This is a genomic window from Streptomyces sp. NPDC006314, assembly GCF_040613075.1.
GTDB lineage: Bacteria > Actinomycetota > Actinomycetes > Streptomycetales > Streptomycetaceae > Streptomyces.
Genome location: NZ_JBEXRL010000001.1, coordinates 451,548 through 509,218 on the forward strand (window position 1 = coordinate 451,548; position 57,671 = coordinate 509,218).

At 73.1% G+C, this 57,671-nt stretch carries 42 protein-coding genes, 1 pseudogene and 1 riboswitch (2 of these 44 cut by a window edge); of the genes and pseudogenes, 15 read left to right on the forward strand and 28 right to left on the reverse strand.

Annotation, left to right across the window (positions count from 1 at the left end; genetic code table 11):
* Positions 1-131 carry the 3' portion of a sigma factor-like helix-turn-helix DNA-binding protein gene (locus ABZ079_RS02045; RefSeq protein WP_356937430.1) on the forward strand. 943 nt of this gene lie to the left of the window's left edge, so 131 of the gene's 1,074 nt are visible here — the last part of the coding sequence; its start codon lies beyond the left edge, outside the window; it ends in the stop codon at positions 129-131.
* A 248-nt stretch (positions 132-379) separates the two neighbouring features.
* On the opposite strand, the gene sucD is transcribed toward ABZ079_RS02045, so the two are convergent.
* The 7 genes from sucD to ABZ079_RS02080 all read right to left on the reverse strand — a co-directional run bounded on the left by sucD (position 380) and on the right by ABZ079_RS02080 (position 10,509).
* Complete coding sequence (gene sucD / locus ABZ079_RS02050; protein ID WP_356937431.1) at positions 380-1,264, reverse strand: succinate--CoA ligase subunit alpha; 885 nt, start codon at positions 1,262-1,264, stop codon at positions 380-382.
* 26 nt (positions 1,265-1,290) lie between these two features.
* On the reverse strand, positions 1,291-2,469 hold the full coding sequence (gene sucC, locus ABZ079_RS02055; protein ID WP_356937432.1) for an ADP-forming succinate--CoA ligase subunit beta: 1,179 nt from the start codon (positions 2,467-2,469) through the stop codon (positions 1,291-1,293).
* 437 nt (positions 2,470-2,906) lie between these two features.
* On the reverse strand, positions 2,907-4,526 hold the full coding sequence (locus ABZ079_RS02060; RefSeq protein ID WP_356937433.1) for a hypothetical protein: 1,620 nt from the start codon (positions 4,524-4,526) through the stop codon (positions 2,907-2,909).
* Positions 4,527-4,666: 140 nt separating this feature from the next.
* Positions 4,667-5,533, reverse strand: coding sequence for a hypothetical protein (locus tag ABZ079_RS02065; protein ID WP_356937434.1), 867 nt, complete (start codon positions 5,531-5,533; stop codon positions 4,667-4,669).
* 124 nt (positions 5,534-5,657) lie between these two features.
* Positions 5,658-6,836 (reverse strand): VWA domain-containing protein, encoded by a 1,179-nt coding sequence (locus ABZ079_RS02070; protein ID WP_356937435.1) that lies wholly within the window; start codon positions 6,834-6,836, stop codon positions 5,658-5,660.
* Complete coding sequence (locus ABZ079_RS02075; RefSeq protein WP_356937436.1) at positions 6,833-9,382, reverse strand: DUF5682 family protein; 2,550 nt, start codon at positions 9,380-9,382, stop codon at positions 6,833-6,835. The genes ABZ079_RS02070 and ABZ079_RS02075 overlap by 4 nt, the downstream gene beginning before the upstream one ends.
* Positions 9,379-10,509: an AAA family ATPase gene (locus ABZ079_RS02080; protein ID WP_356937437.1), complete on the reverse strand. Its 1,131-nt coding sequence runs from the start codon at positions 10,507-10,509 to the stop codon at positions 9,379-9,381. Before ABZ079_RS02080 ends, ABZ079_RS02075 begins: the two co-directional genes overlap by 4 nt.
* 132 nt (positions 10,510-10,641) lie before the next feature.
* Between ABZ079_RS02080 and ABZ079_RS02085 the strand changes: the two genes are divergently transcribed.
* Together ABZ079_RS02085 and ABZ079_RS02090 are read left to right on the forward strand one after the other, a co-directional pair.
* Positions 10,642-11,997 carry an SWIM zinc finger family protein gene (locus tag ABZ079_RS02085; protein ID WP_356937438.1) on the forward strand — a complete coding sequence of 452 codons (1,356 nt, stop codon included), beginning with the start codon at positions 10,642-10,644 and terminating at the stop codon, positions 11,995-11,997.
* A 235-nt stretch (positions 11,998-12,232) separates the two neighbouring features.
* Positions 12,233-13,975 carry a DUF5691 domain-containing protein gene (locus ABZ079_RS02090; RefSeq protein ID WP_356937439.1) on the forward strand — a complete coding sequence of 581 codons (1,743 nt, stop codon included), beginning with the start codon at positions 12,233-12,235 and terminating at the stop codon, positions 13,973-13,975.
* Here the strand turns inward: ABZ079_RS02090 and ABZ079_RS02095 are convergent.
* Positions 13,951-14,373: a cobalamin B12-binding domain-containing protein gene (locus ABZ079_RS02095; RefSeq protein WP_356937440.1), complete on the reverse strand. Its 423-nt coding sequence runs from the start codon at positions 14,371-14,373 to the stop codon at positions 13,951-13,953. The genes ABZ079_RS02090 and ABZ079_RS02095 overlap by 25 nt on opposite strands.
* Before the next feature lie 224 nt (positions 14,374-14,597).
* Between ABZ079_RS02095 and ABZ079_RS02100 the strand changes: the two genes are divergently transcribed.
* Together ABZ079_RS02100 and ABZ079_RS02105 are read left to right on the forward strand one after the other, a co-directional pair.
* Positions 14,598-15,467: an alpha/beta fold hydrolase gene (locus tag ABZ079_RS02100; protein WP_356937441.1), complete on the forward strand. Its 870-nt coding sequence runs from the start codon at positions 14,598-14,600 to the stop codon at positions 15,465-15,467.
* A 265-nt stretch (positions 15,468-15,732) separates the two neighbouring features.
* Entirely contained in the window at positions 15,733-17,259 is a 1,527-nt protein-coding gene (locus ABZ079_RS02105; RefSeq protein ID WP_356937442.1) for a M23 family metallopeptidase, read from the forward strand.
* A gap of 45 nt (positions 17,260-17,304) precedes the next feature.
* On the opposite strand, the gene pcrA is transcribed toward ABZ079_RS02105, so the two are convergent.
* Complete coding sequence (gene pcrA / locus ABZ079_RS02110) at positions 17,305-19,794, reverse strand: DNA helicase PcrA (RefSeq protein ID WP_356937443.1); 2,490 nt, start codon at positions 19,792-19,794, stop codon at positions 17,305-17,307.
* A gap of 284 nt (positions 19,795-20,078) precedes the next feature.
* A riboswitch (cyclic di-AMP (ydaO/yuaA leader) is annotated at positions 20,079-20,250 on the forward strand.
* Positions 20,251-20,257: 7 nt separating this feature from the next.
* Between pcrA and ABZ079_RS02115 the strand changes: the two genes are divergently transcribed.
* Positions 20,258-21,241, forward strand: a complete 984-nt coding sequence (locus tag ABZ079_RS02115; protein ID WP_356937444.1) for a C40 family peptidase — start codon at positions 20,258-20,260, stop codon at positions 21,239-21,241.
* 892 nt (positions 21,242-22,133) lie between these two features.
* Here ABZ079_RS02115 and ABZ079_RS02120 read toward each other — a convergent pair.
* Complete coding sequence (locus ABZ079_RS02120; protein ID WP_356937445.1) at positions 22,134-22,487, reverse strand: hypothetical protein; 354 nt, start codon at positions 22,485-22,487, stop codon at positions 22,134-22,136.
* 440 nt (positions 22,488-22,927) lie between these two features.
* Here ABZ079_RS02120 and ABZ079_RS02125 point away from each other — a divergent pair, with 440 nt between their 5' ends.
* Positions 22,928-23,992: an NlpC/P60 family protein gene (locus ABZ079_RS02125; RefSeq protein WP_356937652.1), complete on the forward strand. Its 1,065-nt coding sequence runs from the start codon at positions 22,928-22,930 to the stop codon at positions 23,990-23,992.
* 17 nt (positions 23,993-24,009) lie between these two features.
* Here ABZ079_RS02125 and ABZ079_RS02130 read toward each other — a convergent pair whose 3' ends face one another.
* Together ABZ079_RS02130 and ABZ079_RS02135 are read right to left on the reverse strand one after the other, a co-directional pair.
* Complete coding sequence (locus ABZ079_RS02130; RefSeq protein ID WP_356937446.1) at positions 24,010-24,756, reverse strand: response regulator transcription factor; 747 nt, start codon at positions 24,754-24,756, stop codon at positions 24,010-24,012.
* A complete protein-coding gene (locus tag ABZ079_RS02135; RefSeq protein ID WP_356937447.1) occupies positions 24,753-26,045 on the reverse strand; it encodes a PspC domain-containing protein in 1,293 nt (430 codons plus the stop codon). The genes ABZ079_RS02130 and ABZ079_RS02135 overlap by 4 nt, the downstream gene beginning before the upstream one ends.
* Positions 26,046-26,255: 210 nt before the next feature.
* Between ABZ079_RS02135 and ABZ079_RS02140 the strand changes: the two genes are divergently transcribed.
* Positions 26,256-27,722, forward strand: coding sequence for a PspC domain-containing protein (locus ABZ079_RS02140; RefSeq protein WP_356937448.1), 1,467 nt, complete (start codon positions 26,256-26,258; stop codon positions 27,720-27,722).
* Positions 27,709-27,909 carry a hypothetical protein gene (locus ABZ079_RS02145; protein WP_356937449.1) on the forward strand — a complete coding sequence of 67 codons (201 nt, stop codon included), beginning with the start codon at positions 27,709-27,711 and terminating at the stop codon, positions 27,907-27,909. Before ABZ079_RS02140 ends, ABZ079_RS02145 begins: the two co-directional genes overlap by 14 nt.
* Before the next feature lie 75 nt (positions 27,910-27,984).
* On the opposite strand, the gene ABZ079_RS02150 is transcribed toward ABZ079_RS02145, so the two are convergent.
* On the reverse strand, positions 27,985-28,518 hold the full coding sequence (locus ABZ079_RS02150; protein WP_356937450.1) for a DoxX family membrane protein: 534 nt from the start codon (positions 28,516-28,518) through the stop codon (positions 27,985-27,987).
* 352 nt (positions 28,519-28,870) lie between these two features.
* A complete protein-coding gene (locus ABZ079_RS02155; protein ID WP_356937451.1) occupies positions 28,871-30,151 on the reverse strand; it encodes a hypothetical protein in 1,281 nt (426 codons plus the stop codon).
* Between the two features lie 283 nt (positions 30,152-30,434).
* Between ABZ079_RS02155 and ABZ079_RS02160 the strand changes: the two are divergent.
* Positions 30,435-30,720, forward strand: a pseudogene (locus ABZ079_RS02160) (Tat pathway signal sequence domain protein); the annotation flags it as partial.
* Here ABZ079_RS02160 and ABZ079_RS02165 read toward each other — a convergent pair.
* Entirely contained in the window at positions 30,713-31,507 is a 795-nt protein-coding gene (locus tag ABZ079_RS02165; RefSeq protein ID WP_356937453.1) for a class II aldolase/adducin family protein, read from the reverse strand. The pseudogene ABZ079_RS02160 and the gene ABZ079_RS02165 sit on opposite strands and share 8 nt — an antisense overlap.
* A 153-nt stretch (positions 31,508-31,660) precedes the next feature.
* Between ABZ079_RS02165 and ABZ079_RS02170 the strand changes: the two genes are divergently transcribed.
* Entirely contained in the window at positions 31,661-32,122 is a 462-nt protein-coding gene (locus ABZ079_RS02170; protein ID WP_356937454.1) for a pyridoxamine 5'-phosphate oxidase family protein, read from the forward strand.
* Between the two features lie 13 nt (positions 32,123-32,135).
* Here the strand turns inward: ABZ079_RS02170 and guaA are convergent, their stop codons facing one another.
* The gene (guaA, locus tag ABZ079_RS02175; RefSeq protein WP_356937455.1) at positions 32,136-33,716 is read right to left on the reverse strand and encodes a glutamine-hydrolyzing GMP synthase; all 1,581 of its coding nucleotides are present in this window, start codon (positions 33,714-33,716) and stop codon (positions 32,136-32,138) included.
* A 380-nt stretch (positions 33,717-34,096) separates the two neighbouring features.
* Between guaA and ABZ079_RS02180 the strand changes: the two genes are divergently transcribed.
* Positions 34,097-34,354 (forward strand): chorismate mutase, encoded by a 258-nt coding sequence (locus ABZ079_RS02180; protein ID WP_356937456.1) that lies wholly within the window; start codon positions 34,097-34,099, stop codon positions 34,352-34,354.
* A gap of 597 nt (positions 34,355-34,951) precedes the next feature.
* Here ABZ079_RS02180 and ABZ079_RS02185 read toward each other — a convergent pair.
* The 4 genes from ABZ079_RS02185 to ABZ079_RS02200 form a co-directional block, all read right to left on the reverse strand.
* Positions 34,952-36,757: a GMC family oxidoreductase gene (locus tag ABZ079_RS02185; RefSeq protein WP_356937457.1), complete on the reverse strand. Its 1,806-nt coding sequence runs from the start codon at positions 36,755-36,757 to the stop codon at positions 34,952-34,954.
* Positions 36,758-36,798: 41 nt separating this feature from the next.
* The gene (locus tag ABZ079_RS02190; protein ID WP_356937459.1) at positions 36,799-38,412 is read right to left on the reverse strand and encodes a succinic semialdehyde dehydrogenase; all 1,614 of its coding nucleotides are present in this window, start codon (positions 38,410-38,412) and stop codon (positions 36,799-36,801) included.
* Between the two features lie 136 nt (positions 38,413-38,548).
* A complete protein-coding gene (locus ABZ079_RS02195) occupies positions 38,549-39,454 on the reverse strand; it encodes a serine/threonine-protein kinase (RefSeq protein WP_356937460.1) in 906 nt (301 codons plus the stop codon).
* 45 nt (positions 39,455-39,499) lie between these two features.
* Positions 39,500-40,402, reverse strand: coding sequence for an MBL fold metallo-hydrolase (locus tag ABZ079_RS02200; RefSeq protein ID WP_356937461.1), 903 nt, complete (start codon positions 40,400-40,402; stop codon positions 39,500-39,502).
* A gap of 145 nt (positions 40,403-40,547) precedes the next feature.
* On the opposite strand from ABZ079_RS02200, the gene ABZ079_RS02205 reads away from it, so the two are divergent.
* Positions 40,548-41,459 (forward strand): AraC family transcriptional regulator, encoded by a 912-nt coding sequence (locus ABZ079_RS02205; protein WP_356937462.1) that lies wholly within the window; start codon positions 40,548-40,550, stop codon positions 41,457-41,459.
* Here ABZ079_RS02205 and ABZ079_RS02210 read toward each other — a convergent pair.
* The 6 genes from ABZ079_RS02210 to ABZ079_RS02235 form a co-directional block, all read right to left on the reverse strand.
* The gene (locus ABZ079_RS02210; protein ID WP_356937463.1) at positions 41,446-43,158 is read right to left on the reverse strand and encodes a serine/threonine-protein kinase; all 1,713 of its coding nucleotides are present in this window, start codon (positions 43,156-43,158) and stop codon (positions 41,446-41,448) included. The two genes, ABZ079_RS02205 and ABZ079_RS02210, sit on opposite strands and share 14 nt — an antisense overlap.
* An 87-nt stretch (positions 43,159-43,245) precedes the next feature.
* Complete coding sequence (locus ABZ079_RS02215) at positions 43,246-45,039, reverse strand: protein kinase (protein ID WP_356937464.1); 1,794 nt, start codon at positions 45,037-45,039, stop codon at positions 43,246-43,248.
* A 146-nt stretch (positions 45,040-45,185) separates the two neighbouring features.
* On the reverse strand, positions 45,186-46,988 hold the full coding sequence (locus tag ABZ079_RS02220; protein ID WP_356937465.1) for a serine/threonine-protein kinase: 1,803 nt from the start codon (positions 46,986-46,988) through the stop codon (positions 45,186-45,188).
* A 162-nt stretch (positions 46,989-47,150) separates the two neighbouring features.
* The gene (locus ABZ079_RS02225; protein WP_356937466.1) at positions 47,151-49,814 is read right to left on the reverse strand and encodes a protein kinase; all 2,664 of its coding nucleotides are present in this window, start codon (positions 49,812-49,814) and stop codon (positions 47,151-47,153) included.
* A gap of 155 nt (positions 49,815-49,969) precedes the next feature.
* The gene (locus ABZ079_RS02230; RefSeq protein ID WP_356937467.1) at positions 49,970-52,018 is read right to left on the reverse strand and encodes a serine/threonine-protein kinase; all 2,049 of its coding nucleotides are present in this window, start codon (positions 52,016-52,018) and stop codon (positions 49,970-49,972) included.
* A 247-nt stretch (positions 52,019-52,265) separates the two neighbouring features.
* The gene (locus ABZ079_RS02235) at positions 52,266-53,975 is read right to left on the reverse strand and encodes a glycerol-3-phosphate dehydrogenase/oxidase (protein ID WP_356937468.1); all 1,710 of its coding nucleotides are present in this window, start codon (positions 53,973-53,975) and stop codon (positions 52,266-52,268) included.
* Between the two features lie 282 nt (positions 53,976-54,257).
* Here ABZ079_RS02235 and ABZ079_RS02240 point away from each other — a divergent pair, with 282 nt between their 5' ends.
* Complete coding sequence (locus tag ABZ079_RS02240; protein ID WP_356937469.1) at positions 54,258-55,466, forward strand: nucleotide sugar dehydrogenase; 1,209 nt, start codon at positions 54,258-54,260, stop codon at positions 55,464-55,466.
* A 171-nt stretch (positions 55,467-55,637) separates the two neighbouring features.
* Entirely contained in the window at positions 55,638-56,192 is a 555-nt protein-coding gene (locus ABZ079_RS02245; protein ID WP_356937470.1) for a hypothetical protein, read from the forward strand.
* 65 nt (positions 56,193-56,257) lie between these two features.
* Here the strand turns inward: ABZ079_RS02245 and ABZ079_RS02250 are convergent, their stop codons facing one another.
* Both ABZ079_RS02250 and guaB read right to left on the reverse strand, forming a co-directional pair.
* Positions 56,258-57,382: a GuaB3 family IMP dehydrogenase-related protein gene (locus tag ABZ079_RS02250; RefSeq protein ID WP_356937471.1), complete on the reverse strand. Its 1,125-nt coding sequence runs from the start codon at positions 57,380-57,382 to the stop codon at positions 56,258-56,260.
* A gap of 115 nt (positions 57,383-57,497) precedes the next feature.
* Positions 57,498-57,671: the final stretch of an IMP dehydrogenase gene (gene guaB / locus ABZ079_RS02255; RefSeq protein WP_356937472.1), read on the reverse strand. Its footprint extends 1,335 nt past the window's final position; the window shows 174 of its 1,509 coding nt (coding positions 1,336-1,509); its start codon lies beyond the right edge, outside the window — the gene reads right to left on this strand; it ends in the stop codon at positions 57,498-57,500.

The window sequence follows — 57,671 nt, forward strand, 5'->3', positions numbered from 1 at the left end:
CGGCACAGGCGGTACACGGCGTTCCGCCCCCGGCCGCTCTGGGCCCGCTGTCGCAGGAGGAGGAGGCGTTGAGAGCCAAGCTGCGCAGGGCGACCGCCGGTCCCGAGAGGCTGGCTCCGGAGACGCGGTGAACGCCCGGCGGCCCGCCGCGGGGCCGCAGGCCGTCTGCCGGCCCGTCGTGGGCCGCTCGCGCGGCTCCCCGCACCGCCAAGGGCTGCGGTCGCGCCGGCGCGCAGTGCCGCGCCCTGCGGTCAGCCGGCCGTCGGGGCGGCGCCCGTCCCGGAGAAGGGCGGCTACCACCGGCGTGGCGAGCGGAAACGCCGGTGGGCCCGCCCCCACCCAGGGGAACGGGCCCACCACCGACGTGCGGCGGAGAGACTCAGGCGCTCAGGATCTCCCGGGCCAGCTTCGCCGTCTCGGTCGGGGTCTTGCCGACCTTGACACCGGCGGCCTCGAGGGCCTCCTTCTTCGCCTGGGCGGTACCGGACGAACCGGAGACGATGGCACCGGCGTGGCCCATCGTCTTGCCCTCGGGGGCGGTGAAGCCCGCGACGTAACCGACGACCGGCTTGGTCACGTTCTCCTTGATGAAGGCCGCGGCCCGCTCCTCGGCGTCGCCACCGATCTCACCGATCATCACGATCAGGTCGGTCTCGGGGTCGGCCTGGAACGCGGCGAGGGCGTCGATGTGGGTGGTGCCGATGATCGGGTCACCACCGATGCCGACGGCCGTCGAGAAGCCGATGTCCCGCAGCTCGTACATCATCTGGTACGTCAGCGTGCCGGACTTCGAGACCAGGCCGATGCGGCCCGGCTTGGTGATGTCGCCCGGGATGATGCCGACGTTCGACTGGCCCGGGGTGATGATGCCGGGGCAGTTCGGGCCGATGATGCGGGTCTTGTTGCCCTTCTTGCCGGCGTACGCCCAGAACGCGGCCGTGTCGTGCACGGCGATGCCCTCGGTGATCACGACGGCCAGCGGGATCTCGGCGTCGATGGCCTCGACGACCGCGTCCTTGGTGAACTTCTCCGGCACGAAGATGACGGAGACGTTGGCGCCGGTCGCCTCGATGGCCTCCTTGACGGTCCCGAAGACGGGTACCTCGGTGCCGTCGAAGTCCACGGTCTGACCCGCCTTGCGCGGGTTCACGCCGCCCACGACGTTCGTGCCGTCACCGAGCATGAGCTTGGTGTGCTTCATGCCGGTGGCGCCGGTCATGCCCTGGACGATGACCTTGCTGTCCTTGTTGAGCCAGATAGCCATGGTGGTTTGAGTCCTCGTCCTCGTGCTTACTTGGCGGCGGCCAGCTCGGCGGCCTTGTCGGCCGCGCCGTCCATGGTGTCGACGCGCTGCACCAGCGGGTGGTTGGCGTCGGTGAGGATCTTCCGGCCCAGCTCGGCGTTGTTGCCGTCGAGACGGACGACGAGCGGCTTCTCGACCTTCTCGCCGCGGTCCTCCAGGAGCTTCAGGGCCTGCACGATGCCGTTGGCGACCTCGTCGCAGGCGGTGATGCCACCGAAGACGTTCACGAAGACGGACTTGACGTCCGGGTCGCCCAGGATGATCTCCAGGCCGTTCGCCATCACCTGGGCGGAGGCGCCACCGCCGATGTCCAGGAAGTTGGCGGGCTTGACGCCGCCGTGCTTCTCACCGGCGTACGCGACGACGTCCAGGGTGCTCATGACGAGACCGGCGCCGTTGCCGATGATGCCGACCTCGCCCTCGAGCTTGACGTAGTTGAGGTTCTTCTCCTTGGCGGCGGCCTCGAGCGGGTTGGCCGCGGCCTTGTCGTGGAGCTCCTCGTACTCGGGGTGGCGGAACTCGGCGTTCTCGTCCAGCGACACCTTGCCGTCGAGGGCGATGACGTCACCTGAGGCGACCTTCGCGAGCGGGTTGACCTCGACGAGGAGGGCGTCCGACTTGATGAAGGTGTCCCACAGCTTGATCAGGACGTTGACGACCTTGTCCGCGACCTCGGCCGGGAACTTGGCGGCCTCGACGATCTCGCGGGCCTTGGCCTCGTCCACGCCGTCGATGGCGTCGATCGCGATCTTGGCGACGGCCTCCGGACGGGTGGCCGCCACCTCCTCGATCTCCATGCCGCCCTCGACGGAGGCGATGGAGAGGAAGGTGCGGTTGGCACGGTCGAGGAGGAAGGAGACGTAGTACTCCTCGACGATCTCCGGAGCGGTCTCGGCGATCATGACCTTGTGGACCGTGTGGCCCTTGATGTCCATGCCGAGGATGTCCGTCGCCCGGGCGACGGCCTCGTCCGCGGAGGCGGCCAGCTTGACGCCACCGGCCTTGCCGCGACCACCGACCTTCACCTGCGCCTTGACGACGGACTTGCCGCCCAGCCGCTCGGTGATCTCGCGCGCCGCCTCAGGCGTGTCGATGACTTCACCGGCCAGCACCGGTACATCGTGCTTGGCGAAGAGGTCCCTCGCCTGGTACTCGAACAGGTCCACGCGCTTCCGTCCCTATCAGTGATCTCGCGGTTCGTTGGATGCGTGGGCGTGCCGCGAAGGGCAACGTGACGTCCGCATGGGTCACAGGGGAAGCGCACACGGTGTCCGAGCGCGCGGCATGTCCGTCTCGCAGGTTATCGCTGCTTGCGGGGGGCCCCTAAATCGCGGGTCACACCTGAGCGGTGATACCTGTCACATGATGCCGGGATCGCTGGCACGGGGTGCCGACATATGGGTGGCGTACGGGTGATGTGCGAGGCCTCACCGGGCTGGGGTTGACCCGGTGAGGCCTCTGGACGAGCCCCTGAGGGGCCCGGGACGGTTGATCCCCACCCCAATGGGGACCACCCGCCCCTTCCCGCGGGGGCCGGCCGGACGAACCGACGGCGTTCGGCCGTCCGGGCCCGTTCGCCCCCCGCGGAGCCGGTCGCGAAACCTCAGACCTGACCGACACCGTGGGTGTACGTCAGGTCCTGGGCGTAGCCCGGGGCGACGGACCGGGCGACTCCCCGCGCTCCGGTGACGGCATGCCCGGCCAGCGGATCGCCGGTGGCCTGCGCGGTCCCGCCGAGGTCCTGCGCGAACGTCCCGGCCTGCTGTGTGAAGGGCCCCGTCCCGCGGACGACCCCGCCCGCGTACGGCTGCACATCGCCGGCCACGCCGTACGCCAGCGCGCTCGCGCTGCCGCCGACACCGTCCACGGCCGGCCGCACGGTGCCGGTGACCGTGTCCACGACCGGCTCCACGGTCCCGGTGACTCCGGCCGCGAACGGCGGCACCTGCCCGGCGACGTCCTCCGCGAGGAGACCGGTCTGTCCGGTCACCCCGTGGGCGAGCGGCGGTACGGCGCCCACGACACCGCCCGCGAAGGGCCGCACGTCACCGGCGACGCCGTACGCGAGCGCCCCCACGTCCGTCACGGCCTGCCCGGCGACCGGCACGGCCTCGTGCACGGCCGTCCCGGCGACGGGCGGCAGCACGGCGTGGGCGGCGTCGGGGGCCACCTGGCCGACCAGACCGGTGGCGTAGGGCGGCAGGTCGGCGAGGGCGTCGACGGCGACACCGTGCACGCCCGCCACCGCGTGGCCGGCCACCGGCAGGGCGCCGTTCACGGCGGTGGACGCCACCGGCGGGACGGCCGCGGAGGCCGTCTCGTCGACGACCGGCGTGACCGTGCCCGGAACGGTTCGTACCGTGCCGACGAGCCGCTGTTCGACGCCGGCGGCCGTGCCGGTGACGTGCGCGGGCACGGCGGCGACGGTGGCCTCGGCGGCGCCGGTCGCCTGCGTCGCCTCACCGTGCCCGAGGGCGGCCGCACCGGCGGCCCGGCCCTGCGCCCCGGCCGCGGTCTGCTGTGCCGTCGTGCGCACGGCGCCCGGGACGCCCTCGGCCCGCCGGCGTGCGGCCGACTGGGTGGCCTGCAGCTTCGCCTGGGCGGCGGCCAGAGCCTGCTCCACCTCCGGGGCGAAGGAGGAGAGAGGGCCGAAGAGGTAGTCGATCTGGTCCTGGGCGGCGGAAAGAGAGAGACGGGCGGCCGTGTGGCTCGCCTCGACGGCCCGGCCGGCCCTCGCCGTGGTCCCGCCGGCGAGTCCGTCGCCCGCTGCCCGCGCGTGCTGCGCGGGCACCTCGGCCCGGGTCTGGGTGGCACGGGCGGCGCGGGCACCCTGGATGGCCTGGCCACCCCGGATCTTCCCGGCGGCCGGGGTCTTCGCCTCGGCGTGGCGGGGGGCCTGGTCGGCCGTGCCGGTGACGGTCCTGCTCTGCTGCTGTGCCCCGGCCGCCGTGCCCGAGACGGTCGAGGTGGCCGACGCGCCCGTGTCGGTCAGGCCGGAGACGGTGCCGTGGACGCCGGTGAGGGTGCCGTCGACGCCGGTGAGGACACCGTCGACGGTGCCGGTGACGATGCCGAGGCCGGCGCCGGTGCTGCCGCTGTCGGCGTCCGGTGCGGAGAGCGCCGGGGTGGACAGCTCGTCGGCGCTGGCCACGGCCGAGCCGAGCGCCCATGCGCCGGTGACACCGGCGGCTATCACGATCGAGCGGCGGATGTTCTTGTTCATGCGTGCGTCAAGTCCTTCGGAGAACGGCTAGAGGGGGTTCCGTCCGGAAAGTGCCGGGAAGGCCGGCGGGTCCGGCGGAGCGGGCAGACCTGTTCCGCCCCCGCGCGACAGGTCCGTGGCGGGGAGGTCGGCCCTGTGGCCTAGCCGGGGAAGACGGGGATGTCCCGGTGCCGTTCCCGGGTCTCTGATGCGTCGACGCGCGCGGTGATGCCGGGCAGGAGCCGCACAGGCGCCCGGCCGTCGGCCGTGACGGCATGCGCGTCGCCATGACGGGAGGCGGTGCCGTCGGCCGCCTGCGTGCCGAGGACGCCCTCCGGGTCTCCGGTGGGCGCGGGCTGCTCGGGGCTGTCGCCGGGTGCGGTGGCGTGGCGGGTGGCCGGGTCCGCCAGGATCTGAGGCGTGGCCAGGGGGGCGAGGTCCGGTCCGTACACGGTGGCCGAGGGCCGTGCGGATACGGCGGTACGCGCCTCGATGCGGGCCTGGGCGTTCTTGCCGTCCGCCGCCGGCGCCGTGCTGTCCTGCCGGTGCGGCCGGGGTTCCGGCGTGGACGGTGCGGGCAACGGAGGCTCGGGCAGTCGCTCGGAGACTCCGGGGAGTTCCGGCAGAGGCATGGAGGGAGCGGCGGGCACGACGGGAACGGCGGGCACGACGGGAACGGCGGGCACGGAGGGCGCGGAGGGCGCGGCGGGAACGGCGGGCACGGAGGGGACGGAGGGCGGCGTCGGCACCTTGCCCCGCGTTTCCCCGACGGGGCTGGATGCCGTCCGCACGGTGTCCCGTACGGGGGTGACGACCCGTTCGGTGACCGTTCGCACGGTTCGTACCGCATCCTCGGGCCCGGCCACGGAAGTCACCGGCGTCCCCTCGGCCGCGTGTGCCTGCTCCCCGCACAGGAACCCGACCATGAACAACCCGCCGACCAGCAGGGCGAGGTGCAGCGCACGCCGCCCGGCCGCCGTACGCAGGAGGCGCACAGCGGTACCGAACAGAGCGGCGGGCAAGGTCAAGGGACGGAGCTTCCTCGGGTCGGCACGGGCGGCGTCGATCCTCGCACGGTCGGCCCCGGCTGACGCAAGCCCCCTGTTACCGATGGGTAGTCATATCCCTGTTCGGTCTCTTTCCCGCCCTGCGTCACACGGTGTCCGGTATCGGCAGTGGCCGCTTCTCGAGTGCCGCCGCCATCACCTCCGGGAAGAGGTCGGGCGTGCAGGCGAAGGCCGGTGCTCCGAGCGCGGCGAGCGCCGCCGCGTGTTCCCGGTCGTACGCGGGCGCGCCTTCGTCCGACAGGGCGAGCAGTGCGACGAACTGCACCCCGGACGCCTTCATCGCCGCCACCCGCTTGAGCATCTCGTCGCGGATGCCGCCCTCGTAGAGGTCGCTGATGAGCACGACCACGGTCTCGGCGGGCCGGGTGATCTGCGACTGGCAGTAGGCGAGCGCCCGGTTGATGTCCGTGCCGCCGCCGAGCTGGGTGCCGAAGAGCACGTCGACCGGGTCGTCCAGCTGGTCGGTGAGGTCGACCACCGCCGTGTCGAACACGACCAGCCGGGTGCGGATCGACCGCATGGAGGCGAGGACCGCCCCGAACACGGACGCGTAGACCACGGACGCGGCCATCGAACCGGACTGGTCGACGCAGAGGACGACCTCCTTCTTCACGGACTGCGCGGCCCGCCCGTATCCGATGAGCCGTTCCGGCACGACCGTGCGGTACTCGGGCAGGTAGTGCTTGAGGTTCGCCGCGATGGTGCGGTTCCAGTCGATGTCGTGGTGGCGGGGCCGGCTGACGCGGGCGCTGCGGTCCAGGGCGCCGGTGAGGGTGGCCCGGGTGCGGGTCGCGAGTCGCTTCTCCAGGTCCTCGACCACCTTGCGCACGACCGCGCGTGCCGTCTCCCTGGTCGTCTCCGGCATCGCCTTGTTGAGCGAAAGCAGGGTGCCGACCAGGTGCACGTCGGCCTCGACCGCCTCCAGCATCTCCGGCTCCAGCAGCAGGGAGGAGAGCCCGAGCCGGTCGATGGCGTCGCGTTGCATGACCTGGACGACGGTGGACGGGAAGTAGGTGCGGATGTCCCCGAGCCAGCGCGCCACGGAGGGCGCCGAGGCGCCGAGGCCGGCCGAACGGTCCCGCCCCGCCTGCGGTCTGTCCCCCTTTCCGTAGAGCGCGGCCAGCGTGCCGTCCATCGCCGCGTCACGGCCGGACAGCGCGTATCCGGTGCCGTCGGCCTGCTCGCCGCCGAGCACCAGCCGCCAGCGCCGCAGCCGCTCCCGGGCCGGATCGTGCGGGTCCGTCAGCGGTGACTCGGTCGTCATGTGCCCACCCTCACAAGGCTGTCCTCATCGGTCGTGTCGTGCTCCGCTGCCAGGCCGAGCAGCAGCCGCAGCACCGGCAGCACGGCGTCGGCCCGCTCGGTGTCCGGCTGGGCACCGAAGCCGGGTGCCATGGCCTCCTGGCCGTCGCGTCCCGCGCGGTCTCCCGGTCCACGCCGGACCAGTTCGCCGAGGGTTCTGCGCACACCCGGCTCGTAGGCCGCGAACGTGCGCCGCAGCAGCGGCAGGACGTCCGTGAACGCCTCCGCCGGCACCCCGGTCAGCCAGGTGTCGACCAGGCCGAGCAATCGTTCGTCGTGCACCAGCAGCAGGCCGCCCCCGCCGCCGACGAAGCCCTCGATCCAGGCGGCCGCGTCGGCCGGCGGTGTCCCCTGCGACAGCGCGAGCCCCATCAGCCGTGCCGCCTCCTCGGCGTCCAGCGCACCCTCGTCGAGCAGCAGCCGCACGGCCCGGCCCCGGATGACACCGGGCACGGTGTCACGCACCGACAGGCTCCGCAGGACAGCCCGCCAGCGGTCGCGCAGCCCACCGTGACCGGCAGTGGCTCCGGCGTCACCGCGGGCCATGGCGGGGGCGCCGGCCAGGGTTTCCGCAAGTAGTCCCACCGCCGTGTGCACGGCGTCCAGGTGGCTGCGCATCTCCTCCGCCGCGTCCGCGTCGAGCCCGGCGCAGGCCGGGGACAGGCCGACGAAGATCCGCTCGGCGAGGCCCGCCGCGACCCCGGTCAGCGCGCCGGTGTCGGTGCCGCGCACGTCGCCGTAGCGCAGGGAGCGGACCAGCGCGGGCAGGGCCTGCGCGAGGTGAGCGACATCCGTGTCGAGGGCCGCCCGGTCGGCGAGCACCCGCATGACCACGGGCAGGGCGTCCGGCAGCCCGGCCAGCAGGCACTGCTCGGCGAGCGCGGTGACATCGGCCAGGGCGCGCGCGGCGGTCGCGTCCGCCTCGGCCTTGGCCTGCGCCGCGGCGAGCACGGTCGTCCCCCACACGCCCGCCTCGGCGACACGTACCGACAGCTCCGGCTCCCAAAGCAGCCGCCAGGTTTCCCGGAAGGTGCCCGTACTCCCCCGCGATTCGGCCGGCTCTCCCCAGCGGACTCCGAGCAGTCGCAGTCGGTGCAGCAGCCTGCTGCGGCCCGCGTCGGTGTCACCGCGCAGGTCCAGCTCCAGCTCCCGCTCCAGCGCCTCCGGTCTGAGCCGCAGCGAGCGCTGCCGCCGGGCCAGATCGCGCTGCAACGGCACCGCGGGGGCCGACTCCGGGACCTCACCCAGGACGTCCCCGACCACCAGCCGGTCGTGCACCAGCGCCAGCGGCACGTCCGAGCCGTCGCACATCACCGCGCGCACCGCGTCGGTGGTCTCGCCGAGGCCGGGCAGCGGGCGGCCGCGCATCGCAGCCAGGGTCTCGGCGAGCCGTACGGCCTCGATGACGTGTGCGGAGGAGACGATCCGGCCCTCCTCGCGCAGCAGACCGGCCACCTTGGTCAGCCAGCGCTCGACCGGCCGGTCCGGGGCCCGGAACAGGTGTCCGTACCAACCCGGTGAGCCGATGCCCGCGCCGTATCCGCTGGACCGGGCCAGCCGGCGGTGCGTCCACGGCACCCAGGTCAGGTCCGTCTTGACCTTGGGCAGCCCCTTGAGGAGCGCCCGGTCGGCGGCGACGGTGGTCTTCGCGCGCAGCGCCGGCACGTGCCAGGCCCCGCACACCACGGCCACCGTGTCCCCGAACTCCCTGCGCGCGTCGCGCAGCCGGAGCCGCATGTGCGCCTCCCGCACGGCGTCCCGGGGATCTCCACCGTCGCCGGACCTCTCGCGCAGCGCCGCCATGGCCTCCGCCAGTGCGGCGAACGGAGCGAAGGGATCCCGCTCGCCCGCCCACCGGTGCTCGACGACGTCCTCCCACCACCGCTCGGGATCGTCATATCCGGCGGCCTCCGCCAGCGCGCCGAGCGGATCGACACGAACCCGGCCCCCGGCGGCGGAGGCAGGCTCGGCGGGGGCAGGCCCTGCGGGGGCTTGGTCCCCGGCGGCGGGGACGGACTCGACGGGAGCCTCGCCCTCGCCGGCGGGGACGGGAGCGGCGGGGGCCTGTCCCCCGGCCGCCCGCCCGGACTCGGCAGGGGCCAGGTCACCGGCGGCGGGGCCGTCTGCCTTCTCCTCCCACGCGAGTGCCCTCTCCTCCCACGCGAGCGTGTGCGTGGCCGGCAGGTCGATGAAGCGGGCCGGGACGCCGTGTTCCAGGGCCCAGCGGATGGCCACCCATTCGGGGCTGAACTCGGCGAACGGCCAGAAGGCCGAGCGGCCGGGCTCGTCCACGGCGTGGGCGAGCAGGGCGACCGGGGGCCGCAGGTCCGGGTCGGCGGCCAGCGGGATCAGCGCGTCGGCTTCGGGCGGGCCCTCGATCAGGACGGCGCCGGGGCGGGCGGCGTCCAGCGCGGCCCGCACCGCGCGCGCGGAACCGGGGCCGTGATGCCGCACACCGAGCAGCAGCGGCCCGGAGGCGTAGACGGCGCTCCGGCCGGAGTCGGTCATACGCTCACCTCCCGGCAGGCGCGGTAGAAGTCCGTCCAGCCCTCCCGCTCGCGGACGACGGTCTCCAGGTACTCCTGCCAGACGACCCGGTCGGCCGCCGGGTCACGGACGACGGCGCCGAGGATGCCGGCGGCGACATCACCGGGCCGCAGCACCCCGTCACCGAAGTGCGCGGCGAGAGCGAGGCCGTTGGTCACGACGGAGATCGCCTCGGCCGTGGACAGCGTGCCGCTCGGCGACTTCAGCTTCGTACGCCCGTCGGCGCTGATGCCGTCCCGCAGCTCGCGGAAGACGGTCACGACCCGGCGGATCTCCGCGACGCCGTCGGGCGCGGCCGGCAGGTCGAGGGAGCGGCCGAGCTGCTCGACGCGGCGCGTGACGATGTCGACCTCGGCGTCGGCGCTCTCCGGCAGCGGCAGCACCACGGTGTTGAAGCGGCGGCGCAGCGCGCTGGAGAGCTCGTTGACGCCCCGGTCGCGGTCGTTGGCGGTGGCGATGAGGTTGAAGCCGCGGACCGCCTGCACCTCCTCGCCCAGCTCCGGGATGGGCAGGGTCTTCTCGGACAGGATCGTGATCAGCGTGTCCTGCACATCGGCCGGGATGCGGGTCAGCTCCTCCACGCGGGCCGTCATGCCCTCGGCCATGGCGCGCATGACGGGGCTGGGGACGAGGGCGTCGCGGCTCGGGCCGTGCGCGAGCAGCTGCGCGTAGTTCCAGCCGTACCGGATCGCCTCCTCCGGGGTGCCGGCGGTGCCCTGCACCAGCAGCGTCGAGTCGCCGCTGACGGCGGCCGCCAGATGCTCCGACACCCAGGTCTTGGCGGTGCCGGGCACGCCGAGCAGGAGCAGGGCGCGGTCGGTGGCGAGCGTGGTGACGGCGACCTCGACGATCCGGCGCGGGCCCACGTACTTGGGTGTGATCACCGTGCCGTCCGGCAGGGTGCCGCCCAGCAGGTACGTCGCCACCGCCCACGGTGACAGCTTCCAGCGGGCCGGGCGCGGGCGGTCGTCCTGCGCGGCCAGCGCGGCGAGTTCGGCGGCGAAGGCGTGCTCGGCGTGCGGCCGCAACTCCTGGACGCTCTCGTCGCGGCTCGGCTCGGCGGTCGTCGTTCGCACGGACACAGACATGGCTGAGGCCCCCTCCAGCTCGGCCGGTTCGGATCTGGCATCCACCGTGCACCACACCACTGACAATCTCCCTGACCTGCACAGACACGCTTGTCGGGCTGATTGTCAGTGGCGGGACCTACCGTCGTTGGCATGACTGAGCAGGGGGTGCGCTGGACCGCGGACCAGGTGCTGTCACTGGCGCCTGACGCCGCGTCACGCAAGGCGGGAAGCAAACTCGGCACGGCCGGACCGTGGTCCGAGGCCGGAAGCGGAGAGGGGGCGGTGTGGGGGCTGTGCAAGGGCAGTGGCAGCCGGCCGTACCAGACGGTGGTGGACCTCGCCGACGCGGCCGGACCGGCGTACAGGTGCAGTTGCCCGAGCCGTAAGTTCCCGTGCAAGCACGCGCTCGGCCTGCTCCTGCTGTGGGCGGGCGACGACGGTTCGGTGCCGGCGTCGGCGCAGCCGCCGGAGTGGGCCGAGCAGTGGCTGTCCGGCAGACGCGGGCGCGCCGGGACCAGGCGGACACCGGCCGAGGGGGGGTCCGCGGCCGGGTCCGCCGATCCGGAGGCGGCGCGGCGGCGGGCGGAGCGCCGCGCCGAGCGGGTCACGGCGGGAGCCATGGAGCTGGAGCAGCGCCTGGCCGACCTGCTGCGCGGCGGCCTGGCCCCGGCCGAGCGGGCGGGGTACGGGCTGTGGGACGAGACGGCGGCCCGCATGGTCGACGCCCAGGCTCCCGGACTCGCCGCGCGGGTCAGGGAGTTGGCGGCGATCCCGGCGTCGGGCCCGGGCTGGCCGGCGCGGCTGCTGGAGGAGTGCGCGTTGCTGCACCTGCTCGACCAGGGCTGGCTGCGCCGCGACGTGCTGCCGGACGGCCTCGCGGCCACCGTCCGCTCCCGGCTCGGCCTGCCCGCCTCGGCGGACGGCCCGCCGGTGCGCGACCGCTGGCTGGTCCTCGCCCAGTACGACACGGCGGACGCGAAACTGACGACGCGCCGGATATGGCTGCACGGCGCCGAGTCGGGCCACACCCGGCTGCTCCTCTCCTACGGCGCGGCCGGCCGGGCGCCCGAGCTGGCCCTGCCGGTCGGCCTGGCCCTGGATGCGGAGCTGTCCGCCTACCCGGGCGCCGGTCGGTCCCGGGCCGCCCTGGGCGAGCGGTTCGCCCCGCCCGCACCGGCCGCGTTCCGGCCCCCGGGCGTGACCACGGCCGAGGCGGTGGCGGGGTACGGCGAGGCCCTGCGCGACGACCCCTGGCTGGATTCGGTCCCGGTGACCCTGGACCGGGTGGTACCGGTTCCGGACGGCGACCTGTGGCAGCTGGCCGACGCCGACACGGACTCGGCCCTGCCGCTGTCCCGGGCCGCCCGTTCCCGCCCCGGTCTGTGGCGCCTCGTCGCGCTTTCCGGTGGCGCCCCCGTCACGGTCTTCGGCGAGTGCGGCCACCGGGGCTTCACCCCGCTCACGGCCTGGCCGGCGGGGGCGGGCGAGGCGGTGACGCTGTGCTGACCCGGCCGCCCTCGACGGACATCGGGCCCACCCGGCACAGCGACGGGCACACCGGGCGGCCCGCGAGCCACACCGACAGCCGCATCCGGCAGCCCGCCCACCACACCGACAGCCGCACCGCGGGCCCCTCGAACACATCGGCACGCCTACCCGGCAGCCGCACCCGGCAGCTCCCGACCCACATCGGCACGCGCACCCGGCAGCCGCTCGGACACACTTCCCGGAAGGGACGGTCATGAACGCGACCCCAGCCGCGACACCTCCCACAAACCCCGCCCGGACACCCGCGACGCACCGGGTGGCCTGCTGGGAGGACCTGGTCACCCACGCCCTGCTGGGCACCGACCGGCGCCCTCTGGCGCACGGCACGTCCGACCGTACGGCGCCCGTCGCGCTGCTGGACGCGGCTGCCGTGGCGACCGTAAGGCGGCGGGCCGGGCTGCGGCCCGCGCGGGCGGCGCGGCGGCCGGAGCCGGCCCCGGAGGATCCGCGCCCGGCGCTGCCCGGCGCGGCGGCCCGCAGACTCGCGATGCTGCTGGCCGACCGTTCCGGCGGCGCGGCCGGCGGCCGGCGGGGCAGCTCCCCGGACCTCATGGAGCTGCTCCCGCAGTGGCTCGCGGCGGCCAACGCGCACGGGTACGCGGCGCCCCCGCAGGCGCTTCCGGTGCTGCTCGACGCGGCCCGGGGCCGCACGGACCTGCGCCCGGCGGCGCTGGCGTTCGCGGGCCCGCGGGCGCTGTGGCTGGCCCGGCTGAACCCGGACTGGCGGTTCGCCCTGCGCGCGGCCCCCGGCGGCGGCGCGGCGCTGCCCGACCCCGGGGACGCCGAGGCGGTGCGCCGGCTGTGGCAGGAGGGTCTGTTCGCCGAGCGGGCGGCCCTGCTGGGGGTGCTGCGCGCCCGTACGCCCGCGCTCGCGCGTGACCTCCTGGCCTCGACCTGGGCGACGGAGCGGGCGGAGGACCGGCTGATGTTCCTCGACTCGCTGCGCACGGGACTGTCCGCCGAGGACGAGCCGTTCCTGGAACAGGCGTTGGGTGACCGCAGCCGCAACGTCCGGGCGACGGCGGCCGAACTGCTGTCGGGGCTGCCGGATTCGGCACTCGCCGCCCGCATGGCCGTACGGGCCGCGGTATGTGTGGCGCTGGACCACACGGGGAGCTCGCCGGCGATCGTGGTGGAGGCGCCGCTCGAGTGCGACTCCGGCATGGAACGGGACGGTGTGGTGGCCAAACCGCCCGCGGGCAGAGGAGAACGGTCCTGGTGGCTGGGTCAGTTGGTGGAGGCGACGCCACTCGGCACGTGGCCGGGGCGGCTCGGCGGACGGACCGTGCGGGAGATCGTGGCGCTGCCGGTGGCGGACGGCTGGCAGGGCGAGTTGCACGCGGCCTGGTGCCGGGCGGCGGTACGGCAGGGGGACGCCGTCTGGTCGAGGGCGCTGCTCGGCACTCCGTCGGCGCCGGAGGCGGGCGGCCCGGGGGCGGTCTCCCTGGCGGAACGGGCGAAGCTGCTGGCCGCCCTGGAGCCGGCCGAACGCGCCGAGTGGGTGGCCGGATTCATCGCGGCCCACGGGCTGTCGGAGGCTTTCCAGCTGCTCGGCGTGTGCGCGGTGCCCTGGGCTCCCCCGCTGGGCCGGGCGGTCGTGGACGCCCTCAACATCGCGCGCGACGCGGGCAGTTATCCGTGGAGCTTCAGCGGGGTGATGGGGCTGGCGGAGCGCTGCCTGGACCCGGCGGAGACCAACCGGCTCGAGGCGCTGCTGGCGATACCCGACGAGCGGGAGGACGCGGCGCCCGGGGCCGGTGGTTACTGGGCGGAGGCCTTCCAGCGACTGGTCACCACGCTGCGGTTGCGGGCGGAGATGGCGGACGAACTCAGCGCCGCCGCGCCCGCTCGACCGCAGCAGGCGCCCGCTCAGCCGTCACACACACCCGCTCGGCCGCCGCGGGCGACCCCTCAACCGCCGGACGCGGCCGGCTGACCGGCGTTCTCCCGGACCCACTCCACGATCGACGCGGTCGTCGCCCCGGGCGTGAAGATCTCCGCGACGCCCTTCTCCTTCAGCGGCGGGATGTCCTCGTCCGGGATGATGCCGCCGCCGAAGACGAGGATGTCCTCGGCGTCGCGCTCCTTGAGCAGCTCGATGACCGCGGCGAACAGCGTGTTGTGCGCACCGGAGAGGATGGACAGGCCGATCGCGTCGGCGTCCTCCTGGATGGCGGTGTCGACGATCTGCTCCGGCGTCTGGTGGAGCCCGGTGTAGATGACCTCCATACCGGCGTCACGCAGGGCGCGCGCGATGACCTTGGCCCCGCGATCGTGGCCGTCGAGCCCCGGCTTGGCCACCACCACACGGATCGGACCGGCTGCCACACCCATCACTGCCTCCATCAAACGACCACGGAAGCGATCGCTTCCGTCCGTAACGACAAGTACCGCACTTTTGGCGCGTTCCGCCACCCGTCGCGAAGTGAACGAACGTTATCTCCAGCATCCCGCAACCGGCAGTTTTACGGAGCGCAGGGAGGGGGAAATCACATGATGGGACATGAGGGCACACGGGGGATGGAGCCGGCCCCCGCCGTGCCGACAGGAGGTCGGCCATGAAGGTCACCGGGATACTGCCACTCTTCCTCCCGCCCTGTCGCCGTCTGTGGCCCGGCGGACTGGCCGGGCTCTCCATGACGCTGCTCAAGGCGACCGCCCTGGAGGCCGCGATCCTGGCCGGCCATCTCCTGCTCTATCCGACGGGCCTCATCCAGGAACGGCGCGCCGCCGCCCTGCCCGGGGGAGACGTGGCGCCCGCCGCCGACGGCACCGTTCGGCTGCCGGTGCGGTCCGGTCCCCCGGTCGTGCTGCTGCACGGTTTCATCGACAACCGCTCGGTGTTCGTACTGCTGCGCCGCAGCCTCGCCCAGCACGGCAGGCAGCGGGTGGAGTCGCTCAACTACTCTCCGCTGACCTGTGACGTCCGCGCCGCCGCCGAGCTGCTCGGACGGCACGTCGAGGAGATCTGCGAGCGCGCCGGCACCACGCGGGTCGACATCGTGGGGCACAGCCTCGGCGGACTGATCGCCCGTTACTACGTGCAATGTCTCGGCGGGGACCTGCGAGTGCGCACGCTCGTCACCCTCGGCACCCCGCACTCCGGGACCCGGGTGGCACCGCTGGCCAACGCGCATCCGATCGTGCGCCAGATGCGGCCCGGTTCGGAGGTGATCGAGGAGCTGGCCCGGCCCGCACCCGGCTGCCGTACGCGGTTCGTCAGCTTCTGGAGCGACCTGGACTCCGTGATGGTCCCGTTGGAGACGGCCTGCCTGGAGCACCCCGATCTCGACACGCGGAACGTCCGGGTGAGCGGCATCGGGCATCTCGCCCTGCCCGTACATCCCGCCGTCGCGGTCGGGATACGCGAGGCCCTCGACACCGCACCGGCCGGGGACCGGGTCCCCGACGGTCTGACGGTGGCCTAGCGGACCGAACAGGGGCGAGCCGGAGGGAGGAGAGAGAGGGAGACAGAGGCGGGGCTCAGCCGGTTCACCGGTGACTCACTGCCACCTGACCTCGAACATTCTTCGAACACAAAGCCAAACTCGCGTCCGGCGTCCCCCGAAACACAGCCGAATGCCCGTTTCCGGCCTACACGAAACCGGCCGAAGATTGTCGCGCCCGCGTACCGCCGGGTACAGTCGCCGCACTGCTCTGGCAGCCCCTGTTGTCGAGGCGAAAGAGAAGTTGGTGAACGACCGTCACCCGCCGGGGATCATGACCACCCCGGCCCCGGCTTCCGACGCCTCCACCCCGCATTACGCGCCGTACGGCACAACGGAAGTCTCCTACGACGACCTCACCACGTACGGCGCCTACGACGCCACCGGTTTTGCGGACGATGCCACCGGCACCACGGGCTACGCCCACGACCCCCTCTTCGGCAGCCTTCCGGGCGGCGAGCAGGCCACCGGCGCGTACGACACACAGACCACCGGCGGGTACGACACCACGCAGTGGCAGACCGGCACCTGCCAGATCCCGAACCAGGACCCGTACGCGGCCCAGCACCACACCGCCTATGACTCCGGGGGGTACGACACCACCGCCTGGACGGTCCCCGCGCAGTCCACCGGGAACGCGGTGAGCGGTCAGTGGGACTCGAGCGCCTGGCTCCAGCCCGACCAGAGCACCGGCGCCGATCCCACCCAGCAGTGGGACTGGGGCACCCAGGCCTTCGACACGGACGCGTACGACGCCACGCAGTGGAACGCGGCCGACCAGGTCGGGCCGGCGGAGCCCGAGCAGGTTGCCGAAGCGTTCGACCAGCGGGCCACCGCCACGTTCGAGCAGGTCGGTGACGCGCACGCGACCGCGGCCTTCGAGCAGGTGCCGTACGAGGACACCGGCTTCGAGGGACAGCACGGCGACGAGGGTGAGTCGACCGCCACCGGTGAACTGCCCGCTGTGCACGGGCTGCTGGACGAGCAGGAAGAGGTCACCCCCGCCCCGGCGACCCGCGCGGGCTCGCGCGGCGCGGCGCGTTCCCGGCGTCGTACGCCCGCCAAACGCTCCGCGCTGCTGACCATCGCCGTGCCCTCGGCCTGTGTGATGGGGGTCGCCGGGATCGCCGCGGCCTCGGTCAGCGCCCTGGCCGACGACTCCAAGGACACCACCGCCTCCGCCTCGGACGCGCAGGCGGTGCAGCCGTCGATCGCCAACAGCAAACTGGACACCCAGCTCAAGACCCTCTCCGCCGGGGCCCATGACTTCGCCGACCGGGCGAGCCGCACCCAGGAGCGGATCGACCTCAAGACGCAGCAGGCGCTGGAGAAGAAGAAGGCCGCGGCGGAGGCCGCGCTCAAGGAGCGCCTGCGCCCCAAGTTCGCCCTGCCGGTCGCCCAGAGGGGGCTCAGCGCCTACTTCGGCCAGGCGGGCGTGAACTGGATGTCGGTGCACACCGGCATCGACTTCCCCGTCTCCTACGGCACCACGGTGATGGCCGCAACCGACGGCACCGTCACCACCAAGTGGAACAGCGCCTACGGCAACATGATGATCGTGACGGCGAAGGACGGCACGGAGACCTGGTACTGCCACCTGTCCAGCTACCGCGTGGCCTCCGGTACGACCGTCAAGGCCGGCGAGCCGATCGCCTACTCCGGCAACTCCGGCAACTCCACAGGCCCGCATCTGCACTTCGAGGTACGGCCGGCGGGCGGGGCGGCCCTGGACCCCCTGCCGTGGCTGCGCAGCCACGGACTGAACCCGGCCTGAGCCCCTGATGGGACGAGCCCCGCCATCAGGCGGGGCTCACTTCGTCTAGAGCTTCTCCACCGGCGCGTACCGCAACAACAGCCGCTTCGGCTTGGTGTCGCCGAAGTCGATCGTCGCCTCCGCGTTCACGCCCGTGCCCTTCACCGCGACGACCGTGCCGAGCCCGAACTGGTCGTGGGTGACCCGGTCCCCGACGGCCAGGGAGACCACCGGCTTCTCCGCCGTGCGCCGTGTGGCGAACCCGGACGCACCCGACGCGGAGGAGCGCGAGCGGGCCGAGGACAGCGAGGCAGCGATTCCCGCGACCGGACCGGAGGACGCCGGCGCCGCCGCACCCGTCCGCTTCCACTCCACGTGGGAGGCCGGGATCTCCTCCAGGAAGCGGGAGGGCGGGTTGTACGACGGCTGACCCCAGGCGCTGCGCATCGCCGACCGCGTCAGGTACAGCCGCTCCCGCGCGCGTGTGATGCCGACGTACGCCAGGCGCCGTTCCTCCTCCAGTTCCTTGGTCTGGCCGAGGGCGCGCATGTGCGGGAAGACGCCGTCCTCCATGCCGGTCAGGAACACCACCGGGAACTCCAGGCCCTTGGCGGTGTGCAGGGTCATCAGCGTGATGACGCCGTCGCCGTCCTCCTCGTCGGGGATCTGGTCGGAGTCGGCGACCAGGGCGACCTGTTCCAGGAATTCGGCGAGCGTCCCCCGCTCACCCTCGCCGCGCTCCTGCTCGAACTCCAGAGCCACGGCCGCGAGTTCCTGGAGGTTCTCGATACGGGTCTCGTCCTGCGGGTCGGTCGAGGCCTGCAACTCGGCCAGATAGCCGGTGCGTTCGAGCACCGCTTCCAGGACGGTCGCCGGTCCCGCGCCGGACTCGACGATCGTACGCAGTTCCTCCATCAGCGCGTTGAACCGCTTGACCGCGTTGGTGGAGCGCGCGGCCATCCCGTACGCCTCGTCGACGCGCTTGAGCGCCTGCGAGAAACTGATCTTCTCCCGCTGGGAGAGGGCGTCGATCATCGCCTCCGCACGCTCGCCGATGCCCCGCTTGGGCACATTGAGGATGCGGCGCAGCGGCACCGAGTCCTCGGGGTTGGAGAGGACACGCAGGTAGGCGAGGACGTCTCGGACCTCCTTGCGTTCGTAGAAGCGGACTCCGCCGACGACCTTGTAGGGCAGGCCGACGCGGATGAAGACCTCTTCGAAGACACGGGACTGGGCGTTGGTGCGGTAGAAGACGGCGACGTCCCCGGCCTTCGCCTCGCGCGCGTCCGTGAGACGGTCTATCTCGTCGGCGACGAACTGGGCCTCGTCGTGCTCGGTGTCGGCGACGTATCCGGTGATCCGGGCGCCGTGGCCGGCGTTGGTCCACAGGTTCTTCGGGCGGCGGGATTCGTTGCGCTCGATGACCGCGTTGGCGGCGGACAGGATGGTCTGCGTGGAGCGGTAGTTCTGCTCCAGCAGGATCGTCGTCGCGTTCGGGTAGTCCTCCTCGAACTGGAGGATGTTGCGGATCGTCGCGCCGCGGAAGGCGTAGATCGACTGGTCCGCGTCGCCCACCACGCACAGTTCGGCGGGCTGGAGGTCGTCCTCGCCGGGCGGGGTGTCGACGTCGTCGTCGGCGCGCTCGCCCGTGCCGACCAGTTCGCGGACCAGCGCGTACTGGGCGTGGTTGGTGTCCTGGTACTCGTCGACCAGGACGTGCCGGAAGCGGCGGCGGTAGTGCTCGGCGACGTCCGGGAAGGCCCGCAGCAGGTGGACCGTCGTCATGATCAGGTCGTCGAAGTCGAGCGCGTTCGCCTCGCGCAGCCGCGACTGGTACAGCGCGTAGGCCTGGGCGAGGGTCTTCTCGAAGCCGTCGGTTGCCTGGGCGGCGAAGTCCTCCTCGTCGATCAGCTCGTTCTTCAGGTTGCTGATCTTGGCGCTGAAGGACTTGGGCGGGAAGCGCTTGGGGTCGAGGTCCAGGTCGCGGCAGACCAGGGCCATCAGGCGCTTGCTGTCGGCGGCGTCGTAGATCGAGAAGGAGGAGGTGAAGCCGAGCTTCTTCGACTCGCGCCTGAGGATCCGGACGCACGCGCTGTGGAAGGTCATCACCCACATCGCGTTCGCGCGCGGGCCGACGAGCTGCTCGACGCGCTCCTTCATCTCGCCCGCGGCCTTGTTGGTGAAGGTGATCGCGAGGATCTGGCCCGGGTGTACGTTCCGCTCGGCGAGCAGGTGGGCGATGCGGTGGGTGAGCACGCGCGTCTTGCCTGAGCCGGCGCCGGCGACGATGAGCAACGGGGAGCCGGCGTGCACGACCGCGGCGCGCTGGTTCTCGTTCAGCCCCTCCAGGAGTGCCGCCGCGTCGATCGGCGGGCGGGGGGCGCCGTCGCGGTAGTAGGCGTCCCGGTCCGGCGGCACGTCGAACTTCCCGCCGAACAGATCGTCCGGAAGCGACTCCGGAACGTGATCGTCCTCGGGCGGCGGCGGGGGCTCCTCCTCGCGCCCGCGAGGGGCCTGGAGGTCCGCCAGGAAGCTGTCGTCAAAGAGGCTGCTCATCGCTCTCCGAGTCTAGGGCTCCCCACCGACAACCGATCCCCGTCCCCGGAACACGGCCCCCGCGAGCGAGCCCGCTGCCGGATGCCGCCGGGCGGCCGGCCCCCGCCTCACCGGCCCCGATTCCCCCTCACGCTGCGGAAGCGCCTGGTCACGTCCACGTGAACCCGGCCTCGGGTCACGGAAATGTATCGGACATACCGCACACCAACCTTCACAGGAGACACACGAGTTGGCTAGGTTGCCGTCAGGCCGCACGACCACTCTCCGGCGAACGTCGCCGGGCCGCGCGGCCTCCGCCGAGTCCGGCGCGCCCCGCACGGTGCCCGGAGCCGGGGACCCACCGATCCTGGGGTGAATCGGCCGACTCCCGCCCGGGACGACGCCGTAGGGCAACCCTTCCGAAGCACCCGCCCGAACCCGACAGCTAACCCGGTAGGCGGCACGTTGGAAGGAGTCGCCTCCCTTGGCGTCGCACCGCAAGCCGCGCCCCGCCGGCACCCGTGGAACGGGCCTGCGCGGCCCCGCCCTCGCCACCGCTGCCTTCACTTCCGTGGCCGTCCTGTCCCAGACGGCCGAGGCCGCCCCCGCCGACGACGGCAGGCCGAGCCTGGAGGAGATCGAGAAGAAGATCGACGAGTTCTACCGCCGGGCCGACTCCGCACCGGAGGAGGAACCGGTGGCCGGGCAGCGGGCGCATGCCGAGGATCCGCGTCAGGAGGGTGCCCGGCGCGCGAGCCGGCTCGCCAAGGCCAGGGAGGGGCGGATGCCGTTCGCGGCCGCCCCGGACACGGCCGCCTCCCTCCTCGCGGAGTACCCGCAGGACCACTTCGCGCAGAGCAGGGTGATGAACCGGCTGGCCTCGCGTGTGAAGGGCGCGGCCGAGCGGGGCAAGGCCACCAGGAGCCCGGAGACGCCGGCCGCCTCGCGCTACGACGTGAAGGCCGCGAAGGCCGCCGTCCAGCACAAGCTCGCCACCGCCCAGGAGCTGCTGTCCCGGCTCACGGCCCAGGAGGGCCAGCGGCCCGCCGCGCTCGGCCGACGGCACCTGCCCGGTCCGCGGGTGCACGGGTCCCCGGGCTCGGGGCAGGCCACCAAGGCCGAGAAGGCGATCGCCTTCGCCCGGGCCCAGATCGGCAAGCCGTACGTGAGCGGTGCCAGCGGACCCGGCTCCTACGACTGCTCCGGCCTCACCCAGGCCGCGTGGAAGGCCGCCGGCGTCACCCTCCCGCGTACCGCCCAGGACCAGGCCGCCACGGGCACCCCGGTCCCCCTCTCCGACGCGCGCGCCGGTGACCTGGTCTTCTTCCACGACGACAGCAGTCATGTCGGCCTCTGCACGGGCAACGGGATGATGATCCACGCCCCGGAGCCGGGCGGGTATGTCCGCGAGGAGTCCGTCGACCGCGGTGGCGAATCGATCATCCGCAGCGTGGTGCGGCCGGGCTGACCGTTCTCGTTCGGGCTCCACCCGCGCCGCACCGGCGTTTCTGCGCTCCACGCGCGTGTGCCCTGCCCGGCGGGATGCGCGCGGCCGCCTTGCATCGGGCGCATACCCGGCTCTCGGGTCTGCGTGCGTGGGGGGGGCGGCCTCCCGCGGCCGGGGCCGCCCTGGCGGCGAGCGGCATCCTGCCGGTGGGCCTGCGTCCGGCCGGCGACGAGACGGTCTCCCGGGTGGTGCCTGCGGGGTGAGGGCCGGCGTCGATGCGTGGCGCTGGGCCGGCTCCGTCCTGCGGATGTCCGGCGAACGGCGGCGATCGATGGCCGGGGCGGAGAGTCCGGGGGCGCTGACCACCGTCGCCGTGACGACCGCGGCGGGGCACCCGGCTCCCGACGCCGGGCCGGCAGACCTTGGCCGAGGCCCTGTCCGCGCTCGCGGCGCTGCTCTGGCCGGTGCCGTTCGTCCTCGTCGTACGGCGCTGGAAGCGGCGCATGCCGGGAGCGGGGTTCCTGTGCCGTTCCGGCCGGGCCTGGTGCTCTGCGTCCTCGCCCTGGCCCACTTCGACCCGCGGCGACTGCTGGAGGGCGCCGGAGGACCACTGGATCGCGGGCGGGGCACTCGGGGTGTCGGCGCCGGCCGGGGCGACGCTGCTCGCCGCCGGCAGCGGGCGCCTGTACCTGTGGGACGACGACGATCGCGGCGTGCTGCGCACTGTGACGGTCGCGCCGCTCGTCCTGGACCTGGCCTGGTACCCCGTGCTGCCGGCGGCCGGGCTACGACAGCGGTGGGCGACACGCCTCCACCCTGACCCGCGCCCGGTTCACGGCGGTCCCGGGCGTGGCTCGCGGTCGCCGCCGGTGCGGTGCTCGCGGCCCGCGCCGGCGACGACATCGCCCGCCCGTCAGGTCCACAGGACGGCGATGAAGATGTTCCCCGTGGTCAGCAGGCCGACCAGGCCGAAGAGCCCCTTGTCGGCCCGCTCCTCGTCACGCTTCACGTAGACGAGTCCGAGGATCACGATCAGCAGGGCCAGCTTCACGCCGATCTTGAGGGTGTTGACATGGTGATCGCCGGCCTGATCGAGGCCGACCAGGGCCACGCCGGTGACCAGCATGGTCAGGGCGCCGTGCAGCATGCCGGGGACGAACCGGGCCGTGCCCTGGCCCATCGCCTTCACCTGGGTGAGGAAACCGCCGAGCAGCGCGGCGATGCCGACGATGTGCAGGCCGACGAAGAGATGGATGAGTAGGTCCATGGAGCCGGAGCCTAACGAGGGGCATCTGCGGCTTCTGCGACCGGGCCCGCCGACCGGCGTCCCACCGGGTCCGCCCCTGAAGCCTGGGCTCTTGCATATATGCGTCCCATACCACCCCACGCCTCCCGCCAGTCCCATTTTCCAGGCTTCGGTCACCGCGCTGCGTGAAGACGACGGCTCCACCCGGGCAACGCGGTCACACACGGTCACAAGACGGTCTGTCGTAGCCAGTTCCGGACTCCGCGTTACCGAGTCGTCACAGACCGGCCTAGCGTCCTCCCCCAGGTGACCGGCTCCCCACCGCCGCCCCGGCCAGGGGCGGCAGTCGGCCACCTCCGCCGAGAAAGGCCCGGCGGTGGCCCGCTCCCCTCGTGCGGGCCTCCGCCGGGCACATCGACCGCTCGCTCGCACGAGTCCTACGAAAGGACGTGACGGTCCAGGTGGCAGCGCACCGCAAGCCCCGGCAACGCCCGCTCAGCGGCCATACGGCCCGGACGGCCGCCACGCTCGCCCTGGCGGGTGCGGCCACCGCGACGGGTTTCGACGGGACGGGACAGGCGGAGCCACAGCTGACGGTGGCGCAGGTGAGGGAGAGGGTCGAGAAGTTGCACCAGGAGGCGGAGGCCGCCACCGAGAGGTACAACGGGGCGAAGGAGAAGGCCGAAACGGCCCGGCGGCGGGTGAACGCGCTGCAGGACCAGGCCGCCCGCAAGCAGGAGAAGCTCAACTCGTCCCGGGACGCACTGGGTTCCCTCGCGGCGGCACAGTACCGCGACGGCGGCATCGACCCGGCCTGGCAGCTGGCCCTGTCCAGCGGCCCCGACCGGTACCTGGAGGGCGCCGCCATCGCGGAGCGGGCCGGCGACCGGCAGGCCGTCGCCGTGTCACGGGTGCGCGAACAGCTCCGGGAGATCGAGCGGTTGCGCGGCGCCGCACACATCGAGCTGAAGTCCCTGCGCTCACGGCAGGCGGAGCTGAAACGGCGGAAGAAGACCATCACCGGAAAGCTCGCCGAGGCCCGGCGACTGCTGGCGCGGCTCACCCCGCGGCAGCGGTCCGAGGTCACCGGTGACGGCGTCTCGGCCGCGCACGTCTCCCGGTCGGCCTCCGGCACGCGGACGGCCCCGGAGCGGACCGGGTCCACCCCGGCGCCCCACGCGCGCGCGGCGGCGGCCGTCTCCTACGCCTACGCCAAGCTCGGCAGTCCCTATGTGTGGGGTGCGACCGGCCCCAACGCCTTCGACTGCTCGGGCCTGGTCCAGGCCGCCTACCGCTCCGCCGGCATCTCCCTGCCGCGCACCACCTACGCCCAGATCAACGCGGGCCGCCGCGTCTCCCGCTCCGAACTCCAGCCCGGCGACCTGGTGTTCTTCTATTCCGGCATCAGCCACGTCGGGCTCTACGTCGGAGGCGGCCAGATGATCCACGCCCCGAATCCGTCGGCACCGGTCCGGCTGGCCCCGATCGACCAGATGCCGTTCGCCGGGGCCACCCGGGTGGCGTGAGGGCGGCCCCCCAGGGGTCAGACGAGGCGGCGGGCGGTCGCCCAGCGGGTCAACTCGTGGCGGTTGGACAGCTGGAGCTTGCGCAGGACCGCCGAGACGTGGGACTCGACCGTCTTCACGGAGATGAACAGCTGCTTGGCGATCTCCTTGTAGGCGTAGCCACGGGCGATCAGGCGCAGCACCTCGCGCTCGCGCTGGGTGAGTCGGTCCAGGTCCTCGTCCACGGGCGGAGCGTCGGTGGAGGCGAAGGCGTCGAGGACGAACCCGGCCAGCCGCGGGGAGAAGACGGCGTCGCCCTCCTGCACCCGGAAGATCGAGTCGACCAGGTCGGTGCCGGTGATGGTCTTGGTGACGTAGCCGCGGGCGCCGCCGCGGATCACCCCGATCACGTCCTCCGCCGCGTCCGACACGGAGAGCGCGAGGAAGCGCACGGGCCGCTCGGCGTCGGCCATCAACGCCGCGCAGCGGCGAAGTACTTCCACACCGCCGCCGCCCGGCAGGTGGACGTCGAGGAGGACCACCTCGGGCCGGGTCGCGGTGATGACGGTGACCGCCTGGTCGACGTCCGCGGCCTCGCCGACCACCTCGACGCCTGTCTCGGCGGTCTGGCCGATCTCGGCCTGGACGCCGGTGCGGAACATCCGGTGGTCGTCCACGAGCACCACCCGGACGTGCCGCCCGCCCGCGCCGTCGTCGGCGGGCCGGCCGGACTCGGCCGCCTCCGCCGCTGCCGCCGTGCCGTTCGCCTCGGTCGCGTCGCTCATGACGTCTTCTCCGCCCTCTCCATCTCCAGCTCGACCTCCGTGCCGCCGTCCGGCACCGCCCGCAGCCGGGCCGTGCCGCCGTTGCGTTCCATGCGGCCGATGATCGATTCTCTGACGCCCATGCGGTCGGCGGGTATCGAGTCGGGGTCGAAGCCCGGGCCGCGGTCGCGCACGGACACGAAGACCGTCCTTCCCTCGACTTCGGCATAGACCTGTACGGCACCGCCCTCGCCACCGTACTTGGCGGCGTTCACCATCGCCTCGCGCGCGGCCTGCATCTGCGCCGCGGTCTTCTCGTCCAGCGGGCAGTCGCCGACGATGACGACCTCGATGGGCACGCCGTGTTTGTCCTCCACCTCGGCGGCGTTGCGCCGCACCGCCTCCGCGACCGTGTCCGGCTCGTCGGCCTCGTCCGTGCCGGTGCCCTCCGGTTTGTACAGCCAGGTGCGCAGGTCGCGCTCCTGAGCGCGGGCGAGGCGGCGCACCTCGCCCGCGTTGTCGGCGTTGCGCTGGATCAGGGTGAGGGTGTGCAGCACGGAGTCGTGGACGTGGGCGGCGACCTCGGCGCGCTCCTGGGCGCGGATGCGCATCAGGCGTTCCTCGGACAGGTCCTGCGTCATGCGGACCAGGTACGGTCCGGCGAGCAGCGTGATGCCGACCAGGACGGCGAGCGCGGCCTGGAGGACGGCGCCCAGGTGGGCGGCCGAACCCTGGAGGACGAAGATGGCGGAGACACCGGCCGTGACGAGCAGGACCCCAGCGGCCGCGCGCAGCAGGGTGAGGGTGCGGCGCCGTCGGCCGACCTCGACCCAGCGGGCCCGGCGGGCGTTGTCCGCCTGCCGCCAGACCAGGGCGACACCGGCCGCGACGAGCACGGCGGGCAGCAGATACGCCTTGGCCGCGCTGCTCAGGTTGACGCTGCCCACGAAGACCATGGACACGATGACCATGAGGAGCAGCGCGACGATCTGTCCCCGGTCCGGCTTGCGGGCCACCAGTCTGCGGCGGCCGTCCGGCGAGGTCTCGGTGCCGACCAGCGTCGGCGGCTTCTGGTCGCCGACGCCGCCGACGCCGAGGGGGACGAAGAACCAGAAAGCCGCGTACAGCAGCGCCCCGAGTCCGTTGGCCATGAACAGGCCGACGAAGACCAGCCGCACCCAGATGACGGGCAGCCCGAGATGCCCGGCGAGGCCCCGCGCCACTCCGCCGAGCCAGCGTCCGTCGCTGCTGCGGTAGAGCTTGTGCGGCGGCCGCGGGTCGTCGAGTGGCGGGCTTGCGGCTTCCGGCATGGCAATGATGGTCACATGGCCGGCGGGGCAGGGCATCAGGGTCGGCCCCCGAGACGCCCCTGATCTTCGGCAGGGCCGGCCCGGGGAGCGCCGGACCAGTCGATCCGCTGCCGCTCGAACGCTTCCCGCCCCGTACTCAGGGACGATTTCAGGGTTCGCCCAGGGTCGGCCCGACTGCCGTCGCGGCGACCGGGCCGTCACCATGGACGCATGACGGATCACGAGCACGCCGCGACGGGTCCGGGACCCGGCACCGGCCCGCGCCCGGCCACGGGCGCCGGACCGACGGATGCCGCGCCCGCCGCGACGGAGATGACGGGGGCGGCCGGTACGGACACCCGCGCCGGCACCCCCGACCCGGGGCGGGAGCAGGAGCAGGAGCAACGGCACGACACCGCCGAGGCCCCCGCCCGGTTCCGGCGCGACCGCCGGCACAAGATGATCGCGGGCGTGTGCGCGGGTCTCGGCAGGCAGACCGACCTGGACCCGGTGATCTTCCGCATCACCCTGGCCGTGCTGTCGGCGACCGGCGGCATCGGCCTCATCTTCTACGGCTTCGCCTGGCTCCTGGTGCCGTACGGGGACGACGAGGAGAACGAGGTCCGCAAACTGCTCACCGGCCGGGTCGACGGCCAGGCGCTGGCCGCCGTGCTGTTCGCGCTGGTCGGCTGCGGAATCTTCCTGACCATGCTGGGGAACGGCGGGGTGCTGACCTTCGCCGTGGTGCTCTCCCTGCTGCTGGCGGGCGCCGGGTACTGGTCGCGCCGCCGTGGCGCCTCCGACTCCGATCCGCTCGCGGCGCAGGCCGCCGCCGACGCCCCGCCGGAGGCCCAGGCGCCGCCCGTCGTCACCTTCTACCCGTCCTGGTGGCGGGACCCCATCGTCAAGGACGGCACCCATGTCGGTGGCACGGGCTATCTGTGGGGTCCCGGCGACGCCCGTGAGCGGGACCTCGTCCCGGGCCTCGACGTCGCCGTCGCCACCCCCTGGACCCACCACGGCCGCATACGGCCGCCGCACGCCGCCGTGCCTCCTGCACCACGAGTCCCGCGCTGGATCGGTGGCCGGCTGTGCCTGCTCGCCCTGCTCGCGGGCGGCCTGGGCACCGGGCTGACCTGGGAGACGCACCCGCTGGGCACCAGCCTGCAGACCGGCCTGGCCTGCGCGCTGACGGTCCTCGGCCTGGGCGTCGCGGTCAGCGCGTTCCTGGGCCGTACGGGAGCCGGGACGGTGTTCCTGGCGATCGTCACGGCGGCACTGCTGGCGGGGGCGTCGGCTCTGCCGAAGGACATCACCACGCACTGGCGGGACACGTCCTGGAAGCCCGCCGCGACGGCACAGGTGCGGTCCACATACGAGCTCGGCACCGGCCGGGGCACGCTGGACCTGACCCTGGTGCGTCCGGCCAGGGGAGAGAAGGTCGCCACGAACGCCCATGTGGGCGCGGGACAACTGAAGGTGGTCGTGCCGGCGGACGCGACCGTGCGGATGAGCATCGACGTGGGAGTGGGCGACATCCGGTTGCCCGGGGACGACAGGAAGGACGTGGATGTGCAGCCGGGCAGGCACAAGGACGTGACGCTGGCGCCGGCCGAGGGCGGTGGGGACTCCGGCACGCTGGACCTCACGCTCGGGGTCGGTGCGGGACAGGTGGAGGTCAGCCGTGCTGCGTCATGAGTTCCAGCCCGGGAAGCTGGTCGCCGGGCTCTTCCTGACCGCCACCGGTGCCGTCTACGCCGGGGACGCGGGCGGCCTGTGGGAGACGCCGTGGTTCGTGGTCGTCCCGCTGGTCGTGGGTGGCCTGTGCCTGTCCGGCGTCACGGCCGCCCTGACCCGCCGGATACGCGGCCGGGGCGGCTCCTAGGGCGGCTACTGAACCCGGTGGGGAAGGCGGCGACGTTCACCTGACGCTCGGCGCCGCCCTCGGTGGCTGGGGGGTTCAGTAGCCGTAGCCACCGAGCTGCTGTCGGCGCCGTGCGCGCCAGGCCGCGTCCAGGGAGAGACAGGGGGCGCCGGCGAGGACCAGGGGCAGCCAGGCCATCAGGTAGGCGAGGTCGTTGCCGTAGTAGTAGGGGGCCGTCGCCCAGCTGACCGTCAGCCACAGACTGAGCGAGATCAGCGCGCCGCCGAGCGCGGCCAGCCGGCCGAGCAGACCGAGCAGGGTGCCGATACCGACGGCCAGCTCACCGAGGGCGATGGCGTAGCCGAAGCCGACGGGGCTCTTGAGAGCCAGGTCGATCAGGGCCGGGATGGCGGCGGAGTCACGTGCCGCGCGCAGGGTGTCGCCGATCGATCCGGCGCCTCCGGACTGCATGAAGGCGCTGTCCGTGAGCTTGTCCAGGCCGGCGTAGACGAAGGTGACCCCGAGGAAGATACGCAGCGGCAGCAGGGCGTAGTGGGCGGCGGTGTCCCGCAGGCCGCGGTGGCCGTCGAGCCCGGGGGTGGGTGTGTCCGTCCGAATGCCGTGGGTCATCGCTGCCTGCCGCCTCTCGCCCGCCTTGCCGTCCCCCACCCTGACCATACGTATGACGAGGTGGGTCCGCTCAATCCCGTCCAGGACGATTTTCCGGATTTCGGCCCTTGGCGCGGAGGGCTGGGCCCTTGGCGCGGACGGCGGGGGCGGATGGGGGACGGGATTCGACCCACCGGGTGGCCGAGGATCCGGCTTTCGACGCTCACGCCTCACGGTCGAGGGAGCCGTCGCCGTGCGGGCAGCGGGTGCCCATCGGGTTCGCCCGGTCGACGGGAGGAGGTGCGGATCGGTCGGTGTCACCGGCAGGAACGCGCTCGCTACCGGTTCGGCGCTCCCCCGTCTCGCCGGTCGTTCACTCCGTCACCTCGATGATGCACCGGTTGGTGGCCACCCCGGCCGCGGTCACCACCTGCACCCCCACCGAGCCGGGCTCGACATCGGCCGGTACGGGCACGGTCAGGACGGTGTCCGTCGGGTTGCGGAAGCCGCCCGCGACGGGGACGAGCGGCACGTGGACGTCGACCGCGCCGATGCGGACGACCATACGCGAGAGCCGGTCGGCACCGTGCGCACCGGGCGGGACGAAGCCGGTGCCGCGGATCTCGATGTCGTCGCCGGTGCGGATCGGCCCGTCCAGGTCGCCGGGTTCGCGGGCGCGGACCACGGAGAGGATGGCCGGGCGGCCGCCCTCGGCGTACTTGCCGGCCAGGTAGGTCGCGGCCGAGGTCAGCACGATCACGCCGAGGCCCCAGGGCAGGTCGGGCAGTTGGTCGGGACGGCGGGCGAGCCGCACGGCGGCGAACAGCAGGGCGACGGCGCTGATGGTGACGTACTGGATGTCGGCGAAGGTGCCCCGGCCGGAGTCGTCGGTGAGCAGGTCGGCGGCGCGCGGCCGGTGGGCCGGCACCTTCTGCAGCCGCTGGGCGAGGATGCGCAGGCCCACCACCCGCCGGACCAGGACGGCGATGCCGCACACCGCGCAGAGGACGGTCACCACGCCCGCGCCGCGCGCGAGGTCGAGCCCCGAGATCAGCGCGTCGCGTTCGGTGTGGCCGGAGGCGGCGACCAGCCGGGTGGCCAGCAGCAGGATCGCGTAGACGACGAACAGCACCCAGCAGGCGGCCACCGTACGGGAGGTGGACATCCGGTTGTCCTCGCCGATCACCGGCGCGAGTGCCCCGCCGCGCGCCCGGTGGAGCCGGCAGGCGGCGGTCAGCGCACCGGCGACGACCAGCGCGGCGAGCAGGGCCGCGGTGCGGGCATCGGTCCAGCCCGGGCCGATCGCGGTGAGCGCTTCGATGAGCAGCAGGACGGCGACCGCGCCCCACACCACGCACACCGTCGGCAGCCATAGCCGCGCGAGCCATGCCTCGCCCTCCGCACGGCCGCGTTCGGCGACCGCCTCCGCGCGCTGGGTCAGCTCCTCGGAGACCCACTGACGGGACGCCGAGGGCGAGTGCGCCACCGCGGCCGGCAGGCCCTGCCCGGCCGCGAAGTCGTCGCGCCGGCGCAGGAAGGCGGCGACGGCCCGCCGGTGCCCCTCCCGGGCGCCGGGCGGACCGTCCCCGCAGGTGCAGCCGCCCTCGTGGACCCGCTCGGGGCCCGTGCCCCCTCTCGCTTCCTGCACCGCCACGCCCGACGCCCGCCTTCCCCACGACCTTCCGGCACGGCGCCGACACCCGCGACGGGCGCGCCGGAGCCACGCAACTCCCCTGTGACAAAAGCGAATTGTGCCCTACCCGAGGCCCTTCGAGGGGGCGCCGGGCCGGATCACCGCGGGTGAAGCCGGGGCCACCGTGTTGACCCGGCTACGAGACTCCCCCATGGCCGGGATCATCCAGCGGGACGGGACCCGGGCCTTCGACGGCAGCACGATCCGGATCACTCCCCGGAGACGGTGTTTCCCAAGCTGCCGCCCGCGGGACCCCTGCGCCCTGGACCTGTGGGGCAGCGTGCGGCGCGACCTGCTGACCGCGCTGGTCGCGGCGGCCGTCACCGCCCGGCTGCCGCATCCCTCCACCCGCACCGGGCGGCACGTACGACGACCGGGGCCGGCGACGCGCCGTCGTACCGGCGCAGGTCCACCCCCACGACGTACTGCTGCGGCGGTTGCGGGAGCCGGGCGAGCTGCACCGGGACGGGGTGCTCACGGACGAGGAGTTCACGCTGACCAAGGAGGCCGTGCTCAATGCCTTCAGCTGAGCAGATCGGGTTCGCTGCGGCTGATGTCCTGCCACAGCGGCTGGTAGTTGATCCAGGCCACCAGGTCGCCGCCGAGCTGTTCGCGGGTGGCGACGGCCAGTTTGTGGTCGATGAGCACCGGACGACCGGCCGCACGGGCCATGAGCTGCACCTGACAGGACCGCTCCAGGGACAGGAACCACCAGGCGGCCGCGTCCACGGAGTCACCGACGGTCAGCAGCCCGTGGTTGCGCAGCACGAGCGCCTTGCGGGAGCCGAGGGCGTTCGCGATCCGGCGGCCCTCGCCTGCGTCGACGGTGACGCCGGTGTAGGCGTCGTAGAGCGCCACGTCCTCGTAGAAGGCGCAGCTCTCCTGGGTGATGGGGTCGATCAGCTCGCCGAGCGCCGCGAGGGCGCGGCCGTGCACGGTGTGGCAGTGGGCGACGGCGACGACGTCCGGGCGGGCTGCGTGGACCTGGGCGTGCACGGTGAACGCGGCCTGGTTGACGTGGTAGCGGCCCTCGACGACCTGCCCGTCCTGGTTGGCCAGGACGAGGTCGCTGACGGTGATGTGCCGGAACGGCATCCCGAACGGGTTGACCCAGAAGCAGTCGGTGAATTCGGGATCGCGGACGGTGATGTTCCCGGACACCCCGTCCTCGAAGCCGCTGCGCCCGAAGACCCGCAGGGCGCCGGCGAGCCGCTCCTTGCGGTGTCGGCGTTCGTCCTCGACCGAGTCGTGCATCGGCGGCATGGCGAACTGCAGCTGGCCGGTGGGCAGCGGCAGGGGCGGGGTGGGCCCGTGCATAGGTCCTCCAGCGTGGTGATTGCGGTACGGGCCGGAAGTTACCGCCGGCCGGCGGAAAACGGCAGAGCACAAGGGCGGAGCCGTTGGTGAAGATGCCCCGGCCCAGCGGATACACGACAGAGGCTGTCTGGATTACCGGCGAGACTGGCGTGCATGAACTGGGCAGCTTTCACCACCGCCGCACCCGAACTGGCGACGCTCGCCGAGGAGCGTTTCGGCGCCTACCGGCACCACGTCCTCGCGACCCTGCGCAAGGACGGCTCCCCGCGCACGACCGGCCTGGAGGTCCGCTTCCTCGGCGGAGAGCTGTGGCTCGGCATGATGCCGGACTCCCTCAAGGCCCACGATCTGCTCCGCGACCCGCGTTTCGCGCTCCAGGCCAATCCGGGCGCGGACATGGGCCGTGGGGATGTCCGGATCAGCGGACGGGCGTGCGAGGTCGTCGATACGGCCGTGAAGGGGGCGTACGTCGAAGAGGTGGAACCGCCGCAGCCGTTCCACCTCTTCCGCACCGAGCTGACGGAGGTCGTGCGGACCTACGTCGAGGACGAGAAGTACCTGGTCGTCCAGGTCTGGAAACCCGGGGAGCCGGTGCGTACCCTCCGCCGGACCTGAGCCCCGGAAGGGCTCACTCCCACTCGATGGTGCCCGGCGGCTTCGACGTCACGTCGAGCACGACCCGGTTGACGTCCCGGACCTCGTTGGTGATCCGGGTCGAGATCTTCGCGAGGACGTCGTACGGCAGCCGCGACCAGTCGGCGGTCATGGCGTCCTCCGAGGAGACCGGGCGCAGGACGATCGGGTGGCCGTAGGTGCGGCCGTCACCCTGGACGCCGACCGAGCGGACGTCCGCGAGCAGGACCACCGGGCACTGCCAGATGTCGCGGTCCAGGCCGGCCGCGCTCAGCTCCTCGCGGGCGATGGCGTCGGCGTCGCGCAGCAGGTCCAGGCGCTCCTTGGTGACCTCGCCGACGATGCGGATACCGAGGCCCGGGCCCGGGAACGGCTGACGCTGGACGATCTCCTCCGGCAGGCCCAGCTCCTGGCCGACCATGCGTACCTCGTCCTTGAACAGCTTGCGCAGCGGCTCGATCAGCTTGAACTCGAGGTCCTCGGGCAGGCCGCCGACGTTGTGATGCGACTTGATGTTGGCGGTGCCGGCGCCGCCGCCGGACTCGACGACGTCCGGGTACAGGGTGCCCTGCACCAGGAACTCCACCGCCGGACCCTCGTCGGCGATGATCTCGGCCTGCGCCTGCTCGAAGACGCGGATGAACTCACGGCCGATGATCTTGCGCTTCTCCTCGGGGTCGGAGACGCCCTTGAGGGCGGTGAGGAAGCGCTCCTCGGCGTCGACCACCTTCAGCTGTACGCCGGTGGCCGCGACGAAGTCCTTCTCGACCTGCTCGGTCTCGCCCTTGCGCATCAGGCCGTGGTCCACGTAGACGCAGGTCAGCTGGGAGCCGATGGCCTTCTGGACGAGGGCGGCCGCGACGGCGGAGTCGACACCGCCGGACAGACCGCAGATCGCGCGCTTGTCACCGACCAGCTCGCGGATCGCGGCGACCTGCTCCTCGATCACGTTGCCGGTGGTCCAGTTCGGCTGCAGGCCGGCACCGCGGTACAGGAAGTGCTCCAGCACCTGCTGGCCGTGCGTGGAGTGCATGACCTCGGGGTGGTACTGGACGCCGTAGAGCTTCTTCGCGTCGTTCTCGAACGCGGCGACCGGGACCACGTCGGTGGACGCGGTGACCGAGAAGCCCTCGGGAGCGGCGGAGCAGGCGTCGCCGTGCGACATCCACACGTGCTGCTCGTCCGGGGTGCCCTCGAAGAGGGTGGAGGAGTTCCTGGAGACGTGCAGGTCGGTACGGCCGTACTCGCGGGCGCCGGTGTTGTCGACGGTGCCGCCGAGGGTCTGCGCCATCAGCTGGAAGCCGTAGCACATGCCGAAGACGGGGACGCCGGACTCGAAGATCTCGCGGTCGAGGGTGGGGGCGCCCTCCTCGTACACGGACGAGGGGCCTCCGGAGAGGATGATCGCCGCGGGGTTCTTGGCGAGCATCTCCTGGACCGGCATGGTGCTCGGCACGATCTCGCTGTAGACCCGCGCCTCGCGGACGCGACGGGCGATGAGCTGGGCGTACTGCGCGCCGAAGTCGACGACCAGGACGGTGTCGGGGGCGGCGGCAGACTGAGTCGCTGATGACACGGGGTGCCTTCCGGCGGTTTGGGCGGGGGTCTGTGTCATCGATTCTAACGGGGGTGGCGGTGGGACGGCTCCCGTCACCGGTGGCTCCGCCCCCACCCCCGGCCGCGCCCCCGCCACCGGACTCGGTATGACGGAAAGCGGGACGGCCCGGCCCGGTGGGGCGGAGACGTGCCGTGGCATACTGACCCCGTGCTCACGCAGACGACTCGCTTCTTTACCTATGGCATCCGGCCCGCCGGCTGCCATGGTCGTGCTGCTTGAGCGAAACGCCAAGCGACTTCCCAGGCGCCCCGGGCCGACAAGGCCCGGGGCGCCTGTCGTTTTCCGGGTTCTGTCGTTCCAGGGCATCCAGTCCACCTTCCCGATCGAGGAGCCCCGACGTGACCACCACCACCCCGGAAGCGACCATCACCGACGCCCGGGAGCGCATCGACGCGCTCGACGACCGGATCATCGGCCTCATCCAGGAACGGATGGCCGTCTCCGCCGTCGTCCAGCAGACCCGGATCGCCTCCGGCGGCCGGCGGGTGAACCTGTCCCGCGAGATGGAGATCCTCGGCCGCTACCGTGACGCCCTCGGCAGGCCCGGCACCTCCCTCGCCATGACCCTGCTGGAGCTGTGCCGGGGTCGCATCTGAGTTCGGTCCCGCTCTCACCCGTACGGCGCGTGACCGGCTCACGTACCGCTTCGTTGAGGGAGGTGTCCGCGCCAGCCAGGGGCGGGCCCGGAAGAACCACGCGTGGCTTGCTGGAGCGATGAGGCGCACGGGTCGTGCCGTACGCCGTGGGACCTCGCTCCAGGGAAGTGACCGGACGGCAGGGGACAGCAGCCCGGTCACCCAGGAGAACGGTCGGCTCCGGGGACGCCCGGGGCCGGCCGGCGGAAAAACGCACATGTGCACCAGTGCCAGGTGACACCGCTACGGATGACCCGTTCATCCAGCACGACGCGCACCGGTCCCACGTCCCGGCGCGACCGGCATGGGGTGCACCGGCCGACCGCCAGAGGCCGGACCATCCGCCACGAGGCACAAGAGAAGGGCCCCGCGACGTCTCCGTCCCGCGGGGCCCTTCGCCATGCCGGCCGTGATGTGACCCAGCCCACACGAAGAACCGGTGCGGCCGGGGCAACCCTTCGAGCTCTTCGCTGATCAAACCTGCCGAATCAAGAAAAGCGGTGAGAGGGACCTGCCTTCGGAGGGGGATGCAGGTCCCTCTGTGCCTTCTTCGGCGGGCTACTTCTTCGGCGGCACCGCCGGCATCCCGAGGAACGGCAGCCGCAGCGCTCCGAACGCCTCCACCGGAACCACGGGGGTCCGCGGTTCCACCGGCTTCAGCCGCTCGTACGCCGCGCCCGGCGCCGGGCGCGGGTCCTCCTCGCCCTTGTTCGGCCAGAAGGACATCGCCCGCTCGGCCTGCGCGGTGATCGTCAGCGAGGGGTTCACGCCCAGGTTCGCCGAGACCGCCGCGCCGTCCACCACCGAGATGCCGGGGTGGCCGTACAGCCGGTGGTACGGGTCGATCACGCCGGTCTCCGGGGAGCCACCGATCGGGCATCCGCCGAGGAAGTGCGCGGTGAGGGGGGTCCCCATCAGCTCGCCGAGGTTGCTGCCGGCGAAGCCGTTGATCTCGGCGGCGAGCGCGGAGGCGGCCTCCGTGCCGGCCTTGATCTGCTTGGGATTGGGGGAACCGTGTCCCTGCCGCGCGGTCAGCAGGCCCTTGCCGAGGCCGCCGGGCTTCAGGTACGTCGTCAGGGAGTTGTCCAGCGACTGCATCACCAGGGCGATGATGGTCCGCTCCGACCAGCGCCGGTTGGAGAGGGAGCGGGCGACCAGCAGGGGGTGCCGGGCCGCGTTCGCCAGCCAGGCCAGCACCCGGGAGGAGCCCTCGGCGTACGGCACCTGGAGGGTCGACAGGCCACCCATGGAGTTGGAGCCCTTGCCGTAGCGGACGGGCTCGATGTGGGTGTTCTCGTCGGGGTGGATCGAGGACGTGATGGCGACGCCCCGCGTGAAGTCGGCCTTCGGCTCGCCGGTCGCCTTGCGGTAGCGGCGGTCGTCGGTCTGCGCGCCGACCAGCGCCTCGGAGTTGGTGCGGGTCAGATCGCCCAGCCGGTTCGACAGGTACGGCAGCTGGCGGCCCGCCTTCATGCGGTGCAGCAGGGTCTGGGTGCCGTAGGTGCCGGCCGCGAGGACGACCTTGCGCGCGGTGAGGATCCGGCCCTTGCCCGTCTTCCTCCGGTCCGTCGGCAGGGTCGCCACCGCGTACCCGCCGCGCGAGTCGTCCGTGACGGACACGACCGTCGTCATGGGGTGGACCACCGCGCCCGCCTTCTCGGCGAGGTACAGGTAGTTCTCGTTGAGGGTGTTCTTCGCGCCGTGCCGGCATCCGGTCATGCACTCGCCGCATTCGGTGCACGCGTTCCGCGCGGGACCCGCACCGCCGAAGTACGGGTCCGCGACCTGCTCACCCGGCTTCGCCTTCGCCGACCCGTCGGCGTCCTTGCCGTCGCCGAAGAACACGCCGACCGGCGCGAGGTGGAAGGTGTCGCCGACGCCCATCCGCTGTGCCGCCGCCTTCAGGTGCACGTCGGAGGGGGTCATGGTCGGGTTGAGCCGTACGCCGAGCATGCGCTGGGCCTGGTCGTAGTACGGCTTCAGCTCCTCCTGCCAGTCGGTGATGTCCTTCCACTGCGGGTCCTCGAAGAAGGCCTTCGGCGGTACGTAGAGGGTGTTGGCGTAGTTGAGCGAACCGCCGCCGACGCCCGCGCCGGCCAGCACCATCACATTGCCCAGCAGATGGATGCGCTGGATGCCGAACATGCCGAGCCGGGGGGCCCAGAGATAGTTCTTCAGGTCCCACGAGTTCTTCGGGAGGCCGGCGCGCGTGAAGCGGCGGCCGGCCTCGAGTACGCCGACCTTGTATCCTTTTTCGGTGAGGCGGAGGGCGGACACCGAGCCGCCGAACCCCGATCCGACGACGATGACGTCGTAGTCGTACCCGTCCTCGTCCCGGGTCTGGACGGACTTCTCCTGCGACACGTGCTCTCCTCGTTGAGAACGGGGCTGGCTGGGCGGGTTGGCTAACGGAACCGGAACGCCTTCATCAGGCGGAGACTGCGGTTCATCAAGGCGGCGTACTTCTCGTCGTCCATGCCCAGCGAGGGTGCCATCGGCAGCAGGCGCTGCTGGGCCACCGTCTGGGCCTCGGTGTACTTGAGGATGCCCTCGGAGCCGTGGCGGCGGCCGAGGCCGGAGTCCTTCATGCCGCCCATCGGGGACTGGGCGCTGCCGTAGGCGGGCGCGTAGCCCTCGTTGACGTTGACCGTTCCGGTGCGCAGGCGGGAGGCGATGTCCAGGCCGCGGCGGGCGTTCCTCGTCCACACGGACGCGTTCAGGCCGTACGGCGTGGCGTTGGCGCGCTCTACGGCTTCGTCCTCGCTCGTGAAGCGGTAGATCGAGACGACCGGGCCGAAGGTCTCCTCCTCGCACACGGCCATGGAGTCCTCGACGCCGTCGAGAATGGTGGGCTCGAAGAAGTAGGGGCCGATGTCGGGGCGGGCCGTGCCGCCCGTGATCACCTTCGCGCCTTTGGCGACGGCCTCCTGGACATGGCGTTCGACGGTCTCGAGCTGGCGTTCCCCGATCAGCGAGCCCATGTCGGCGCCGTAGGCGAGGGAGCGGCCGAGTCGCATGGCCCTGGTGCGGGCGGCGAACCGCTCCAGGAAGGCGTCGGCGACCGACTCGTGGACGTACAGCCGCTCGATGGAGATGCAGAGCTGGCCCGCCGAGGAGAAGCAGGCGCGGACGGCGCCGGCGGCGGCCCTCTCGATGTCGGCGTCGTCCAGGACCAGCATGGCGTTCTTGCCGCCGAGTTCGAGGGAGACGCCGATCAGGCGGGCGGCGGCGCCCTGGGCGACCTCGCGGCCGGTGCGGGTGGATCCGGTGAACGAGACGTAGTCGGCGTGCTTGACCAGCTCCGGGCCGACGACCGGGCCCTCGCCGAGGACGACCTGGAAGACGCCCTCGGGCAGCCCGGCCTCGATGAGCAGGTCGCGGGCCCACAGGGCGGTGAGACAGGTCTCCGTGTCCGGCTTCATCACCACCGCGTTGCCGGCGGCGAAGGCGGGCAGCGCGTCGCCGACGGACAGCTCCAACGGGTAGTTCCAGGGGGCGATCTGGCCCACGACCCCGCGCGGATGGCGCAGTTCGAGGGTCTTGGTGAGGGCCGGCACGGCACCGGCGTGGCGCTTCGGGCGCAGGTAGGCGGCGGCCCGGCGGCCGTAGTGGCGGGCGGCGACGGCGACGGCCAGCACCTCCTCGTGCGCGTGCAGCCGGGCCTTGCCGGTCTCGAGCTGCACGAGGTCGAGGACCTCGGCCTGCCGCTCCAGCAGCAGGTCGTGGAAGCGGAGCAGGACGGCGGCCCGCTGCCGGACCGGGATCTTCGCCCACACGGCCTGCGCGGCACGGGCCGCCTCGAAGGCCCGCCGCACGTCCTCGGGGGTGGACTCGGGCAGATCCGCCAGCTTCTCGCCGGTGAACGGGGTGTGGTTGGCGGTACGGCCGGAACCGACGACGCCCTTGGTGAGCTGGGCCACCAGTTCCGGGGTGACCACGTCGGCGGCGGTGCGGACGCCTGCGGGGGCGGGCGCGAGGGGGTTGGTACCGGCGATGTCCAGGGCCTGCGTGTCCGTCATGACGCGCAGGGTATGCCGGTACGGAGGCTTTGTGTACCCGTCGGTAACGGTCATTCACCGACCGCTCGCACACTGCCAGTGATCACTGGCAGCGAATGTGCTGATCAGGGCGTTGACGCGCCGGCGAGCACGACGATCATTCGGTTCCGGGTTTTTTCGCGAGGAGCAGGCCAAGAGCGGTGAGAGGGGTGCGGCGGCGCGCCCCGGCGGGCGGGCCGGGGGCGGGTGCCGCGGTCACGGGCCGCTCCTCCGGCTCCGGCTCCGCCGGCGTGCCCGGCTCCGGCTCCCGCTCCCGCTCCGGCGGCAGGCCCAGGTACGCGCGCAGTGCCGCGTCGACCTCCTCCGCGCCGGGCCGTGCCTCGGGCTCGTCCGCGTGCAGCCGGTCCAGCAGCGGACCGAGCGAGCCGGGGTCCGCGTCCCCCAGGGCGGCGCGGACCAGCGCGCCGAGGGACCACAGGTCGGAGGCCGGCCCGGCGCCGGGCCCCGCCGCCCGCTCCGGGGCCACGAACCCGGCGGGCGCGTCCTCCGCGTGCCCGTCACCGATCCCGAAGTCCGTGAGGACGACCCGCCCGGTGCCGGATTCCAGCAGGACGTTGGCCGGCTTGACGTCCCGGTGCACGATGCCGACGGCGTGGGCGGCGCGCAGGGCGCCGAGCACGGCGAGTCCGGCCCGCGCGGCCTCGGCGGGCGGAAGGGGCCCGCGCCGGAGGGCCTCGTGCAGGGACTCGCCCTCCACCAACTCCATGACGATCCACGGGATCCCCGCCTCGGTGACGACGTCGTGGACCGTGACGGCGGAGGGATGCCGCACCCGGGTGGCGGTGCGGGCCTCCCGGTAGAGGCGGTGCGCGATGCGCCGGCTCTCCTCGTCGTCGGCCGGATCGCCGGGTAGCAGCGGCTCCTTGACGGCGACACGGGCCTGTCCCTGTTCGTCACGGGCGCGCCAGACGGTCCCGGCCGGGCCGGAACCGAGGCGCCCGGTCAGCCGGTAGCGGCCGCCGATCAGACGTCCGTCGGGCGGGCGTTCGCCGTCTCCAGTCATGTCACATGAGTACCGTGCACACCACGCCGTTGTCGAAGCGGGCGGTCAGGCGGCCCATCGGTGCAGGGTGAAGCCGCGTCGCGCCTTGCGGACCTCCACGGCGCCGGCGCCGGCGAAGTGGGCGGGGACGACCAACGTCCTCTCCTCGGCGGCCCGTTCCAGCACGCTCAGCCGGGTGGCGGCCGCTTGGCGCGGATCGGAGCAGAAGCAGCTGCTGCACTCGGGCCGCAGGATCTGCACCGGGCTGTGCAGGAGGTCGCCGACGAACACCGCGTGTTCACCACGGGACTCGACGCGCAGGACGGCGGAGCCGGGGGTGTGACCGGGCGCCGCCTCGAGGACGAGGTGCCCGTCGATCCGGTACTCGTCCTCCCACAGCACGGCCTGCCCGGCCCGGTGCACGGGCGCGATGCTGTCCTCGTAGATCAGCCGGTCGTCGGGACGCGCCCCGCCGCCGTATCCGCCCGCGGGGCCGAAGTGGTGGTCGTCGGGGGCGGGGATCAGGTACCGCGCGTGGGGGAAGGCCGGCACCCACTCGCCGCCGGCGTCCACGGTGTTCCAGCCGACGTGGTCGCCGTGTATGTGGGTGTTGACGACGACGTCGACGTCGCGCGGACGGACCCCGATCCGCTCCAGACGCTCCAGGAAGTCCCCCTGCCGCCGGTGGAAGAGCGGATTGCCGGGCCGCTCACGCCCGTTGCCGACGCCGGTGTCGACCAGGACCGTCCGCCCGCCGCCGCGCACCACCCAGGTCTGGAGCGTCACCACGGCACGGTCGCCGCCGGGCTCCCGGTGGTCGGGGACGAGCTGTGCCTCGTGGGCGTCCCACACCTCGGGGCCGCAGTCCGGGACGAGGGCGGTGGCGGGCACGTACGGTCCCTGCCACTCGACCACGCGGAACACCTCGACGTCGCCGATCATGAAGCTCTGTACGTTGTCATCAGTCATACCGAGGACCCTAGGAAGCCCGGAGTGAGCGACCCAATGCTCCTTCGGCTCGACCGAATACGCAGTCGTCTCAAACGCAGCCGTCTCCCGCGCTGTCGCCTCCTGTGTCGCCGTCCCCTGTGCTGTCGTCGTACGCTGCCGTCTCATGGATGTGGTGAGTGACGCGATCTCCGCCGTCCGCGTGGGCAGCCCGTCCTCCAACCGGCTCCGGGTGAGCGGCGATTGGTGCGTCCGGCTGCCGCCGTACGAGGGTGCGGGTTTCCATGTCGTCCTCAGCGGCGCCTGCCTGCTCCTGCCGGACGGCGGCGGCGATCCGGTGACCCTGGGGCCGGGGGACGTGGTGCTGCTCCCCCACGGAGCGGGGCACGTCCTGGCGGACGCGGCGGCGGGGGCGGCCCAGGTGCGGCGGGCAGTGCCCTTCGAGGAGGTGCGGGACACCGGCGTACGGTTTCCTGGAGCCGGCCCCGAGGTCGAGTTGCTGTGCGGCAAGTACCGTCTCGACCGCAGCCGCACGCACCCGCTCATGGCGGAGCTGCCCCAGGTGGTCCATCTGCCCCACCGGGTCGGCGGCCACCCCGAACTGCGCACGGCGGTCGATCTGCTCGCCCGCGAGCTGGACGAACGCCGCCCGGGGGCCTGCCTGGCGCTGCCGAGCCTGCTGGACCTCCTGCTGATCTACCTGGTCCGCGCCTGGATGGCCGAGGCGGAGACGGGCGCCTGGCCGGCGGTGCTGAACGACCCCGTGACGACGGCCGCGCTGCGCGCCCTGCACTCCGACCCGGCGGCCCCCTGGACGGCCGACCGCCTGGCCGCCGCGGCGGGCGTCTCCCGCGCGACCCTCGCACGCCGCTTCACCTCCCTGGTCGGCCGTCCGCCGATGACATACCTGACCTGGTGGCGGCTGACCCTGGCGGCGACCCGGTTGCGCGACTCGGACGCACCGCTCGCGACGGTGGCCAGGGAGACGGGGTACGGCAGCCCGTACGCGCTGTCGCACGCGTTCAGCCGGGAGTTCGGGATCACCCCCGGCAGATACCGCGACCTCAGGGCTTCGTGATGTCCAGGTTCGCGATCGCCGCCTTCGCCACCGCCCGGCCGCGCGCGGTGAAGTCGCCCTTGGCCGGGTAGTCGACGGCCAGCTCGTACATGTCACCGGACTTGGTGCGGTAGTAGAAGATCCGGAGTTCGCGCGGGAGTTCGCGCTGGTCGTTGGTCGCGTAGGTGACGGTGTTCTGGGCGGCCTGCCGGCCGTGGTAGGTGGCCTCCGCGTCCGGGACCGTCTTCGTGGCTTTGTCTATGCCGAGTTCGTAGTCGCCCTGACTCTTGAACTTCTCGTTGGCGTCGTACATCTGGGACCGTGCGCTGGACCTGATCCGGTTCAGGTCGTCCTCCGACTTCCGGTACAGGTGCAGACGGATCGAGATGCCGCCGCTCCAGTCCCAGTACGTCACCCGGTTCTTGTCGCTGTCGGTCTTCTCCGGCCGGGCGGCGTGGTAGCCCGCGGGGACGGCGAGGGTGACGCCCAGTTTGGTCTCCCGCCGTTTCGCCCAGCCGTCGGGGAGCGGGCCCGCGAAGGGGTCGGCGAGGACGAGGTATGCCGTCACGACCGCCGCGACGACCACGGCGCCCGCGCCGAGCCACGCCGTACGGCGCGGGCGGCGGGAGCGGGTGGGCGTGGGCGCGGCCTGGGCCGGCGCCGGGGGCGCCGGGGGCTTCACCGCCTCCGCGAGCAGGGCGCGGACCCGGTCCGCGGGCGGTCGGTGCGCGGGGTCCTTGTGGAGCAGCCCGTTGATGACCTCGGCCAGCGCGCCCGAGGCGGACGCGGGCGGGGCCGGGGTGGCGTTGAGGACGGACTGGAGGGTCGCCGGGGTGTTGCTGCGGCGGAACGGCGAGACGCCCTCGGTGGCCGTGTAGAGGACCACGCCCAGGGACCACAGGTCGCTCGCCGGGCCGGGCCGCTGCCCCAGCACCCGTTCCGGCGCGATGTACTCGGGCGAGCCGACGAAGCCACCGGTGTCCGTGAGCCGTGTGTCGCCCTCGATCTGGGCGATCCCGAAATCCGTCAGGACCACCCGGTCGTACCGGCCGAGCAGGACGTTGTCGGGCTTGACGTCCCGGTGCAGGACGCCCGCCGCGTGCGCCGCCTCCAGCGCGCCGAGCACTTCCAGGCCGATCCTGGCCGCCTCGCGCGCGCTCAGGGTGCCCTCCTGCAGCGCGTCACCGAGGGTGCGGCCGTGCACCAGCTCCATCACGATCCACGGCCGGCCGTCGACCACCGCGACGTCGTACACGTTCACCACCGCCGGGTGGTCCAGCCGGGCCGCCGCGCGGGCCTCGCGGCGCATCCGCTCGAAGGCGTTGGCGCGTTCCCGCTCAGGAAGGTGCTCCGGTACGCGGGGCTCCTTGACGGCGACCTCCCGGTCCACCATCTCGTCCTTGGCCCGCCATACGGTGCCCATCCCGCCATGGCCCAGCTTGCCGAGCAGACGGTAACGGCCCGCGATGAGCCGCCCGCCGCCCGGCTCCTGGGCGCCGACCCCGGGGGCCGACACCGCGTGGGCCTCCGGCTGCGGACGCGGCTGGGGCTGAGACTGCGCGGTGGGGTGCGGCGGTGCCTGGGGCTGCGGGACCGGGTGGGTGCCGGGGTGCGGCCGCGGGACCGGATCCGCTTCGGGCCGGGGCCGCGGCTGCGGCGGTTGCAGAACAAAACTCGTCGTGTCGTCGGTCGCGTGACCGACTCCCCCGTCACTGCTCATGCATCATCCATATCGCGCCGACGGCACTTGAAGCCACCGCGAACCGGAACCGGTCACACACCCGTGACCGAGCGACCGGGACGCCGCTCAGCCCCCCGGGACGGAGAAGGTGTCGACCGCCACGTCGAAGTACTCCCGCGCCTCCCGCACCTGGCCCACCGGCGCCGACACCCACACGTCGTACATCCGCCCGGCCTCCTCCCAGCACAGGTCGTAGGTGTGCCGAGGGCCCTCCCCGGCGCTGTAACCGTCCCAGGTGAACTCCCACAGCGCGGCGGGGTGTCCGTCGTGCGTGGTCACCGTGACCCGGCCGTCGTGGTAACCGGGGTTGCTGGAGGCCCCCGTGGCGGCCGAGCGGTCCATCACGGCTCGGGGGCCTCCCGGTTGGGGAGCGGCGACCCTGATGCCGAGACGGAAGGTCTCCCACGGCGAGAGGTAGAAGACACGTCCGCCCTGAGGGCTGCGGACGAAGTCCTCCGGCACGGCGAGGGAGAACCCCGCCGGGTCCCGGGCGGTGCGGTAGCCCGAGGGTGCCGTGGGCGAGTCGGCACCGGCCGGGCCGGTGCCTGCCGGGCGGGCCGCGCTGGGAGCCGGGGAGGCACCGGTGGACGTCGGGCGTGGCGTGGTGGCGGTCGGGGGCGCGCTCGTGCTCGTGCCGGTCCGTGGTGCCGGGGTCGTGGTACCGCCCGGGGCGCCACCGCCCCCGCCCCCGTCGCGGTGCAGCAGCAGCGCCGCGGCCGACACGCCGGCCCCGGCCAGCGCGGCGACGAGCAGGGCCGCGACCAGCACCCCGCGCGGGGACGGCCGGACGGGGGACTGCGCCGGCGGCCGGGACTCGGCCACCGGGAGCGGGCCGCTGTCCGGGACGTCCTGCTGGGTCGGTGTGTGGGGCGCCGTGGCCCTGGGCGGCCGGCTTCCGGAGACCCCGGTCCTGAAGGTGTGGCTTCCCAGGGTCCCGGCTCTGGGTGTACGGCCCCCGCCGAGCCGGGGGATGCGAGCGCTGCCGAGCGCGCCCGCCGTACCGGTGCCGCCCGGCGCGGCCGGTGTCCGGCCCGTCTCCAGATAGGTCCGCAGCATCCGTTCGGCGTCCGCCGCGCCCAGCCGCCGGTCGGGGTCGCGTTCCAGCAGACCCCGTACGACGGGCAGCAGCGGCTCGGCCTGCGCGGGTGGCCGGATCTCGTCGGTGACGACGGCGTGCAGGATGCCGCCCAGCGAGTCACGCCGGAACGGCGACTCGCCGCTGAGCACCGTGCACAGCAGCGCGCCCAGCGACCACAGATCGGACTCCGGCCCGGTACGCAGCCCGGACATCCGCTCCGGCGCGGTGTACTCGGGCGAGCCGACGAACGCCCCGGTCTCGGTGAGCGTGGTGGCGCCCGCGACCTGCGCGATACCGAAGTCGGTGAGTACGATCCGGTCGGTGCCGGCCTCGATCAGGACGTTCGCGGGCTTGATGTCCCGGTGCAGCACCCCCGCCTCGTGCGCGGTGTGCACCGCGCTCAGCAGGGCGATGCCGATCCGCGCGGCTTCGGCGGCGTCGACCGGGCCCTGCCGGGCGATCCGGTCGGCGAGCGAGCCGCCGTCCACCAGTTCCATGACGAGGTACGGTCGTTCGTCCTGCTCCACCACGTCGTGCACGACGATGATGTGCGGATGCCGCAGCTGGGCGACCGCACGGGCCTCGCGGAAGGTGCGGTCACTGCGGCGGCGCGCGTCGTCGTCCGGGAGCGAGTCGTCCGGGAGGAGCTCCTTGACCGCCACGCGGCGGCCCAGCACCTGATCGCTCGCCCGCCATACGACGCCCATGCCGCCACGCCCGATGCGTGCCTCCAGACGGTAACGGCCCGCGATCACCCGGAAGTCGGCGTCCTCGGTCCCCATGAGCCCCATCATGCCGCACCGGACCCATGCGCTCCGGGGCGCCGGTCGGCCAAGCGGCCCGCGCAGCCTGCCATTTTCGGCCGTCTCGGCGTTTTCGACCGTCTTTGCGTCGCGGCGGTCCCGGTGCTCCCGGCGTTTCGGCCGGGTCAGCCCGCGTCCGGCTGCTGCCAGCTCCGCAGTACCCACGTGAACTGCTTGCTGGTCGTCGCCCAGTCCTCGTCCGGCGAGGACATGTAGATCGCGTACTCGGTTCCGGCCCGCGAGAAGTACGTCTCCTCGATGGCGTGCCGGGGCCCGGCGACGTAGGGCGGGTCCTTCTTCAGCGCGGTCCAGGTGTACTCCCACTGCGAGCCCTTGCGGTCGCGGTAGATGTTCTCCTTCAGGGTCACGCGCCGGTAGTCGAGCAGCCGCTGCAGCTGCTGCTCCAGATCCTGCTGGTGGGAGTAGGCGTCGACGAAGTCCGGTGAGCCGTCGATGGCGATGCGGACGAAGTGCTTGCCGTTGTCGGGTGAGTAGTCGACCTGCTTGAGGGCGCCCTGGATGTCGTAGACCTTGCGCTTCCAGCCCTTGGGCAGGGAGAGGCTGAAGCCCAGCGGGTCCTCGTGGGATTCCCAGCCCGCGGGGATCGTGCCCTCCTGGCCGGGCGTGCCGCTGCCGCTTGCCGAAGGCTCGGGGGCCGGGCTCGAACCACCGCTCACCCGGCTGGTCCCGCTGTCCTGCCCCATCCCGTGCCACCGCTGGAAGGCCACCGCCGCGCCCCCGCCGAGCACCGCCGCGACGGCGACGACGAGCGCGAGCGTGCGCAGCCGGCGCCGGGGGCGGCGGGCCGCGGCCGGGCGTGCCCCGCCCGGGGGTCCTCCGGGCGTGGGCGCCACGGCTGTCGGACCGGTCGTGGAACGGCCCATGCCCGCCCCCGCACCGGAGCCGTAACCGGGGGCCGAGGTGCCGGAGCCGTAGCCGGACGCGGCTGTGCCGGGGCCGTAGCCCGAGGTGCCCGATCCGTAGCCGGAGTTACCCGCCCCGTGGCCCGTGCCCGAGGTTCCCGTCCCGTAGCCGGAGGTGCCCGGCCCGTGGCCACCGCCCGTGCGCACGCCCGCCCCCTGGGTCGGGACAAAGGCCTGCGCCGCGTTCGGGCGGCGGCCCTCCGCCGCCTCGGCGAGCATCTGTTCCGCCTCCTCCGCGCCCGGCCGCTGGGCCGGTTCCTTGCGCAGCAGGGCGGCGATGACCGGTCCGAGCGGACCGGCGTGGCGCGGCTCGTCCGCCTCCTCCTCGACGACCGCCTGCATGGTGCCCAGCGGCGAGGTGCGGCGGAACGGCGAGCGGCCCTCGACGGCCGTGTACAGCGTGGCGCCCAGCGCCCACAGGTCCGAGGACGGGCCGGGGTCGTGGCCCCGCACCCGCTCGGGAGCGAGGTAGTCGACCGAGCCGACGACCTCTCCGGTGCGGGTGATGGTGGTGTCGCCCTCGATCTGGGCGATGCCGAAGTCGGTGAGCAGGACCCGGCCGTCCCGGCCGAGGAGGACGTTGCCGGGCTTGACGTCCCGGTGCAGCACGCCGGCGGAGTGCGCGGCGCGCAGCGCCCGCAGCACCCACAGACCGATCCGCGCGGCCTCCCGCGGCTCGACGCGTCCCCGCTCCTTGACCGCGTCGGCCAGCGACTGGCCCTCCACCAGCTCCATCACGATCCACGGGCGGCTGTCATGCTCGAGGACGTCGTGCACCGTGACGACGGCGGAGTGATTGATGCGCGCGGCGGCCCGCGCCTCGGCCCGGGTGCGGGCGAGCAGAATGGCCTGGTCGCCGTCGGAGACGTAGAGCGCGGCGGTCAACTCCTTGATGGCGACCGCCCGGTGCAGCACCTCGTCGTGGGCGCGCCACACCCTGCCCATGCCGCCGCTGCCGATGGAATCGGCGAGCCGGTAGCGGCCCGCTATGAGCAGGCCCTGCATCTGATTCACGTTGCCCCGCAATGCTCTTGACAGGGTCAGACTAAGGACCGGCCTGCCCCCAGGGAACCAGGGGGGTACCAAGGTGACAGCACTGTGACGGTTGTCCCTTCCCCGCGCGGGCGGGAACCGGATCCGGGGCCGCCCGACCGGTATACAGCGCGCTCAACCCGTGTAGCGGTACGTCGCGGTAGCTTGCTCGTACAGCCGCGTCACCTCGTCCCGCTGGGCCTCCGGACCACGGAGCTGGACGATGTGGTACCGGCCGTTCAGCAGGATCGCCATGTTGCGCACGAACAGGTCGCGCCCCTGTCCGTCGGTCCAGGTGAACTGCCCCTCGGCCATGGTCCGTCCGCCCACCTCGATGGTTCTCAGACCGGTGGCGGTGGCCCAGCTGGAGTCCCGGTACGGCTGGAGCTCGCTCTCCTTGTCCCGCTGGTAGACCATCGGATCGCTGCCGTAGGCCGAGGCGCTGTCCCGGCCGGGTACGAGGATCAGCTCGAACTTCCCGCGCGTGTAGACCACCTGGCCGCTGCCGTTCTTCGGGGTGCGGTCCCAGCCCTCGGCGACGGCGACCTGGAAACCGTCCGGGTCCTTGCGCAGGGTGAAGCCGTCGGCGACGGCGGGGTCGCCGCCGGTCTGCGTCTCGGTGGCGGGCGTGGACGCCGAGGGGCTGCCGTCCGGCGTGCTGCGCCCGGACGACGGTTCCGCCGACCGGGAGGGTGCGGGGCCCGCCTGCCCGGCGCTGCCGGTACGGTCGCCGCCGGCCGCGCCGCCGTCCTTCTGCTTCGGCATGAACAGCATCGCGTAGGCGATCGCCCCGGCCAGCAGGAGCAGGATCAGCAGGAGCAGGATCCGGCCGAGGCTGCGCGGCGAACCGCCCTCCCTCCGGGCCCGCTTGTGCCGGCCGTGCGGATGGGCCGCGGGCAGTCCCGCGCGGCGCCGCCGCACCAGCTCGCCCCGGCGCCGGACGATCGGCAGCCGGCTCGGGTCGGCGGGCGGGACGGGGACGACATGGGTGCCGGCGTCCGGCTCGGGCGCGGACCGCACCAGCGACCGCAGCCAGCCGCTCAGTTCCTCGAAGTCCAGCCGGTCGGTGGGGTCCTGGCGCAGCAGCGACTCCACGACCGGCCGCAGTGGTCCGCACTCCTCGGCGAACGCGGGCGGCTCGGCGCACACCAGCTGCACCAGCTCGGCCGTCGACTCCTCCGGGTACGGCGCGTGCCCCTGCACCGCCCGGAACAACAGCGCGCCCAGCGCCCACAGATCGGTGGCCGGGCCGATCGGCGCCGCCAGCTGCCAGTTCTCGTGCACGGGCCCGGCCTGCTCCGGCGCCCACCGCTCGGTCACCGGGCCCACGACGGTCATCCGCGCCTGCCGCGCCCGCTCGGCGGCCAGCGCGGTGGTGAGACCCCGGCGTACGGCCCCTGCGGCGCCGATCTCGTCCCAGCGGGCGGCTGCCTGCGCGGGCAGGGCAGGGGGCCGGGGAGCGGGGGCGGGGCCCTGCTCACCGGGCGCGTGGTCGAGGGGGGCGGGGGTGACGCCCGGCCGGCCGGACCCCGACGCCTGCCCGGCCCGCGCGTCCCCCGAGGCACGTCCCGCCCGCTGTGCGCCGTCGCCCGGGCCCGGGGGCGTGCCGCCGGACCCGGTACGCGGCGAGGCACCGTGCCACGGCGCGCCGTACCGGCCGGCTGTCCGGCCGGATGACGTCGCGCTACCCGGCCCGGCGGGGTACGACGACGGCCCGGGACCGCCGGCCCGGCCGGCACCGGTGCCGTCCTCGGCGGGCGGCCGGACGCCGGGCAGGGCGGCGCGCCCGTTCTGCTGGGCCTCCTGTACCCGGGCGGCGGCGCGGGCACCCGCGCGGTAGGCGGCGATGGCTCCGGCCCGGGCGGCACGGATGTCCGCACCGCTCTCCAGGGCACGCGGGCCCGCCGGACCGGACGCCCCGGTCCCGCCGGAAACCGCGTCCGCCTCCGGCACCGGCAGCCCTCCGGCCGCCCTCGCCTGGATGGCGGCGCGGCGCGCGGCCTCGGGATCGGCGTCGGCGCCCGGCACACCGCCCGCCCCGGCGACCGCACCGCCCGGGCGATCGCCGGAACCGGAGGCGCCGCCCGGGCCGCGACCGCCGGCCGCCGGCATCCCCGGGCCACCGGCGTGACCTCCCCCGGCTCCCCGCGTCCCCTCCGGCCCTTGCGCGAAGCCCTCCTGAACCGGCACCGGGTCGTATCCGCACAGCGCCTCCTCCGCCGCGCCGACCGCGAGGCCGGTCAGCATCACGCGGCCGTCGTCGCAGACGAGCACCGTGCGGGAGGTGATGTTGCGGTGGACCCAGCCGTGGGCGTGCAGCACCCGCAGCGCCATCAGCACGTCGGAGGCGACCTCGGCCGCCCGGTACGGCGTCAGCGGCTTCTCGGCGAGCAGCGCGGCCAGCGGACGCGCGGCCACCGACTCGCTGACGATCCACAGCGAACCGCCCTCGGCGAAGACGTCGAAGACCTGGTCCAGGCGTGGATGGTCGGGGATGCGGGCCGCCGCCTGCACGGCCTCGACGGCGCGCCGCACCACGGGGTCGGCGGGCCGCCGGGTGGCGTTCCGTGCCGTCGGCGCCGGGCGTGCCCCGCGGGCGCGTGCGGTGAAGCCCTCGGGCAGTCCCTCCGCGTCGAGCACCTCGGCCTCGACGACCTCCGGCAACGGCACCTGCCGGACGAGTACTTCCTGGCCGCTGTAGGTGTCGAAGGCGCGGGTCTCGGTGAGTTCGTACTCGTCGGACGGCGGCAACGGCAGGCGGTAGCGGTCGGCGAGCACCCGACCCGCGTAGTCGTCCACTTTGCCTCCCCCGGTCGCTCACATCCGTTCGCCTCACGTCCCGTTTCGCACACGCACCCGGCTGCGTACGGTCCGCAACCATTCACGATACGTGCCGGAGGCAACCCCCATTGAGCGGATGACGGATTCTCACGCGTCGAACCGGCTTCGACCGCCTACGACTTGGGCTTGAAGGACTTCGTCAGCGTCCTCCAGGTGTCCTTGCGCAGCCCGCTGCCCCAGTTCGCGGCCTTCGCGGTGTACATCAGCCCGTAACCGAGATGACCGTTCACCACGAATCCCCGGTCGATGCTGCGGTACTCGGTGCCGCCGTCGACGTAGGTGAACTCCCAGTCGGCGGTGTTCCAGCGGCGGTAATCCACCTTCTCGATGCGGATCCTCTGATACTGGGGGCGGACCATGCCACGCTCCTGGGTCTTCCAGTCCGCCACCGGGTCGTCCTTGGGCGAGCCGGTCCACCCGATGAGCAGCTTCTGCCCCTCGGGCCCGGTGTAGCGGTCGCCGGCGCTGTCGGAGGACTTGTACGCCCATCCCTTGGGCAGCCCGATCGAGTAGCCCTGGCCGCTCTTGTGGGTCGAGACCACCGGCGCGCTCCCGCCGGCCTTGGAGCCGGACGCGTGCGACGACCCGGAGCCGTCGGCGGACGCACTGGGGCCGGTGCCGGTCGTGCCGGCCGATCCCGAACCAGTGCTCGCGGTAGACGAGTTCGCCCCGTCCGTCCGCGCACCGCCGCCCTTGCCGTCCGCGCCGCCGGCGCCCTTGTCCTGCTTGGTGGACGCGGTGGCAGAGGCCGCGGCCCCCGACCCGCTGTTCTTGTCACCGTCGCCGTCGTCACGGCTCAGGGCGAAGGCCAGCACCGTGCCGAGCACGGCGAGGACGACCACCACGGCGATGATCACCAGCGTGCGCTTGGGCACCACGTCGGTCAGCGGCGCCCTCGGCACCGGCCGCGGTCGCAGGTCGAGGTCCGGCGGCGGCACCACAGGCCAGCCCGAACTCGTCTTGGCGGTGGCGGAGTCCGGCACGGCCGCGGAACCCTGGGCCGGACCCGCCGGCCTCCCCGCGGGGCCGGTGCCCAGCGGCCGGGAGGAGGAGGGCCGCGCTCCACCGGCGACCGCGCCGCCCGCGGCCGCCGTACCACCGGCACCCGGCGCGGGCGTGTCGTTCCCGCCCTTCGCCCGCACCGTGGCCGCGGCGGTGGCGGCCCCGGCCGCCTTGCGCACCGAACGCAGCGCGCCGCGCAGCTTCTCCGCGGCCTCCTCGCCCCGCTTGCCCTCGGGCGGACCGGGCTGAGCCGGCAGCGGCACCACCCGCGTGGCGTCCATCGGCTCCGGCTCGGGTGCGTGGATCACCGCGTTGAGCATGGCCCGGGCCCCGGCGTCGTCGAGGCGCTGGGCCGGGTCCTTGGTGAGCAGGCCGTAGATGACGTCCCGGAGCGGGCCCGCGTTCTTGGGCTCCTCCAGGGGTTCGGTCATCACCGCGGTGAGCGTGGCGATCGCCGAACCCTTGTCGTAGGGCGGCAGACCCTCGACCGCCGCGTACAGCAGGCCGCCGAGCGACCACAGGTCGGCCGCCGGACCGGGCTTGTGGCCGCGGGCGCGCTCGGGCGAGATGTAGGAGGGGGCGCCGACGAGCATGCCGGTGGAGGTGATGGACGGGTCACCCTCCACCTGCGCGATACCGAAGTCGGTGAGCACGACCCGGCCGTCCTCGGCGATGAGCACGTTGGACGGCTTCACGTCCCGGTGCAGGATGCCCTCGCGGTGCGCGGAACGCAGCACGTCGAGGATGGCGAGTCCCACCTCGGCGGCGCGCCTCGGCTCCAGCAGGCCGTCCTCGCGGATGACCTCGGCGAGGGACTTGCCCTCCACCAACTCCATGACGATCCAGGGCCGGTCGTCCTCGTCGACCACGTCGAAGACCGTCACCGCGCTGTTGTTGCGGATCCGGGCGATCGCCTTGGCCTCGCGCAGGGTGCGCGTGATCAGGCGCCGCTTCTCCTCCTCGTCGATGTTCGACGGGAACCGCAACTCCTTGACGGCGACCGTCCGGCCCAGGGTCTCGTCCTCGGCGCGCCAGACCGTGCCCATGCCGCCGCGGCCCAGCACGTCTCCCAGCCGGTACCGCCCGGCGAGGAGACGCCCCTCGTTCTTGCCCTGACGAGTCTCCTGGCGAGATGTTCCCGCCCGCTCCGCCTCCGACATGCGTCCCCTCATACAACCCGCCCTGACAGAGCCTCCATTGTCTCTCACCCGACAAGTGCCCGACGCCCAGGGGGCCCCTGGCCGCAGCCCGCGCCCCGCGCACCGCAAGCCGCCGTGAACCAGGCGTTCCGCTTATCGGGATGATGGACCGTAAGACTCCCGAATGCCGCACACGGTTCGTACGGCATGGTCCGCCGAGGGCCGCCGGGACCTCACCTTCCGGGTGTCATCGGCCAGGCCCCACCGGTCAGGTGAGCGGCACGATGTCCGGCGCCCCCAGCCGTGCCGCGTCCGCCGTCTGGTCGTCCGGCTGGAGCTGGGACTCGCGCTCGGCCTCCACCCGCTTCTCGTAGTGCTCGACCTCGCGCTCGATCTGGGCCTCGTCCCAGCCGAGTACCGGTGCCATCAGCTCGGCCGCCTCACGCGCGCTGCGGGTGCCCCGGTCGAAGGTCTCGATGGAGATGCGGGTGCGGCGGGTGAGGACGTCGTCCAGGTGCCGGGCGCCCTCGTGCGAGGCGGCGTAGACCACCTCGGCGCGCAGATAGTCGTCGGCGGCCTGCAGCGGCTCACCCAGTGCGGGGTCGGCGGTGATGAGGTCCAGGACCTCCTCGGCCATCGAGCCGTATCGGTTCAGCAGGTGTTCCACGCGGACCACGTGCAGTCCGGTGCGGGCGGCGATCCGCGCTCGCGCGTTCCACAGCGCCTGGTAGCCCTCGGCGCCGAGCAGCGGGGTCTCCTCCGTCACGCAGTCGGCGACGCGCATGTCGAGGCCGTGCACCGCCTCGTCGACGGCGTCCTTCGCCATCACCCGGTAGGTCGTGTACTTGCCGCCCGCCACGACCACCAGACCCGGTGCCGGGTGGGCGACCGTGTGCTCGCGGGACAGCTTGCTGGTGGCGTCGGACTCGCCGGCCAGCAGCGGCCGCAGGCCCGCGTACACGCCCTGCACGTCGTCACGGCTGAGGGGCACGGAGAGCACCGAGTTGACGTGCTCCAGCAGGTAGTCGATGTCGGCGCTGGACGCGGCCGGGTGGGCCTTGTCCAGGTCCCAGCCGGTGTCCGTGGTGCCGATGATCCAGTGCCGGCCCCAGGGGATGACGAAGAGGACGGACTTCTCGGTGCGCAGGATCAGGCCGGTGGTGGAGTGGATGCGGTCCTTGGGCACGACCAGGTGGATGCCCTTGGAGGCGCGCACGTGGAACTGGCCGCGCTCGCCCACCATGGCCTGCGTGTCGTCGGTCCATACGCCGGTGGCGTTGACGATCTGCTGGGCGCGGATCTCGTACTCCCCGCCGCCCTCCACGTCCTGCACCCGGGCACCGACGACCCGCTCGCCCTCGCGCAGGAACCCCGTCACGCGCGCGCGGTTGGCCACCGTCGCTCCATAGGACGCCGCCGTGCGTACCAGGGTGGCGACGAAGCGGGCGTCGTCCATCTGGGCGTCGTAGTACTGCAGGGCGCCGACGAGGGCTTCCTTGCGCAGGCAGGGAGCGACGCGCAGGGCGTGCCGGCGGCTCAGGTGCCGGTGTATGGGCAGGCCCCGGCCGTGGCCGCGGGCCATGGACATCGCGTCGTACAGCGCGACGCCCGAGCCGGCGTACAGCCGCTCCCAGCCCTTGTGCTGCAGCGGATACAGGAACGGCACCGGCTTGACCAGGTGCGGGGCGAGCCGCTCCAGGAGCAGCCCGCGCTCCTTCAGCGCCTCGCGGACCAGTGCGAAGTCGAGCATCTCCAGATAGCGCAGGCCGCCGTGGATCAGTTTGCTGGACCGGCTGGAGGTGCCGGACGCCCAGTCACGGGCCTCGACCAGGCCGGTGGACAGACCGCGGGTGACCGCGTCCAGTGCGGTGCCTGCGCCGACCACTCCGCCGCCGACCACCAGCACGTCCAGCTCGCGCTCCGCCATCGCCGCCAGTGCCTCGGCGCGCTGCGCCGGCCCCAGAGTCGCTGTCCTCACCGTTGCCTCCCGCTGTCGCACAACCCGCTCGCGTCGGCCGCACCCGGTGGGCGAAGCCCGGTTCATCCCCTCCTCATGCCCAAATTCTGACCGGCTTGCCCGACTTCAGCCACCACGCGATCCCCAGCTGTGGACAACTCGCGCACAACCCTCGCAAGACACACGAACACAATCACACATAACGGTCATATTGGTACCTACTCTGACATCGCACTCTCTCATCCTGTCCACAGCGGTTGCGCACCTGTCCCGCTTCGGTTACTGGGAAGGACGGCCCACGCCATGCCCGCAGACCTCGCCGTCATCGGACTCGGCCCCTACGGCTTCCCGCTGGCCCAGGCCGCCGTCGCCGCAGGCATCCACACCGTCGGCTACGCCACCGGCCCGGAGGCGGGCTCGCTCAGCCCCGCCGAGCTGCGCCGGATGCACTCCGCGGGCTTCCGGCCCGGCACCGACCCGGCCCAGCTCGGCCGGGTGCGCACCGCGGTGATCTGCGCGCCGACCCCGCGCGGCCCCGACGGCGGACTCGACCTCGGCCAGGTGGAGGCCGCCGCCCGCGCCCTGGCCGAGCGGCTCCGCCCGCACACCACGGTCATCCTGGAGTCGCCCGTGCTCCCCGGGACGACGGAGGAGTTCCTGCGCCCCCTGCTGGAGAAGGGCTCGGGACTGCGCGCCGGCCGCGACTTCCACCTCGCCTACTCCCCCAGCCGGGTCGACCCCGGCAACCGCGGCCACACCCCCGCCAACACCCCCAAGGTCATCGGCGGTCTCACGCCCGCGTGCACCGAGTCGGCCGCCGCGTTCTACGGCCGGCTCACCGACAAGGTGGTACGCGCGCGTGGACTGCGCGAGGCGGAGACCGTGCAGCTGCTGGAGACCAACTTCCGGCACGTCAACATCGCACTCGTCAACGAGATGGCCGTCCTCTGCCACGAGCTGGGCGTCGACCTGTGGGACGTCATCCGCTGCGCGGAGACCAAGCCCTTCGGCTTCCACCCGTTCCGGCCGGGCCCGGGGGTCGGCGGCCACGGCGTCCCGCAGGACCTGACCGGCCACGCCACCCGCACCCTGCGGATGGTGGAGCTGGCCCAGCAGGTCAACCACCGCATGCCCCACTACGTCGTCCAGCGTGCCGCCACCCTCCTGAACGAGCACGGCAAGTCCGCCCGCGGCGCCCGCATCCTGCTCCTCGGCGTCACCTACAAGGCCGACCTCGCCGACCAGCAGGGCACCCCCGCCCAGGAGATCGCGATCCGGCTGATGGAACTGGGTGCCTCCGTGAGCTATCACGACCCGTACGTGCCCGCCTGGAACGTCCTGGACCGTCCGGTCCCGCGCGCGGACTCCCTGTACGAGACGGCCGCCGACGCCGACCTGACGATCCTGCTCCAGCAGCACCGCACCTACGACCTGCAGGGTTTGTCGGTGAAGGCCCAGCTGCTGCTGGACACGCGGGGCGCCACACCCACCGGAGCGGCGCACCGGCTCTGAGCGCGGCGGAGTCGGGGGGCGAACGGTCGCGCACGGAGCGGTCACAAACGGAAAACGGCCGGGGGCGTTGTCGTTCCTGGCTGTTAGTCTCCCCCGGACTCGCCGCACACGCGTGCGTACGTCTCTCTTTTCCGTCATCCAGTTGTGCCACAGCACGGGGGGATTCCTGTCATGAGCCAGTCAGCTCCGCCGCCTCAGCCGCCGCAGTCCGGTCCGGCCGACGGCAATCCGTACGCCCAGCAGGCGCCGGCTCCCGCCCCGGGAGCGCCGTACCCGCCGCAGCAGGGCGCCTTCGCCGCGCCGCCGGCGCCGTCCGCGCCCGCCAGGAACAACGTCGTCCTCGGCCTGGTCGCCGCCCTCGCCGCCGCCGTGGTCGTGGGCGCCCTGTACGGCGTCATCATCGGCGCCACGAAGCACGAGATCGGCTGGGCGGCCGTCGGCGTCGGCTTCGTCGTCGGTCTCGCGGCCGGCAAGGCGGGCGGCCGCAACCCCGTCCTTCCGATCGCCGGCGCCGTCCTCGCGCTCGGCTCGGTCTACCTCGGCCAGCTGGTCGGCGAGGCGATGATCATCGCCAACCACTTCGACGCGAGTTTCAACGAGGTCTTCTTCGAGCACCTCGACGCGGTCCAGAAGATCTGGAAGGAAGACGCCGACCCGCTCACCTTCGTCTTCTTCGCCATCGCCGCGTTCGCCGCGTTCTCGGGCGCCAAGAAGGCAGCCGCCTGACCCCTCGCCCGCACGGGAAAGGGCCCGCCCACCATCCGGTGGACGGGCCCTTCGCGTCGTACGGGTCAGCGCCTGTGCTGGCTGTCCGCGACCGTCACCTCGACCCGCTGGAACTCCTTCAGCTCGCTGTAGCCGGTCGTGGCCATGGCGCGGCGCAGGGCGCCGAAGAAGTTCATCGAGCCGTCGGGGGTGTGGGACGGGCCGGTGAGGATCTCCTCGATGGTGCCGACCGTGCCGAGGTCGACCTTCTGGCCGCGGGGCAGCTCCTCGTTGACCGCCTCCATGCCCCAGTGGTGGCCCTTGCCGGGCGCGTCCGTGCCCCGGGCCAGCGGGGAGCCCATCATCACCGCGTCGGCACCGCAGGCGATCGCCTTGGGCAGGTCGCCGGACCAGCCGACACCGCCGTCCGCGATCACGTGCACGTACCGGCCGCCGGACTCGTCCATGTAGTCACGGCGGGCCGCGGCCACGTCGGCGACGGCGGTGGCCATCGGGACCTGGATGCCGAGGACGTTGCGCGTGGTGTGCGCGGCGCCGCCGCCGAAGCCGACCAGCACACCGGCCGCGCCGGTGCGCATCAGGTGCAGGGCGGCGGTGTAGGTGGCGCAGCCGCCGACGATCACCGGCACGTCCAGCTCGTAGATGAACTGCTTGAGGTTCAGCGGCTCGTGCGCGGACGACACGTGCTCCGCCGAGACGGTCGTACCGCGGATGACGAAGATGTCCACACCCGCGTCCACGACCGCCTTGGAGAACTGGGCGGTGCGCTGCGGGGAGAGCGCGGCGGCCGTGACCACGCCGGAGTCGCGCACCTCCTTGATGCGGGCACCGATCAGCTCCTCCTTGATGGGAGCCGCGTAGATCTCCTGGAGGCGGCGGGTCGCCCGGTCGGCGGGCAGCTCGGCGACCTCGTCCAGCAGCGGCTGCGGGTCCTCGTGCCGGGTCCACAGGCCCTCGAGGTTGAGCACACCGAGGCCCCCCAGCTCGCCGATGCGGATGGCGGTGGCCGGGGAGACGACGGAGTCCATGGGGGCGGCCAGGAACGGCAGCTCGAAGCGGTAGGCGTCGATCTGCCAGGCGATCGAGACCTCCTTCGGGTCCCGCGTACGGCGGCTGGGGACGACCGCGATGTCGTCGAAGGCGTACGCCCGGCGGCCGCGCTTGCCGCGCCCGATCTCGATCTCAGTCACGTCTGTGGCCTTTCCCTGATGCGTTTCAGCGTCTTCCAGTATCGCCGACGCCCATGGCGAGGGCGGCCCCGGAGAATCCGGGGCCGCCCTCAGACAGCGTCCACGCGCGCGTGGGTCACTTCCTGCCGCTGTAGTTCGGCGCCTCGACCGTCATCTGGATGTCGTGCGGGTGGCTCTCCTTCAGGCCCGCCGAGGTGATCCGCACGAACCGGCCATTGGCCTGGAGCTCGGGCACCGTCCTGCCGCCGACGTAGAACATCGACTGGCGCAGGCCGCCCACCAGCTGGTG

What these genes read in the sequence shown, in the direction of transcription:
- ABZ079_RS02170 (WP_356937454.1), top strand. Translation starts at nt 31,661, where the DNA reads ATGAACTGGGCAGCTTTCACCACCGCCGCACCCGAACTGGCGACGCTC.
- ABZ079_RS02090 (WP_356937439.1), top strand. Translation starts at nt 12,233, where the DNA reads ATGAACGCGACCCCAGCCGCGACACCTCCCACAAACCCCGCCCGGACA.
- ABZ079_RS02245 (WP_356937470.1), top strand. Translation starts at nt 55,638, where the DNA reads ATGAGCCAGTCAGCTCCGCCGCCTCAGCCGCCGCAGTCCGGTCCGGCC.
- ABZ079_RS02085 (WP_356937438.1), top strand. Translation starts at nt 10,642, where the DNA reads ATGACTGAGCAGGGGGTGCGCTGGACCGCGGACCAGGTGCTGTCACTG.
- ABZ079_RS02075 (WP_356937436.1), bottom strand. Translation starts at nt 9,382, where the DNA reads ATGACCGACTCCGGCCGGAGCGCCGTCTACGCCTCCGGGCCGCTGCTG.
- ABZ079_RS02060 (WP_356937433.1), bottom strand. Translation starts at nt 4,526, where the DNA reads ATGAACAAGAACATCCGCCGCTCGATCGTGATAGCCGCCGGTGTCACC.
- ABZ079_RS02215 (WP_356937464.1), bottom strand. Translation starts at nt 45,039, where the DNA reads ATGGGGACCGAGGACGCCGACTTCCGGGTGATCGCGGGCCGTTACCGT.
- ABZ079_RS02095 (WP_356937440.1), bottom strand. Translation starts at nt 14,373, where the DNA reads ATGGGTGTGGCAGCCGGTCCGATCCGTGTGGTGGTGGCCAAGCCGGGG.
- ABZ079_RS02070 (WP_356937435.1), bottom strand. Translation starts at nt 6,836, where the DNA reads ATGACGACCGAGTCACCGCTGACGGACCCGCACGATCCGGCCCGGGAG.
- ABZ079_RS02195 (WP_356937460.1), bottom strand. Translation starts at nt 39,454, where the DNA reads ATGACTGGAGACGGCGAACGCCCGCCCGACGGACGTCTGATCGGCGGC.
- ABZ079_RS02140 (WP_356937448.1), top strand. Translation starts at nt 26,256, where the DNA reads ATGACGGATCACGAGCACGCCGCGACGGGTCCGGGACCCGGCACCGGC.
- ABZ079_RS02190 (WP_356937459.1), bottom strand. Translation starts at nt 38,412, where the DNA reads ATGACGGACACGCAGGCCCTGGACATCGCCGGTACCAACCCCCTCGCG.
- ABZ079_RS02130 (WP_356937446.1), bottom strand. Translation starts at nt 24,756, where the DNA reads ATGAGCGACGCGACCGAGGCGAACGGCACGGCGGCAGCGGCGGAGGCG.
- ABZ079_RS02080 (WP_356937437.1), bottom strand. Translation starts at nt 10,509, where the DNA reads ATGTCTGTGTCCGTGCGAACGACGACCGCCGAGCCGAGCCGCGACGAG.
- ABZ079_RS02210 (WP_356937463.1), bottom strand. Translation starts at nt 43,158, where the DNA reads ATGAGCAGTGACGGGGGAGTCGGTCACGCGACCGACGACACGACGAGT.
- ABZ079_RS02135 (WP_356937447.1), bottom strand. Translation starts at nt 26,045, where the DNA reads ATGCCGGAAGCCGCAAGCCCGCCACTCGACGACCCGCGGCCGCCGCAC.
- sucD (WP_356937431.1), bottom strand. Translation starts at nt 1,264, where the DNA reads ATGGCTATCTGGCTCAACAAGGACAGCAAGGTCATCGTCCAGGGCATG.
- ABZ079_RS02240 (WP_356937469.1), top strand. Translation starts at nt 54,258, where the DNA reads ATGCCCGCAGACCTCGCCGTCATCGGACTCGGCCCCTACGGCTTCCCG.
- ABZ079_RS02150 (WP_356937450.1), bottom strand. Translation starts at nt 28,518, where the DNA reads ATGACCCACGGCATTCGGACGGACACACCCACCCCCGGGCTCGACGGC.
- ABZ079_RS02220 (WP_356937465.1), bottom strand. Translation starts at nt 46,988, where the DNA reads ATGCAGGGCCTGCTCATAGCGGGCCGCTACCGGCTCGCCGATTCCATC.
- ABZ079_RS02120 (WP_356937445.1), bottom strand. Translation starts at nt 22,487, where the DNA reads ATGGACCTACTCATCCATCTCTTCGTCGGCCTGCACATCGTCGGCATC.
- ABZ079_RS02200 (WP_356937461.1), bottom strand. Translation starts at nt 40,402, where the DNA reads ATGACTGATGACAACGTACAGAGCTTCATGATCGGCGACGTCGAGGTG.
- pcrA (WP_356937443.1), bottom strand. Translation starts at nt 19,794, where the DNA reads ATGAGCAGCCTCTTTGACGACAGCTTCCTGGCGGACCTCCAGGCCCCT.
- ABZ079_RS02230 (WP_356937467.1), bottom strand. Translation starts at nt 52,018, where the DNA reads ATGTCGGAGGCGGAGCGGGCGGGAACATCTCGCCAGGAGACTCGTCAG.
- ABZ079_RS02100 (WP_356937441.1), top strand. Translation starts at nt 14,598, where the DNA reads ATGAAGGTCACCGGGATACTGCCACTCTTCCTCCCGCCCTGTCGCCGT.
- ABZ079_RS02165 (WP_356937453.1), bottom strand. Translation starts at nt 31,507, where the DNA reads ATGCACGGGCCCACCCCGCCCCTGCCGCTGCCCACCGGCCAGCTGCAG.
- ABZ079_RS02205 (WP_356937462.1), top strand. Translation starts at nt 40,548, where the DNA reads ATGGATGTGGTGAGTGACGCGATCTCCGCCGTCCGCGTGGGCAGCCCG.